The sequence below is a fragment of the Microcoleus sp. T2B6 genome, assembly GCF_036700475.1.
GTDB lineage: Bacteria > Cyanobacteriota > Cyanobacteriia > Cyanobacteriales > Microcoleaceae > Microcoleus.
Genome location: NZ_JAUBOZ010000005.1, coordinates 1 through 57,671 on the forward strand (window position 1 = coordinate 1; position 57,671 = coordinate 57,671).

A 57,671-nucleotide genomic window follows, 5' to 3' on the forward strand; every position below is an offset into this window, starting at 1 on the left:
TCAACTGTCAACTGTCAACTGTCAACTGTCAACTGTCAACTGTCAACTGTCAACTGTCAACTGTCAACTGTCAACTGAACAATTCCTTACTTAATCACTTGCCAATCCATAATCCGCCACTGTCCCTCTTGGCGGATCAAGTCGTAGCGCACCCGCAGGTTTTCATTGCGCGAAGAAACGAGTTGAGAACGATCGAACACTTCGGCTTTTTCCGAGACTTGGGCATCTACTTGGGCGCGATCGGGATTAGTCGGATTTGTGGTAACTCCATTAACTTGCAGCTTGTGTACATAACGCTGGTGCGCGTTGTTACGCTGTTGAGCTTCTGCCATTAATTGCCAGCGAGACAAAGCCGGTTCTGTCAGAACTTGCTTTAATTCTTCGACAGCGTGATTGGGGCCCAAAGCCGCTGCTTTCGCCGATAGCCAGCCTTGAACTAAGTCTTTTGCTGCTACCTCATTGATTTCTCCCGACACTGCGCCTGCAGCGCTCGGCTCTGGGGCCGCGGCCACGGCAGGGATTTCCAGCGGCGGTTCTTCCAGGCGGACGAGGGCTTGCTCTCCTTGGAGGGGGCCCGATAGGGCTTGCATCGCGCTAGCCAAGAGACTGAGTATTAACCACAAAAGTAACAGGCTCACGACACCTGCGACTAGAAACAAAGCCAGCCTGTTTGGAGGCATGGACTTGACTTGGGCGGTAATTTCTGCTGCCTTGGTGCGCGCTCGATCGGCAAAATCGCCCTTTAGCCCATTGCCGCTTGCTCCGCTGCGCCCTGAATGTTGGCGTCTGCGATGTTTGGAAGTCGATTCTGCAGGGTGTGGCACTGTAGCTATCGGGATAGACACGGGGGCAACAGCGCTAGGCGCGGCCACCGTTGCCTGGGATTTCGCGCCCGACGCTGCGGTAGAAGCGTCGCCCGGTACGGGGGTCAAGGTGACGGTACTGGCTCCCTGCTTGGCTGTGGGTGGCTGTGCGGGTATGGCAGCGGGCGATCGGCCTGCAGTCGGTTGCAGTCGCCCTGGCTGCTTGCCGGCGCGGGGCTGCACGACGACCCATTCGTTGGCGGTTTCTGCGTCCTGTGGCAAAGCTTCTAGGTAAGCTTGTACTTTCGGGTCAGCAAAGTAGTCTTTCAAGGACACTGACTCGTTGGCCAAGTCGCGGAAGTGGGGAAACACTTCTTCTTGTAGCCAATGTTCGGCGTACAAGCACAATCCGGGCAACAAGTCGGGTGAATCTTGGGAATGTTCGCGAATGAAGGCCAGGGGTTCTTTTTCCGAACTCAGTTCGAGGGCTCGGCTGGCTTCTTCTGTTTGGCCCAGCAGCAGGGAACAGACGGCTTTTTCCAGGTGAACGTCTTGGCGGCGACCGAGCTGCATCAGCATCAGCTTGGCGCGACGGATCATCGATGGCTGTCTGGCGGCAAATCCTTGGGCTAACAGGGTGTAGACCGAGAGGTAAGTGGCGACTGCGGAGGGGCGACCGGCTTCGGCTTCAAATAGCGCCTGCTGCTCGCTGCTGGTTAGGTGTTTACGCATTTGCTGCACGAACCGGAGGAAGTCTTCTATTCCTAAACCCGATCGATCGTCTCCCGAACCGTCGATACCGCCTCGTTCTTGAAGCATTTCTCGCAGGATTTGCAGTCCCTTGCGACGCTCGGCGACTTTTTCTTCGGGAAGCGATAATAGCTCTAAAATGTTGTACGGACGGAGTTTGTATATGTCGGCTTGCATTTCACCCCTCACGCTTGCAAATAGGCTTTCGCGCAGCAGCAATTCTTGACCTGCTTCTAATGATTTTGCGGCATTTTCGTACTGACCTTGCTGCCACTGTTCGCGGCCGAGTTCTAGACAGGCAAGGCTGACGGTTAAAACTATATCTGGCCTCACGAGCTGAGGGTCGCCGAAACGACCTTCTGCGATCGCGATGCTGCCATTGTTAAGATACGGGCGACCCAGCTTCTGTACGAGTTCGTATTCTCCCAGTTCTTGCAGTATGAGCAGGGCTCCTACGAATTGGTTGTCATCGATTTCAATACTTGGAGTGTGGGGGTCGGGAGCAGCCTCTAAAGCCTTGGACTCTGCCGGAGCGATTTCTCCTGCGTCCTGCAGGATTGTGGCCGGGCCTGCTGAGGTTTTTGACCTCTGGTGCTTGGCTTCCTGTGCGGCTTCCGACTCTCGATCGTAAGTTTTGGCTAAAAAACTGGCATCGTAAGCTTTGCGCCCCTCTGAGTCTGACAGAACGGCGCAGGCTTCATCGAGCAGTTGTTTGCGGGCGACGATCGCAACTTCGGAATACTCCCTGCGCGGAAGCTGTAAAGTTCGATCGCGGTGAGCCTGCTGCAACTGTTCGGCAGTAGCTTGAATCGGTAGACCCAAAATCCGGTAGTAATCTAGTGGAATTAACACTGTCCACTTCCCCAAAGCGCTAGCAACTGAATTAGCCTATCTTAAGTGACATACTCCCGCAAACCAAATCAAAAATTCTGGTGTTGGCTTCCAACGGCCCCATTCACGGTATGTTGGACTTGCCGTAGAGATCCTCTGATTTTTTTTCCCTCTACAGCGTTTTACAGTGAGGAAAAGGGAAAGGCTCACTGCCCGTCCGCTAAATGAGTAGTTTGACTCTTGAGCATTTTCGGGTTTGAGAGTAATGGAATTATATCATTCGTGTGCATGGGGTTTAGATGCGAGTTGGTTCTCCGAGTCCGGGCAATCCGCCCCGCCTGCCCTACTCATTTTAACAATTGGTGAACTGCTGCGGAGTCAAGGTGCGATCGTTTTCGGCTGCGGTTGTGTCCCATCTGGGTTTAAACTGAGATGTTGCACCATTGTGAATAAGCCTTTTATGAACGAGCTCTCCGGCCCGTTCCACAAGAAAATCTATTCTTTGTGGAACAGCCATCTTGCCTGTTCTGGAGAATGGTGCAAGATGTGGGTTTAAATTTAGATGTTTAGGAAGCCGATCGTCGGGTATTATAAAACTTCATTAAGATGGTAAGCATCAATAAACAATAGTAGTATCCTATAGTCAGGAGAGTTAAATGAAATTGTTTCGCTCGTTACGAATGGAGAGTCTGGATGCAACTAACAGAGCGACATATCATTAAATCTACGGAACACCGTTTCCCACTGATTGATGAATTAGCTTTTAAATCCAAAAATCTCTACAATGCCGCTAACTACGTCATTCGTCAGAGTTTTATCTATGGATGGGGCTATATCAACTACAACGAAATGAACCGTTTGATGAAGCATCATCAAGCCTACAAGGCTTTACCTGAATCGGTTAGCCAACAAATCTTGATGATATTGGATAAGAATTGGAAATCATTCTTTGAAGCGGTCAAAGCTTACAAAGCCGATTCCTCTAAATTCACCGGTCGCCCAAAACTGCCGAAGTACAAAGATAAAGCTAAAGGGCGAAACATTCTTGTCTACACGATTCAAGCGATTAGCACTACACAGTTGAGAAAAGGAATTATCAAGCTTTCGGGTACGAAGCTTTTAATCAAAACTCAAGTCAATCCCGCTCAAATTTGTCAAGTTAGACTGGTTCCCAAATGCGATTCCTATGTAATTGAGGTGATTTATGATGAAGCGGAGTCCCCCGTTAGTAACGGCAACTCTGTAGCTAGTATTGATTTAGGATTGGATAACTTAGTGGCGTTAACTTCAAATCAGCCGGGTTTTATCCCTCTGTTGATTAACGGGCGACCATTGAAATCAATCAACCAGTTCTACAACAAACGTAAAGCACAGTTACAATCTCAGTTGAAAGGACGCCGCCAGATATCACCCCGCATTCAGCGTTTAACTCGCTGTCGCCACCAAAAAGTCACTAATTACTTGCATCACACAAGTCGCCTAATTGTTGACCATTTGGCAGCGAAACAAATTGGGACGCTAGTAATTGGTAAGAATGCACAGTGGAAAACCGAGATTGATTTAGGGAAGCCAACCAATCAAAACTTTGTCAGTATTCCTCACGCTCGATTAATTGAGATGTTGGAATACAAGACTCGGTTGGTTGGGATTAAGGTGATCGTGCAAGAAGAATCTTACACTTCGCGCGCAAATTTTCTGAATCTAGACCCAATCCCTGTTTACGGAAAAACCGATAAAGACCCTGTGTTCCAGGGTAAGCGAATCAAGAGAGGTTTGTACAAAACATCAGTCGGTCAATTAATTAATTCTGATGTTAATGCTGCGTATAACATCCTGAGAAAAGCAATCCCAAATGCCTTCAGCAATGGGATAGAGAGCTGCGTAGTTCAGCCGAGGCGGGTTAATCCGCTCAAAGTGAAAGTGAAGGGGGAGGGACTTGACGCCTCCCATGTCATATGCAATAAATGACTATACTTTTGCCACCTATTAATTATTTATGGTTCAGGAACGGACTTTACCAGTTTTTGACGCGCAAAGCGTCACCATTTCTCGGGATGAGGGCTTGATGCTCTACGAGGATATGGTCTTGGGGCGCTATTTTGAGGACAAGTGTGCTGAGATGTACTACCGGGGCAAAATGTTTGGTTTTGTCCACTTGTACAACGGTCAGGAAGCTGTGTCTACTGGCGTGATTCGATCGATGCGCCGGGATGACACTGATTACGTCAGCAGCACCTACCGCGATCACGTTCACGCTTTGAGCGCGGGCGTCCCGGCGCGGGAGGTAATGGCGGAGTTGTTCGGGAAGGAAACTGGTTGCTCGAAAGGCCGCGGCGGTTCGATGCACATGTTTTCGGCGGAACACCGACTGTTGGGAGGTTATGCTTTTGTGGCTGAGGGGATTCCTGTAGCTACGGGGGCGGCTTTTCAATCCAAGTACCGCCGCGAAGCTTTGGGGGACGAGAGTTCCGATGGCGTGACTGCTTGTTTTTTTGGCGATGGTGCTGCAAATAACGGGCAGTTTTTTGAGTGTTTGAACATGGCGGCTTTGTGGAAGTTGCCTATTATTTATGTTGTGGAAAACAACAAATGGGCGATCGGGATGGCCCACGAGCGAGCTACTTCTGACCCGCTGATTTACAAGAAGGCTCATGCTTTTGGCATGGCTGGTTTTGAGGTTGATGGGATGGATGTTTTGGCGGTGCGGGAAGTGGCGAAGGAAGCTGTGGCGCGGGCGCGAGCCGGCGAGGGGCCGACTTTGATTGAGGCTTTGACTTATCGCTTTCGCGGCCATTCTTTGGCCGATCCTGATGAGTTGCGTTCTAAGGAAGAGAAGGAATATTGGTTCCCCCGCGATCCGATTAAGAAGTTGGCTGCTGAGTTGATCGATCGAACTTTGGCGACTGCTGAAGAATTGAAAGAGATCGATAATAAAATTCAAGCAGTAATTGACGATGCAGTGGATTTTGCTGAGAAAAGTGCCGAGCCAGATCCTAGCGAATTGTATCGGTTTATCTATGCAGAAGATGAGTAAGCTGTTGTGCATTTAACTTGTATGTTTAGGGCGGGCAGGATGCCCAACCCCTACTCCCCACAAGAGTGATATATCCCCGTAGGGACACGGCGAAAGCCTTTGTCCCTACTGCACTTCCTAAACCAGAAATACGCTGTAATATCAAATCCGTTAGCATCGGAATAGTAAATCCGAGTTCACTGTTCACTGTTCACTGTTCACTGTTCACTGTTCACTGTTCACGGCGTCAACAGTCAACCGTCAACCGTCAACATAATTACGGTGTAACCGGAAATGATATAAGACTTACGTACAAACTTTACTTGTAGGGTGTGCAGTGCGAACCTTACAACCATAAATTAGGGCTAGAATCAAAGGTAGACTTTCTAGACGAAAAGAGGCGATATGATAAATCTCGATCGCGATCTAACTCAAGCCAGCAAAAATATGGGTGCAGTTCGAGTCAAAGTCAAGCTAACGAATGCCATTGATGAAGCCTTAGTGAGCCGAGGAGTGCTCAATCCAACTCTGTTGCGCGTATACGAAGCAGAAGCACTGATAGATAGTGGCGCAGTCAGAACTGCGTTACCTGCGGATGTAGTAGAGCAGCTCGGTTTAAGAATTCGGAGTCAGGAAATAGCAAAATATGCTGATGGCCGACAAGAAACAGTAGGATTGACTGAGCCTGTTATCATTGAAATAGAAGGGCGCGAGACAATTGAGGCGGCAATGGTTTTAGGCGATATGGTACTCATCGGTCAAACAGTGTTAGAAACTTTAGATTTGCTGGTAGATTGCAAAAATCAGCGTCTAGTTCCCAATCCCGAAAATCCCGAAAGACCTGTATTGAGAGTTTAATACTCCATCCCGCTTAAATACCTGCTTGATTTATGGGGTTTCAACCGCCTTGAACCTTTTTTAGTATTTATTAATTAAATAGCTAAAATATATCGTGTTATATAAGTATATAATTCAGTTATTAAATTCGTATTAAATTGTTTGATAGCTGATGGTAGTTGGTAATGATTAAACTCAAAACTTGAATATGTGGCTGCAAAGTCAGTCAATCGATTTTAGATTTTAGATTTTAGATTTTAGAGGCGACCCCACGGATAAATGCGGGGGCTTGAGGATTTTCGATTTTCGATTTTGGATTGATTCCACGGATAAATCACGTGGCGGGTACCACCTTTGAAATTCGTGGTCAAGAAACTTAAGCTGTTCTGCATTTAAATTGTCTGTCAAAAAACAATCTAACTCTTGTGGGGTGGGCGTCCCGCCCGCCCTGAATATGCAATTTAAAGGCGCGACAGCTTATGGTTTAATTATTGCGAAATAAATCGACCGAGAAAGGTACGGCCCGGCTCGCCGGAACCTGTGGAACTAAATTTTTGGGAGATTGAATTTCATCAACGCTTAATGATACCGCAACTGCGGTATAACATTTTATACCAGGTGTCAACTACCGCAAACTACCGCAAGATTACCCGATCGCCCATCCTGTATATCGCAGGAAATGCAGCGCCACCCCCAACCGGCAAATCTCCCTTGCAGAAAGTAGCACAAACGTGATACGGTATAAGCTTGTGTCCAAATAACACCAGTTCATGCCAAAACTCAAAACTCGCAAAGCAGCCGCAAAGCGCTTTAGAGCGACCGGCAGCGGTAAAATTGTGCGCCGTAAAGCTTACAAAAGCCACTTGCTACAGCACAAAAGTTCAGCTCGCAAAAGCCGTCTATCTAAGCTGGTCGTCATCGACGAAACCAACGATGCTAACGTGCGGTTAATGCTTCCATACTTGTAAAGTTTAACGGAAATTAAAGATGACACGGGTAAAACGCGGTAATGTCGCCAGAGCGCGCCGCAAAAAAATTCTCAAATTAGCCAAGGGTTTCCGAGGCGCACAGTCGAAACAGTTCCGCACAGCTAACCAACGGGTGATGCAGGCCCTGCGTAACGGTTATCGCGATCGCAAAAAACGCAAACGTGATTTCCGCCGCCTGTGGATTGCTCGGATCAATGCCGCATCGCGCCAGCACGGCACGAGCTACAGCAGACTGATCGGCAACATGAAGAAAGCCAACATCGAAATCAACCGCAAAATGCTGGCACAAATGGCGATCATTGACCCGGCAACATTCGGTAAAGTCGTGGAAATGGCTAATCGAGCCGGAGCCTGAAATCTAGCTTGATTTTCAGAATGCACAAAGCAGAAGTAAGAAAGATTTAACTGTCTGCCAGAGAAGGAAAACTCCTGATGAATTGAGGAGGTTGAGACCAAGTTTCCTTCTTTGTTCTTACTTCTGGATTTTTGCTTTTTCAGAAATCGCGATCGGGCCGGTCGATCGCTATTTCCTTGTTTTTTATACAGTTACAGAGGCAAATCTCAGAGATTGCTAGCGCCTTAAAATAAATAAAACCTTCCACAGACATACCTAAATTTAAGAAAAACATGGATAGTAATTTGCTCATTGTTTACCTGACAGTCCTGCTCGCTATACTCGGCAGCAGTTCCTGGTTTGTGGTGCGCCAGATTCTCAAAACTCGGAAGCTGGAAATGTCTCTGGAACGCTTAGAAAATAAGCTGACAGTAGAAAAAGGAACAGCACAGGAATACTACGAATTAGGAAGTATCTATCTAGATAAGAAGCTTTACTCCCAGGCGATCGTACTGTTTCAAAAAGCCCTGAAAGCCAAAGACTTAGAAGGCGAAGAAAATCAAGCTGTTATTTACAACGCCCTCGGTTTTGCACACTTCGGCCAAGAACAGTACGACATCGCGATCCGCCAGTACAAAGAAGCCCTGAAGTTGCAGCCAGAATACGTTACATCTCTCAATAATCTGGGTCACGCCTACGAGCGCAAGAAATTAACAGCTCAAGCCTTGGAAATGTACGAACAAGCTCTCGCCTGCGATCCAGACAATACCACGGCCAAACAGCGAGTAGAGTCCCTTCGGAAGCGTTTGGTAATCTATAATTGAGCGCCCCTGTTAGGAGCAATAGAGATCCCGCAAACCTGGTTTCATTCAGAAACCGGGTTTTTTCTTAACATAGTCCAAGATACTAAACTATCCAACACATTAATGCGTTAGTTTTTAAGAACAGGAATTCCAAGTGACGCTCGATCGCACACCGTCCCAGCACTTTAAATTACTGTCAAGATAAAAACAGTACCTGCAACGCCGGTCAGTCCTAAACAATAGAAGGAGGAGAACGTAGTGACATCAATTCTCGTTGTCGAAGATTCGTGGTTGACTCGCAGGGTAATCTGCAAAATCCTGCGAGCAGAAGGATACGAGACTTGGGAAGCATCCAGCGGCCCAGAAGCTCTAGAACTGCTCGGCACTAAAACCCCAAACTGTATGCTCTTAGATCTGCTGATGCCGGAGATGGAAGGTAGGGAAGTCCTGCAAGCCATGCGCGATCGAGGATATAAAATTCCAGTGATCGTAATTACCGCAGACATCCAAGCAACCACCCGCTCCGAGTGCATGGAACTCGGAGCCCTGGCAGTCATTCACAAAATGCCCAACTCAGACGAACTAATCGGGTGGATCAAAAAAGCTCTTAGTGTCAGCGAGGAGAGCACACAATGAAATTAAGCACTCGACAGCTCGATGCTTTGCAGGAACTCGTCAACATCGGGATCGGTCAAGCCGCAGGGGTTTTGAACGACATGATCGACTCCCCGATTCGCTTGCAAATCCCCTACCTTCAAATCCTGACTCCCATCGACGTGGAACAAGAGTTAGAGCAACACCTCAACGGCGAGCAAATCGCCGCTGTCCAGCTCAAATTCACAGGCTCCTTTGGAGGCATTGCCCAGCTAGTCTTTCCCACAAACAGCGCTGCCCTGCTGGTGACAATGCTTACAGGGGAAGAAGCTGGAACTCAGGATCTCGATTCAGTCAAAATTGGTACGCTAAGTGAAGTGGGAAATATTGTAATTAATGGGGTCATGGGTGCAATCAGCAACGTACTTCAGCAGCGCCTGAACTATTCAATTCCCACTTATAGCGAAGGGACGATTGCTAGTTTGCTGATATCTGGCGGTTTAGCTACTGATACAGTTGTTTTATTAGCCCAGACCAGTTTCATGATTGAAAGGCTTCACATTGAAGGAGATATCATTCTTATTTTCAATGTTAATTCCTTTGACACCTTGTTGACTGCTATCAATCAACTTGCCGGGGGTCTATGATTGAGGAGAGCAAAAGTATTAAGGAAAAGTTTGGGGTTCTCGACAGCGTACCAGTCGGCGCCTGCTTGCTGCAAGATGATTTTGTGGTGCTGTTTTGGAACACTTGTCTGGAAGAGTGGACTAAAATTCCCCGCAGCCAAATATTGGGAACAAAGATCACAACCCATTTTCCTCACCTGAGTCAGTTAAAGTACGCCACTCGCTTCAAGCAAATCTTTGCAGGAGGCCCGCCAACAATTTTTTCTTCTCAAATTCACAAACACCTGATTCCGGCAACTTGGCAAGACGGCCAGCAGCGAATTCAGCAAACTACTGTGACTGCTGTGCCGGCCCTAGAGGCTGGCATAGAAGAACAGGAGATTAGAGACTGGGTTCTCCATACTCTTGAGTTGGAATCAGAGGGTAGTGTCGGAGTCGGCTCATCAAGAAGTGCTTTTGTGTCTAGGGAATCTCCACCCTCAGCTTCGTCATCAATATGGCCGGGGGTCAATGCCCCATCGTTCTACGCGCTGCTGGTGATTCAAGACGTGACCGACCTCACCCATCGCATCCAAGCTTACCGCACAATGCGGGATCAAGCTGTGGAAGAAGTGCAAGTGCGTCAGCGGGTGGAGGAAGAATTGCGATCGAGCCAGCATTTCATCCAGCAAATTGCTGACGCGGCGCCTTATTTGCTCTACATCTACGATTTGACCCAACGGCGCAACGTCTACGTCAACGGTCAAGCTTCTAAATTGCTGGGCTACACTCCCCAAGAAATTTTACAGATGCAAACTGCTTTGTACTCGAGTTTGGTGTACCCAGAAGATTTGCCGAGGCTCAAAGCCCACCAGAAAAAATTTCCCTCGACTCAAGACGGGCATATTTTGGAGTTGGAGTATCGGCTCAAACATCGATCGGGCGAATGGCGCTGGTTTCGCTGCCGCGACCAAGTTTTCGCCCGCACAGCCGACGGCTGCCCCAAACAAATTTTCGGCACCGCTCAAGATATCACCGAGTACAAACGGGCACAAGAGGCGCTGCGGCAGCAGAACGAACGAGAACTGCTGATGGCGACGATTACTCAGCATATCCGCCAGTCTCTGGATTTGGGTGAAGTGCTCAGCACGACAGTGACAGAAGTGCGTCAGTTCCTTCAGGCCGATCGAGTGATGATCGTCCGCTTCAACCCCTGTACGGGCAGTGTCTGCGCCACCCCGGCGACGGGGGCGGTAACAGTGGAATCTGTAGCTGCCAACTGCAAGCCGATGTTGGGGGAAACCCTGGAAAAGTTCTGTTTTGACCAGTTCTATCTCGAAGCGTACCAACATCGAGCGATCCGACCGATCGCCGATGTTTTGGCCGCGGATTTGCCGCAATATCAAATTGACTTGCTCGCACAATTCGCGGTGAGAGCTTATTTGGTTGTGCCTTTAGTGCAAGGAGAAGAGTTATGGGGGCTGCTGATGGCCCACCAGTGCAGTCCCCGGCAGTGGATGCAGTTGGAAGTAGAGTTGCTGTCTTCTCTGGCCACCCAGTTGGCGATCGCCATCAAGCAAGCAGAACTCTACCAGCAGTTGCAAGCGGCCAACCTCAAGTTAGAGCGCTTGGCTACTTCGGACGCACTCACGCAGCTAGCAAACCGCCGACGGTTCGATCAGTATTTAGAAATGGAGTGGCGCAGACAAGCGCGGGAACAAACGCCCATGTCCCTAATTCTGTGCGATATTGATTCTTTTAAAAGTTACAACGATACTTACGGGCATCAAGGCGGAGACGAATGTTTGCGACAAGTCGCCGGGGCGATCGCCAATGCAGTCAATCGCCCCGCCGATTTAGTAGCTCGCTACGGAGGCGAAGAATTTGCCGTTATTTTGCCAAATACCTCGATTCAAGGCGCAGTGATCGTAGCCGAACACATACAGCTCACAATCGCAGCTTTGCAGGTTCCGCACGCTGGTTCTCAGGTGAGCGAGTACGTCACTCTCAGCCTGGGCGTAGCGAGTATTGTTCCTGCATCTGAATCGGGAGCCGAAATTCTGATTGCCGCAGCCGACCAAGCGCTTTATCAAGCTAAACGGCTTGGGCGCGATCGTATCCAACTTTACCAGCCCGATCCTGCTGGCAAGGCGAATGGGACAGGCACTTCGATACTTCCTGTAGATTTTTCTCTCCCAAACACTAATTTACCATCTCCCACCAGCGCTTGACGAATTGCCATATTTGTTGATTCCGAGTAGTTATACCACTCCGCAAAAAAAATGCCACTGTAAGCCCGCGATCCAAACCCTGATCTCCCTCTTCTGTCACTCTGCGGATTAAAGAAGTAAGAAATAAGCCAGCTCATCCAGATAAATAAAAGGGTTGGAATTGATTTATTGGATCAATTAAATCGTTGAACGCAATAAATAAATTAGGATTTGGGAATATTTGTAATGAAGGATAAATCAACCCAAATATAAGGATGGGTTGGATAAGCTGTTGTGCATTTAAACTGTGATACAACACTCCCCCTTTTTTGTGATTTTTCGTCCCCATTTAATCATTAACTCTCCTTCATTTAAGAGGCGATTTAATAAATACTCTAGGTCTTCAATGGATGTAAAAAGTCCATTAACAATATATTTTTTATCGAATACCACACCAATTAAATTAAGTTCTAGTGGGGACTCGATTCGGGAAGTAATTATCAATTAATCTCAAATCCGTTAGCATCGGAATAGTAAATTCGAGTTCACTGTTGACGGTTGACAGTGAACAGTCAACCGTCAACCGTCAACCGTCAACATTATTCCGGTGTAACCGGAAATGATATAAGATTAGGTATTTCTGTTTCATTTTTTTGAGGTACTCTTCTTTTTTATAAAAACTGGCCTGTCACCACAACTCCAGAATAATTAACCTTCTTTCTGGCATCGGTTACATCATAATAAAGCGAATCTGTTGCCGAACTTCTTTCTTCAACATCTGCTATATCATTGAGGGTTGCAGGATCGGGATGCTAAAATCAAGCCGTACCATTTATCTATTGGTATTTGCTTTCCGATCCTAAATCCTAAGTTTTCAATAATTTGTCGGGTTTCCGCGTGAGTGTGACCAGACCACAAGTGATATTCTAAAGAAAGGTTTTGCACAAGTTGCCAAGTATCTCGATCTTCAAATAACAGCCATTCTGCACCTTCGCAGTCTACTTTGGCTAAATCGACGCTACCACCGATTCGCTCGATCGCCCTGCGAAATGATATCATTGGTATTTCGCCACTTTCGCTAACTGTCGATCGGGTTTTTCCCGAAACTTCGCGAATGTCGAGGACTACTTTACCATCTCGGCCTCCTACTGCTTCCATAAAATATGTAAAATTTGCGATTTGAGATTGATGTTTAAGGTAATTTTCTAGGTAGGGATTAGGTTCGTAGGCGTGAATTACGGCCTGGGGAAACCTGTTCCTCGCAGCAATCGGAAATAAGCCGACATTGGCTCCAATATCAATAATTGTCATCAGCGATTCAGATAATTGCTCGACTCCGTAGCAGTCGTCTAAAAGCACTTCTATAAATTCTCCGTCCATGCCTTTCTCTGAAGGCACGTTTACTTGATGCTGTTTTCCTTGCACAATCACTTGTTCGGGCAATTGAAAGTTAGCAACTCTGTTAAATTTAATCCCTAACTTTTTGGCTCGAATTTGGCGCTGCACCAGTTGCTGAATTTTATGGACAAGCATAGGGAGAGATTGAGATGTGTTTTAATGTGAAAATAACGTGAGATGATGGAAAAGCCTCTAGGTAAGGTAATACTTCACATTTTGCACCGCTTGTAAATCGAGTTGATGTCTGCGAATTCAACCTGAATGCGAGAGTTTTAGTCAACCAATGCGGCTGATTACGAGTTTGTTGAGAAGGCGCTAGATATCATTACATAGAGTTATTTTTTTGTTTATAAGAAGAGTAAATTGAGAGTGCATCTGCTTTAATAATATATGTCAAAATACGCTTCAAAACACGGAATTGAAAAATGTTAGAGTTCGATGGACTGCTCCCAACGATTGAAGAGTGCTTCCTATCTTTTACACAGTAGACTTTTTGCCTGAATCAAGTAAGTTAACTAGACGTTTGTGCTGGAGACGACACTCACAAGCTTGATTTGCCACAAGCGCTAGCCTTCACCCCCAAGCTGACAACAAGCCCATTATTCTCCAACGCAACATTTGTTCTTGAACACCTAGGTTTTAGCACCTGCTTATAGCTGGTAAAAGTATAGTCATTTATAGACAGACATGGGAGGCTTGCTGTCCCTCCCCTTTCGCTTTTACTTCAAGCGGATTGACCCGCCTCGGCTGAACTACGCAGCTCCCTATCAAGAAAGCTGAACGCATTTGGGATTGCTTTTCTGAGAATGTTGTACGAGCCATTCACGTCAGAATTAATCAACTGACCAGTCGATGTTTTGTACAAACGCTTAATCCGTTTTCCAGTAAAAACAGGCTCTTTTTCTGTTTTTCCGTAAACAGGAATTGGATCTAAACCCAGGAAATTTGCTTTCGATGTGTAGGATTCTTCATTCACGATTACCTTAATTCCCACCAAAAAAGCTTTGTACTCCAACATTTCAATTAATCGAGCATGAGGAATACTAACAAAGTTTTGGTTAGTCTGCTTTCCAATGTTTATATCGGTTTTCCACTGTGCATTTTTGCCAATTACTAGCGTCCCAATTTGTTGCTTTACCAAAATATCAACAATCATTCGACTCGCATGATGCAAGTAATTGTCTACTTTTTGATTACGGCAACGAGTTAGTCGCTGAATCCGAGGTGAAGTTTTGCGGTTCCCTTTCAATTGGGATTGCAATCGTGAAGAGCGCTTGTTGTAAAACTGGTTGATCGATTTCAATGGTCGCCCGTTAATCAACATTGGGATAAAACCCGGTCGATTTGAAGTTAACGCCACTAAATTATTCAATCCCAAATCAATACCGGCTGCAAAGCTATTGTCCTTAGCGGTGGACTCCGGCTCATTATAAATTACCTCAATTACATAGGAATCGCATTTCGGAATTAATCTAACTTGACAAATTCGGTCAGGGTTAATTTTAGTCTTAATTGAGAGTTCAGTACCAGAAAGTTTGAGAATTCCGCTTCTTAATTGTTTGCTACTAATCGCCTGAATCGTGTAGACGAGAAGGTTGCGCCCCTTAATCTTATCTTTGTACTTTGGTAACTTTGGACGACCAGTGAATTTAGAAGAGTCGGCTTTGTAAGCTTTAGAAGCCTCAAAGAACGATTTCCAATTCTTGTCGAGCACCATCAAGATTTGTTGACTCACTTTGGCAGGTAAAGCCTTGTATGCCTCGTGAAACTTCATCAATCGATTCATCTCGTTGTAACCGACATAGCCCCATCCATAAATAAAGTTCTGACGAATGACGTAGTTAGCGGCATTGTACAGATTCTTGGATTTGAAAGCTAATTGGTCAATTTCCGCGAAACGGGATTCTGTTGATTTAATGATATGCCTTTCTGCTAATTGCATTCAGCATCTCCATCTTTCAATTCGGCAATTATCTTTTCTGTTTTTATGTTGGCGCGTCGCTGTCCGTAAAGTCGAGCAGCAAAGCTAGTAACTATAGCCACTAAGTCTTGCATCAATTCATCTTTTCCATTCTCGGCTAGGTTGACTATTTCTAACTTAACTCCCAATCGTAGTAATAGAACATCTAGATAGTTTGTGCCAAATCGAGCTAAACGGTCTTTGTGTTCAACTAATAAAATGTCGTAGTCATCTTGTTGTAGTAGTGCCTCTAACTGTTTTCGATGGTCGTTTAATCCACTGCCAATTTCTTTGACATTTTTAACAATTTGATAACCGTTAGCAATGGCATATTCAGTTAATCTCTCCGATTGGCGGTTGAGGTTATCTTTATTTTCTGAAGATGAGACTCGACTGTAAATAGCGACTCGGTTCTTCTTGACTTGGCTTGATGGCGATTGTGGCAAGTAGTCAACTATAATCAGACCGCTTTCCGTCTGCCGTGCCGGATGTGGCAGTTTGTTTGCCTTCCACCAGCGCCACGCTGTGGTGTAACTTATGCCTATTGCCTTGGCGTAGTCAGGTAGTTTCATTTCGACCTCCTGACTACATAATACCACCATCGCTCATTACTGCTTATAAAGTTAATGAAGTTTTACAATACGTCCGGTGAGGCTGGCAACCACCGCCACTAACTCAGCAGCATCTACGGGTTTGGTCAAATGTATCTGAAAACCTGCTAATAGTGCCTGCTGACGATCGTCATTTCGGGCATAAGCCGTCAGCGCGATCGCGGGTAGCCTACCGCCCCGCTGCGCTTCAAGTTGACGCAACTTGCGGATCAGGGAGTAGCCATCCTCATCCGGCATCCCAATATCGCTCACTAAAACATCGGGGCTGCGATCGCTTGCGGTTTGGATAATGGTCAAGGCCTCCTTTACCGAAGCCACAGCCATGACATCAGCACCATACTTTGCGAGAATCGTACTCAGCAACTCTAGCGCGTCAGCCTCGTCCTCTACCACTAGGATTTGTAAGCCTTCAAGGGTCGATGAGCCCTGAAACCTCCCATTCGCCTTGACGATCGAGTTTAAGGGCTCTGGAGCGCTGGGTGGTAGATGGATAATCGTCACGGGCAGTTTGACTGTAAAAGTCGTCCCCTGTCCTATCCCTGGACTCACTACCGTTACAGTCCCGCCATGTAATTCAACTAATTGACGCACAATGGCTAACCCTAAACCCAACCCCCCATAACTGCGAGTGGTCGTGCTGTCGTGCTGGCTGAAGCGATCGAAGACAAACGGTAGAAAATCCGAGCTGATGCCTGCCCCAGTGTCGCTGACAGTAATTTCAACATGGGAATTAACCCGCTGCAAACGAATCTCGACTCGCCCGTCTTTAGGCGTAAATTTGAGGGCGTTAGAAAGTAGATTCCACACAACTTGCTGCAACCTATCGGCATCACCCAAGAGCGGGCCAACCTCAGAATCGATCCGGCTTTGCAGGCGAATTGACTTTGCCTCAGCCGCCAAGTGTACAGACTCAATCGCCGATTCAATCACCGGCACGAGGTTGACAGGACGGACTTGGAGGCGCAGTTTACCCGTGATGATGCGAGAAACATCGAGGATGTCTTCGATGAGCTGGGCTTGAGACTTCGCGTTTCGCTCGATCGTCTCCAAAGCCCGCGCCACCTTATCCTCACTCAGGCTTTTCTGCCTTAACATCGTTGACCACCCTAAGATCGCGTTGAGAGGAGTTCTGAGTTCATGAGAAAGAATCGAGAGAAACTCATCCTTGGCACGGTTGGCGGCCTCAGCGTCTGCCCGAATTATTTGTTCACGCATCAATAATTCGTCTTTGGTGCGATTAGAGGCTTCCAGTTGGGCAGTGCGTTCATGCACCCGTTGCTCTAGCTCCACATTAATCGCCTGGATACGGCGGCGACTCTCTTCTAGTTCCTGGTTTGTAAGGGCGAGTTGGGCTGGACTTGGCGCATCGAGCGCCACTGGAATTAAGGGAATCAGTAAAAAGGTGAATGTATAGAAAGACCAAACACCAGTGAGAGCTTTGATCACTCCTGAAACCCAATAAATGGGGTGCCAAAGTGTCACTATTCCCATCAGGTGCGTGGTGCCACATAAGGCAAAGATAAAAAAGAAACCAACCAGCAGCATCACCGTGTGGGCAGGCAGATCCTTACGCTCAGTCGTAAAGTAAACAATGGCAACCGCCACCGAGTAATAAGCGAGGGTAGTCAAGGCATCTGAGGTTAAGTGGAGCCAGACTAACCCCGGTTTCCAGAGGTAACAATGCCCGTGAGGAATGAAATTACTAGAAAAGAAGGTGCTCAAGAGGTTAGGCATATTAGTTTACGGCGCTGTCAAGTTAATTTAGGGGGTGTCATCAATTCAACCAGATGACCGCAGCAGCCAGAAGAATCGCACGCCGGAAAGTTCACCGCCCTAGGGTGATAGCGCGTCGCGATTCCCTGATACTGCTTCAGCTTGGGGAAAAAGTTCTTAATCAAATGACGGGCGTTGTAAAATTCAGCATCGTAAGTTTGCAGGGTCTTGCAATTGCGGCGAGGTGAAATGACGGTGGTCTTCCCCTCGGCATTGAGGCGGTCAATCACACGCTGATCTGGATCATAGCCCTTGTTAGCCAGCAGTGTATCCGCCACCAGTAACGGCTGCAGTTGGTCGCCTCCTGCTCGCGTCACCAGTTTGTCGGGGGGTTGACTAACAGTGTATAGTTTTCCAACAAATGCCCACATTTGCTAACAAACGCTGTAAGATGAGCAAATGGCATACATACCACTCAGAAAAGCAGTCCAATTCCTGGGTTTGCACGCCAACACCTTAAGGAAATATGCAGATGAAGGCAAGATCAAAAGCATCAAAAACGAAGCAGGACAAAGACTCTACGATGTTGAGTCTTACCAGCGCGGTGCAATTGGAACTGCCATTGTTTGTTACTGCCGAGTCAGTTCAACCAAGCAGCGAGACGACCTTGCTCGACAAGTTGAATTCATGCAGCAACAGTACCCAGACGCCGAAATCATCCAAGACATCGGCTCAGGAATCAATTTCAAAAGGAAAGGACTGCAAGCCCTACTGGTCAGATTTATGCGCGGCGAACAGCTCACGATTGTTGTTGCCTGTCGCGACAGATTGTGTCGATTTGGATTTGAATTGTTCGAGTTCATGGCACAGCAAAACGGTGGACAAATCGTGGTTCTTGACCGAACAGTTCACTGCCCAGAAACCGAACTCACCGCCGATCTTCTTGCCATCCTTCACGTCTTCAGTTGCCGAATGCACGGACTCAGAAGCTACAGCAAGAAAATCAAGGAAGATCCGTCTATTCCTAAATCCTGAACAAAAAGCACTGATAAAGCAGTGGTTTGGTGTAAGTCGTTTTGTCTACAACACGACTATCAAATACCTGCAAGAACCAGACAAAAAAGCTAGCTGGATGACAATCAAAACCGGAATACTCAACAGCTTACCAGAATGGGCAAAGCCTGTACCTTTCCAAATTAAATCGATTGCCATCAAAGATGCTTGCTCGGCAGTCAAGGCGGCTAAACAGGGTTTCAAAAAAGACGGTCAAATCCGTAAATGTAAATTTCGGAGCAGGAAAGACACCAAGCAATCTATCTATGTGCCGAAGTCGGCTATAAAAGATTGTGGTGTCTACCATTCGATTCTAGGCAAGTGTTTGTTAAAAGAAACTCTGCCTGAAACTTTCAGTGACGGCAGGTTAACGCTGGCTTATGGCGAGTATTACCTGATCGTTTCTGAAGAAGTGCAACAAGCCAAGACCGAAAACCAAGGTCGGCTTGTTGCCTTAGATCCCGGTGTCCGCACTTTCATGACATTTTTCTCTGAAAATTCTTACGGCTGGTTAGGAAAAGATTCTAATTTACACATCCAAAAACTATGTTTCCGGCTGGACAGATTAGTATCAAAAATTTCTCAAGCTCCCAGTCGCCAGAAAAGAAGATTCAAGAAAGTAGCCAGCAGGCTTCGTTGCAAAATCAAGAATTTGGTCAAAGAGCTGCATCATAAAACGGCTAAGTTTTTAGTCGATAATTTTGATGTAATTCTGCTGCCAACTTTTGAAAGTTCTCAAATGGTGTCTAAGTCACGTCGCAAGTTGAGGAACAAAACAGTGCGACAAATGTTGACTCTGAGCCATTACGAGTTCAAGACTTTCCTGAAGTGGAAAGCTTGGGAAAACTCCAAGCTTGTGATTGACGGCAACGAAGCTTACACTTCAAAAACTGTGTCATGGACGGGCGAAATTGTCAAAAATCTAGGTGGCGCTAGAACTATCAAGTCCGTAGCTACTGGATTGAAGATGGATCGGGATCTAAATGGTGCTCGCGGGATTTTCACGGGCGAGGCATTGGTTGACACGCCTTTGTTGAGAGACTCTCTTGACTTATACGTTTGTTAGCATTTGTTAGCGAAAAAGTGTCGGTGAAACCCCAACGGATTGCCCAACGCATCCACGCGATCGCATGAATCTTGTTACTCAATGGCCCTTTGCTGCCTCCCATTGTTTCATTCGTAAGCTCCTCAAAAAGCTCAGCAGGAAGATGTTTCTTTCAAGTGGGAAAATGCCTGAATTAAAACTAAGTGTACCGCCGGGAAATAGTGAGTAAATGTGCTTTAATGTCAAAATTCGCTCCTAAAAACGAAAATAAAAAATGTTAGAGTTCGATCGCCTGTTCCAAACAATCGAAGAATTAGTAATGCTGCACTCACCCAGCGGTGCGGAATCGGAAATTAACCAGCGGTTGATGGAAAAATTCGCCGCCCTGGGAGTGAATGCTTGGCTCGATCGCGCGGACAATGCGATCGCCCTAATTAAGGGTCGCAATCCCGAAAAGTCGATCGCCATTACCGCCCACAAAGACGAAATTGGGGCCCTAGTTAAAACAATAGGCGAGAGTGGCCGCGTGGAAGTCCGCAGATTGGGCGGCGCATTTCCTTGGGTTTACGGCGAAGGCGTGGTGGATTTGCTCGGAGACAAGCAAACAATTAGCGGCATTCTCAGCTTTGGTTCCCGCCATGTTTCTCACGAATCTCCTCAGAAAGCTCAGCAGGAAGATGTTTCTTTAAAGTGGGAAAATGCCTGGATCGAAACTAAGTGTACCGCCGAGGAATTAGCCGAGGCCGGAATTCGACCGGGCACGCGGATGGTGGTGGGAAAGCACCGCAAGCGCCCGCTGCGGTTGAAGGATTGGATCGCGAGCTACACTCTGGACAACAAGGCTTCAGTGGCGATTTTGCTGGCTCTGGCGGAATGTTTGAAAGAGCCTGCGGTGAATGTTTATTTGGTAGCGTCGGCGAAGGAGGAGGTTGGGGCGATCGGAGCTTTGTATTTCACCCAGCGCCAGCCGTTGGATGCGCTGATCGCTTTGGAAATTTGCCCTCTGGCGCCGGAATACCCGATTCGTGACGGCGAAAACCCGGTGTTGCTGGTTCAGGACGGCTACGGAGTCTACGATGAAGGATTAAACGCCCACTTGCGCGCAGCAGCCGCAGCAGCCGATGTAGAGGTGCAGTTGGCGGTAATTAGCGGTTTTGGAAGCGATGCTTCGATCGCCATGAAGTTCGGCCACGTAGCCCGCGCCGCTTGTTTGGCTTTCCCCACCCAGAACACCCACGGCTTTGAAATTGCTCATATCGGGGCGATCGGCAATTGCGCCGCCATCCTCAAAGCCTACTGTGACGTGCTTTGGGACGAGTAGAAAAAAAAGTTTCGCAAAGTAGTTGACAGATTGGGAAAGATTAGTTAAGGTAATAAAGGTGCGGAACACAAGCAAACGCAACGACGCGCCCCCATCGTCTAGAGGCCTAGGACACATCCCTTTCACGGATGCGACGGGGATTCGAATTCCCCTGGGGGTATTGAAAATTTAAGTCTGATATCAAAGTGATATCTAGTATGTGGGGTGGGCATTTTGCCCGCCCTTATTGCTATTCGGTTTAACATTAAGTTGATGCGTTCGATCGCACTTTCCTTAGTTTGCACCATTGCCATTGATATCGAACTTTTCTATAATAGGAATCTCTGAAGGTGAGGAAGCTACGATTCGCAGGTTTATATCAACTATGATTTGATTTTTATCAAGAACTACATTTGCTTTTTTTATTATAATTTTTGCGGATAAACAATCACCTGATTCAGGTTCGGGAGATGGCTGAGTTTTATATCCTGCGTCCTCCAGCCATTCACAAATCTTCCTCCAGTTTTCTACCTTTTCATCAGCTTTACCTACAAGATTTTTTACATATTGGTATAAAGTATTACAGAAATCTACCGCAATTCCCTTGGGGTTTTTACTGAGCCTTTCGGCAATTTCGGCGGGACTGTAGCCGCAGAGTAGACCCCGTAGATGTTGTTTCTCTGTGGGCGTGAGCCGCTTTCCCTTAGCGGATGCTAGGTCTGTGTAGAGGGTTTCTAAGTCCCAGTCGCGGGCAGCTTCGGAGAAGCGATCGTTAGAGGATGCCATTGCAGGGGATAGGTTTCTGGATTTTTTATAATCAAAGTCTAACACGATTCCTAATGCTTATTAGTTTCTTTGTTAAGGGTAGTTAGATTAGTATCAAAGAAAGCAGGATAGTGATTAATTTTACACCTGGAGTGGGGGGAAGGCTCACTGCTTGGGCGGTAGAGTTGTCTGCTGGACAGAGTTATCAACACAAACTCCTCATAATTAGGTATTTACCCGTAAATGTTTAACCACGAATACAAAAAAGAGGCACAAGAGAAACTGCGCCGTGCAGTAGAAAACTACCAAAGAGATTGTGAGTATTTACAAAATGCCGCTGGAAGTCTTTATCAAACGCGAGTTAATCGTGGGGTTGAGATTATCCAACTATGCGAAAATTACATTAACACGCTGGCCAATTCGCCAAAAGAATTTAGCAAAGTTGTTACAAAACTGAAGTTTCAGCTCAAGGAAATTACTGGCGAAGATTGGGATCTAATTTATTCGGCTCATAACAGCAATGTAGCCGCAGCAGCAGGTGGTGCCGGAGTCATGGCTGGAGCAGGAGTTGCCTGTTTTGGGCCAGCAGCAGCAATGGCAATTGCCACAACTTTTGGAACAGCCTCAACAGGTACTGCAATTGCTTCTCTTTCCGGTGCAGCCGCCGTTAATGCTGCTTTAGCCTGGTTAGGAGGTGGCGCTCTTACTGTGGGTGGTGGCGGTATGGTGGCTGGAAATGCACTGCTGGCACTAGCAGGGCCGATTGGCTGGGGGATTGGTGGTGTAGCTTTGGCTGGTAGTGCTTTTTGGACAAATAGCGAGAATGAGAAAATTGCGAGAGAAGCTACTAACCGCGCTATTGAAATTGAAGGTGACACAGCTAAAGTCAACATAACCAAGAAAGAAGTCAATCTTCTGGAGGGGGAAACTGTCAAACTAGCTAACCTTATTCAAAGTGAACTGCAATACTTCAAGCAGAATGCACCTTTGAATTACCTGAATTTTAGCCCAGCTCTCAAACAAAGGCTGGGGACCTTAATCAATTCCATTACTTCCCTGAGCGAGTCTATTAAAAAGACCGTAGACCTGAAAATGTAATTATAATTTGGAGTGCAGCATTATGCTCTAGCAATTAGGGAGTAATGCTGCAATTTTTTTAAACATGGAAAACAGAGAAGATAGACATCTGACAACTCAATTCGTTGCTGCAATAGTAGCAGAGGAAAATCTGCGCCATGCAGAACAGCTTGCAACGGAACTCAGTAAACAAGACCGAGCGTTTTTTGCAGCGGTCGGGGAGATTGATAAAGTTCGTGATTTTGTAGGTAGCCCCGAAAAAATTCTGGGAAACACAAGCACAAAACACGGTGAAATAGCTGAGCAAGTGGAAGTTGGTATTCGCAATGCAAAATCTCTTTTGAACTCCTCTGAAACTCGCGCTACTTTTGAGGGAGTGGGTAGAACAGCACCGGAAGATTATTTAATTGATGGTATTAAAGTACAGTCTAAATTTGTGAATGGGGTTGGCAATAATTTAGACCACGTTCTCGACCACATGAAGAAATACGAAAACTTTGGCAGAGATGGGTCATATTACCATATCCCTAAAAACCAATATGAAATTATTGATAAAATATTGAAAGGGCAACAAGTCGAGGGAATAACAAGTCGTACTGCTCAAAAAATACAAGAAAAAGCTCAAGAAATAGAGCAGATGTCGGGTCGTCCTTTCAGTCAGACTGTTCAAGCTGGATCGTCTAACTATGAAGATGTGCAAATAGGCAAAGTTGACGATACCCTAGACCGCAAAGAGCATGAATTAAAGCAAGAACACAAACAAATTAAGGATGGGATACGCTACGAGGCTCAACCTACTCTGGCTGATTTTGGTAACGTTGCTGTTAAAGGCGCGGTTATTGGTGGTAGTATTCGATTTGCTACTAAGCTTTACGCTAAGTATAAGCAAGGTAAAAACGTTTTTAAGGGTGAGTTAACCCCCGAAGACTGGCAAGAAATTGGAATTGATACCGCAAAAGGAGCTGCACTTAGTGGTATATCGGCAACAGTTATTTATGGGTTAACCAATTTTACCCAAATGTCTGCACCTTTAGCTGGTGCTTTTGTTAGTGCAGGCTTGGAAGTTGCTAGTTTAGTGGGTAGTTTGAACCGAGGGGAAATTACGGCCGATCAATTCGTTGAATTAAGTTTATTTGCTTGTGCTGATTCAGCCATTGTTGCTGCTGGAGCTACAATCGGACAAGCTTTGATTCCGATTCCTGTTGTTGGCGCTGTCATTGGTGCGATCGCGGGTCGAATCGTGACTGGTTTTTGCAAGCAGTTATTGGGACAATATACTCATCTTGCTCGACAAGTGGAACAATATTATCAACAGTCCCTCGCTAAAATTGATCGCGCTTATAAGGCAGCCGTTGCTAATCTTGTTGCTACCTATGAACGACTAGGTAATTTAGCAGAAGCAGCTTTTGATCCTAACTTAAACCTTGAATTGAGATTGCAAGCTAGTATCGAATTAGCTGAAGCTTATGGCGTTCCTGATTCCAAGATTATTCACAATGTAGATGAGCTTGACTATTTTATGCTGAGTTGAGCGAATAAAATATTAAGAAATCATCGGGAATTTTTAACGCAGATTTATTATAAGGTGCGCCCCAGCGCACCCTAAAGAATTAGATCGCAGCTATCAATTCTGCAACTTCAGCAACGGTTCAATCTGCTGCCGTTGAAACTGCAATTCATCCGCCAAAGGCTGGTAAATTTCCCGATCGCCCGATTCATTGCAATAATCCCACAAACCATTGTAACAGTGCCTGTCGTCGTCCCAACCTGGATGGTTAACAATCGGATACAAGCAGATTCCCTCTATCGGAACTCCTGCTTTCATCGCCGCCGCTACCTCAGTGCACACATAATTAAACCAGACAGGTCTAAAATCGTCTTCAGTACCCGTTTCAGCGATGAATAAGGGGCGGCCGTAGCGCTCAAACACTTCTTGCAGCATTTCACCAAACGGGCGGTACAGCGGATCGGTGTATTTCATGGGCTCTTCATTGTGAATCCACTGATTGCGATCGTAATAATTCACGCCAATAATATCGAGATATTTTTCCTTACCGCCGATTTCCGGGCGAAAGCGTCCCGCCAACATATCCCAAGCTTGATATTGAGATAAGCGATAACCTTCCGCCGCGTCCCGATCCTCCGGTTTGTCAGGATGGGCAATAATGTTAATTGTGGGGTCGATTTGAACGATCCGGGTGCGGGGATTGACTTCCCAAACTGATTCTATCGCTGCGATCGAAGCTTTGATTAACTGGATTTTTAGCTCGTCTCCCCGCCCTTTTGCAAACGGATTGATGTAGGCGACATCGCCGCCTGCCCAAGCAATAAATGAAATTTCATTGACAGGTGTTACAAAAGGTGTTTGGTCGGTTTCCTCCGTCAGCACTTCCATAAAAGCGCGCACCATGCTTGCAAACCTGGACACAAATTCGGGACTGAAAATATCAATATCGTCGGGCCAGCCATAGTGAAACAAATCCCAAATTACCTGCATTTTCATGTCGCGGGCGGCGCGGATGATTGGCAGGGAACTGGAAAAATCGTATTTTCCGGGTGTCTGTTCGATTAAGTGCCAGCGGAGGCCTTCGCGGACTGTGTAAATGCCTTGCTGCTGCAAGCGTTGGTAGTCGGCTGCTGCAAATTTATCGTGACCGGTGGCGGCTGTTACGTCGAGACGCTTTCCCGAACGCAATTTGTGGGTAGAGCACTCAAAACCGCCCATGAAAAAACTTTGAAACATCGATCGAATGGGTAATGGGTAATGGGGCATTGGGCATGGGGCATCGGGCATGGGGCATTGGGCATTGGGCATGGGGCATTGGGCATTGGGCATGGGGCATTGGGCATTGGAAGAGGTTCATAAATGATTGAGACTTGTTATATCCAATAACTTGGAACTGCGGGCAATTATTACCAATCACCCATCACCAATTACCAATTACCAATTACCCATCACCAATCACCAATCACCAATCACCAATTCCCAATTCCCTATGCCCCATGCCCCATGCCCTGTTTGGCCAATTAGCCCTGAGTAATAGCTTGCGGCTGTGAACTTTCTTCGGGAATATCCCAGCCGAGAGTTGCCGCCGAGATGACCTCTAGGGGAAACTTGGGAGTGCGATCGGCATACAGCAAACCGTTAGCTTCTTGGTAAGTATCGGTTAACTGCGTGTAACAAAATCCGCTGAACATTTCCACTCGGTTTACCACCTTCAACAGCGCGCTGTAGCGCCTTTGGAGTTCCAGCGTGTCCTCCGCGCGCACGTAGCCCCAAACCCTGAAAAAATCGGGGTTTTCGCGACCGGCGCAGGCGATGCCGCCGAATTCTGTCAGCATCACCGGCTGTCCTTGGTGCGGGTGGCCGTCGAGGGTGAGGACTCGCCCGCCGGGACGCCCGCGATTAAACAAATCGGCTAGCTGGACTTCGGGCCCGTAGCGCTTGGCTAGGGTTTGCGGGTTGTTATCGTAGTCGTGAATCGCCAGGATGTCGGTATCGATACTTTCCCAGCCGTCGTTACCGATGACGGGGCGAGTCGAATCGAGGGTTTTTGTCAAGAAATACAGCGCTTGCACGTAGTTGCGGTGGGCTGCGGCTTCGACTAAATTCGGAACTCCCCAGGATTCGTTGAACGGCACCCAGACTACGATACAGGGGTGGCTGCCGTCGCGCTCGATGACTTCCGTCCACTCCCGCGTCAGCCGTTGTACGGCTTTGGGGGTGAAGCGGTAGGCGCTGGGCATTTCTTCCCAAACTAGGAGCCCCAGCACGTCAGCCCAGTACAAAAATCGGGGGTCTTCGATTTTTTGGTGCTTGCGGACGCCGTTGAAACCCATTGCTTTGACTAATTCGACATCGTGCCGCAAAGCTTCGTCGGAGGGGGCAGTCATCATGGTGTCGGGCCAGTAACCTTGGTCGAGCACCAGTCGCAAATAGTAGGGGCGGCCGTTTAGCATGAAGCGATCGCGCTGGATGCTGACCGTCCGCATGGCGGTATAAGATTTAACCTCGTCGAGGAGTTTGCCGTCGGCCCACAACTGCACTTGAGCGTTAATTAGCGTCGGTTTTTCGGGACTCCACAGCAATTCGTTGCGGTAGTCGTCGATACCAGGGTCGGAGAGGGCGATGCGGCGGTGGATTTCGCCGTTGATTACTTCGTAGGTGTCGTTGACCAGCAGCATACAGCCGATCGACAGTTTAACTTTAACCTGGATTCCCGACTGGCGATCGCCAGCGACAAACGCTTCAAAACCGATTTCCCAGCGTTCAAACTGGGGAGTCCAGCGGATGCGCTCGATATAAGTATGAGGCACCAATTCTACCCAGACTGTCTGCCAAATGCCGGTCGTGCGCGGATACCAAATACTGTGGGGCTCTATTTGCCAGTCTTGCTTGCCGCGCGGTTGCTCCAAATCTTGCGGGTCGTCCTGGGCCCAGACTGTCACCCGCTGCGGCCCGTTGAGGTTCACAACTGGTGTAATGTCTACGCTGAAAGGAGTGTGTCCGCCTTCGTGTTCGATGACATACTGACCGTTCACCCAGACGCGGGCGCGGTAGTCTACGGCCCCAAAGTGGAGGAGAACTCTGCCTTCTGTGTGGGGTACGTCAAATTCGCGTTCATACCAGCAGTTGGCGTGAAAATTCGTGTCGCCGATCCCGCTTTTTGCCGATTCTGGAGCAAACGGCACTTCTATAGTGTGAGTCCACTCAGAAATATCGATCGGCTGCACGCAGTGGCCCGCGTCATCGTAAGCAAATCTCCACTGACCGTTGAGACAAATCCAGTTGCTCCGGCGCAATTGGGGGCGCGGATAACCTGTTTTCCGTCCTTGAACTGTCACCTTACTATCAAGAGTTGCAGACTCTTCTATCTCGCAATTTTCAAGTGCTCTACCTAACCAACTCATCGGCACATCTACCCAAAGTTATATTTATAGGTTAGCGACAATTACCCTGACTTTGACAAGTTTTTTGGTGATTAATTTGCAAAACTTCTGCACCTTAAAACAGGCTCATCTGAAGGATCTCTTGTGCTGAAGTCATTAGTCAGAAGAAGGAAGAATAAACCAGGAAGAATCAACCAAGAAGATTTTTCCTATCCCCCTGTCTCCCCCTGTCCCACTCTCCCCCTCTTCCTCTAGCTAGCAACACTTTGTAAACCTCCTAACGGTTCAGTTAGCTCACTTTTGAGAGAAAATTCTTCGGCGAACGGCAAACAATGAAATATTTGCTGTAGTCCCGTGAGTTCAAATAGAATTCTAACTTGTTCGCTCATGGCAGAGATCAAAAGTATACATTTGCTGTCTCTAACTAATTTCACGATCGCCACTACAGCCATTAACTCGGAATTTTTCAGGAAATTTATTTTTGAGAAATCCAGCATCAGAATTTTGCCACCGCTTTCAATGAGGCGCTGTATTTCTTTCTGAAACTGAGCAAATTGAGAATTTTCCAAAACCTCATGAGACAAAACAATTTTCACTAGAACGTTCATTTTTACCTCAATGCTTGTTTGAATTATTAAATAACTTTTGAGGAAAACCGAGTAAGGTGCTCTGTTGGCACCTTACCTTTTTACCCGTCAGTCGCAGATTCCAGCTACTTGCTAGCAGATTTGCCGTTGCTGTTGCTGTTGCCGTGGTTGACAGCAGCGACTTCTAGAGAAGTTGTGGCTGGGCGATGGGCAACTCCATTGGATGTGCTGACATTAGAGGCAGAACCGTTAACATTTTCTACCAATTCAATCACCGGCTTGGTAGTAATTTGTTTGTAAGTTGTCAGAGCTTGAGCGACCACTTGATCCATGTTGTAATACCTGTACGTCGCCAGCCTTCCCACGAAAGAAACTCCCGGAGTTGCATCAGCCAAAGCTTTATATTTCTTGTAAAGTTCGGCATTTTCTGGACGCGGTACCGGGTAGTAAGGGTCTCCCTCAGCTTGGGGATATTCGTAGACAATGCTAGTTTTTAGATGCTCTTGTCCGGTGAGGTATTTAAACTCGGTACAGCGAGTATATAAATGCTCGTTGGGGTAATTTACCACCGGTGCTTCTTGGTGTACGGCTACGTTCAGTGTTTCGTGCTTGAATTCCAAGGAACGGTAAGGAAGTTTGCCGTAGCAATAATTGAAATAGGAATCGACTGGCCCGGTGTAAATCATTTCTCCGTAAGGGATAAAACCCTCAATCTCCCGGTAGTCGGTATTCAGCATCACCTTGATGTTTGGGTGAGAAAGCATCTTTTCAAACATCCGAGTGTAGCCGTGCAGGGGCATTGCTTGATAGGTATCGGTGAAATAGCGATCGTCCCGGTTAATGCGAGTGGGTACGCGCGCAATCACTGAGTTGTCGAGTTCCGACGGGTCCATTCCCCACTGTTTGCGGGTGTAGTTGCGGAAGAATTTCTCGTAAAGTTCGCGGCCGACTTTGCTGACAACTACATCTTCGGAAGTGCGAATGTAATCCTTTGGTTCTGCTACTTTCGCGAAGAAATCTTCTACTTCAAATGAGGTGAGATTCAGTCCGTAAAGTTTATTTACGGTGTTGAGATTGATCGGAATGGGCAGCAGTTGACCGTCAACACTGGCGAGGACGCGGTGTTCGTAGGGCCGCCACTCGGTGAAGCGCGAAAGATACTCGAAAACAGGGCGTGAATTGGTGTGAAAAATGTGGGGGCCGTATTTGTGTACGAGGATGCCGTGGTTGTCGTAGTGATCGTATGCGTTGCCGCCGATGTGGTTGCGGGTATCAATTATCAGGACTGTTTTTCCGGCTTCATTTGCTAGTCTTTCGGCAATGACGCTACCTGCAAATCCTGCTCCGACGATTAAATAGTCAAACATTGAAACACCTCTAATTGTGGGTAAGGGTAAGGAATAATTCGGAATTGGACATACAGCGAGGATTGTTGAGTGTTAATTTTTGAATCCGTAAAGTGTAACTCTTTAACTTCAACCTCAACATTCCTAACTTAAAACTTTCATCCTGCCTTGGGCTTTCTGCCGTTTTTCGTCGATCGCACTTTCGATCAACCCCAGCATTTCGCCCCAGGTATTGTCCCAAGAATTGTCTGCTAAAAAGGCGTCTACTTCGCTCAGCCACTTGGTGCGAACGTCCGAACTTTCGCTGAGGATTTCTTGGGCACAAGCAACGAATTCTTCAGAAGTGCTAGCAATCCGAACCAAGCCGTTTTCTCCGTAGGGCCGCACCACGTCGCGGATAGGAGTAGAAATGACAGGTTTGCCGGCAGCGAGGTATTCTGGAGTTTTCGTGGGACTAATAAACTTAGTCGATTCGTTAATCGCAAAAGGCAGCATTGCGATATCCCATCCGCCAAGATACGCTGGCAGTTCTTGATAAGATTTGCCGCCGAGATAGTGGATATTTGGGTGAGTTGGCAGAGTTGCCCGATCGATTTTCGCCACAGGGCCAATGATGACTAAATGCCAGTCCGGCCTTGCTTCGGCAATGCCCCGCAGCAGTTCGATATCCATGCGTTCGTCTATAACGCCATAAAATCCCAAACGCGGGGGAGGAATGTCTTTTTGATCCGCCGGTTCTTGTGAAAGATTCCTGGCTGTCGCAAAGTGTTCTTTTTCGATGCTGCTGGGGAAGGCGTGAATGTTTGGGTGCTGGTGCTGTTTGGCTTCGTAAAGGTTGTGGCCCCCGGTAAATACTACGCTGGCGCGCTTTAATAATTGGTTTTCATTGGCTTTTAAATCCGGGTGCGCGCCTTGGAATGCTGACAGTTCATCCATGCAGTCGTAGACTACAGCTAGCGGCTTTAAGTGGTTTGTGAAACTGACAGCCATTGGTGTGTAATACCAGAGGATGTACTGGCTAATTTCTGCAGAGCGAAACAAATCATCTAGCATGGCTTGCTGAGCAGTTTGTGATGTTGCTTCGCTGATTCCTTCGCTCAGGTGCGGTACTATTACCCAAACTCCGCTTTCGTGGATGCTGACATCGAGCCACCAATCTGTAGCCTCGCTCAAAATTGGTTCTTCTACGAAGAAGACGCGACGCTTTTTGGCACAGCGGCTCAAGAGATGTTGCGGACGCTGATAGACAAAATTCCACCGCAAATGAGACAGGCAAACTAAATCTGGTGCATCTAAAGCCTCAGTTTTTGATAAGTTGGCGCGCAATGCGGGCGAGGGAGCGAATTGAGAGGGCGATTTGGCTGGATCTATAGAGGTAAATCGGATCTCCCATGCTCGCTCTTTATTGCTATAATTATTGTTTACTGAGTGTTCTGGGGGCGACATATTAGCCTCTGGAATTTGTCCCTGAAAATTTGTCACTGTAAATTTGTCAATAGGATATATTTCTCAGCAGTGTCTTACTGAAAGTTGCAAGCATCAATCTGAGAACTTTTATTGACGAGCAAGCGCCGCATTCAGTGAGCCAAACAAAGAAACTGTTTAGCTGCGGAAAAAACAGGCTTATCTGCTTTTTTCAAAATTGAAAGTTGGAGATAAGTTAATATGGTTTGACTTGCTATTGTTGTTAAATCTAACCCAGTTTTCCTGCCTTTACTTCTATCTGAAGGATGACTTCTATCTTAGGAGGCGCTTAGCTTGTATGCGCGGTTCAAAAGCGGTTAAAGTGCCGATCGACCTTGTAAAATGACTCTTAACTGGCAGGTACGGGGTAAAAAAAGAGCGAGTTTTATTGCTTTATTTGAAGATGAGAGAAAATTTCCCATCAAGTTTATGTTGCTTTTTGATTTGACAAATCTTGCTTTTTTTTAACTCATCACATCACTAATTTGGTAAATTAGTATCCTAATATACCAAGTTGCCCCAGAGATATCTGACTTCCGATAGATTAACAATTGACTGTTTATGCACTGAGGTTAAACTCACCGAACAGCACCTGTCTCAACAATACCATAGAAACCAGGCAACCGCAACGATAAACCTAAGATTTTGCGCGAGTATGTGGCAAGAAACCAAGGTGATGACATTTGCGCTGTGGGCGTGAGTTTAACCTCGCGCCCACAGCACAAATGTCAATCATCCCTCTAAGGGCGGGTTCGCCGATATCTGCAATCAAACGCCAAATATCCACGTAAACCCGCGACTAGAAAATAGCAGCAACTTTACAGTCGGCGGCTGTCAATTTTGGCGATTCCTCCTCCAAAGGCAAAATCTTGCACCCTCGAACTCTTTAAGAAATCGTGAGGGAAACCCAATTCAATTGCACTTACTTTGTCTAACTGCTGCATTTGTTCCGGGGTTAATTCAAACTCCAAACAAGCGAGATTTTCCTGAAGTTGCGAGAGTTTGCGCGAGCCCACAATCGGAATAACTTCGACTGGCTGTTGGATCAGCCAATTTAGGGCTACTTGAGAAGCAGGTTTGCCAATTTCGGCTGCTATTTTGCTAACTTCGTCAGCAATTTTGAGGTCTCGTTCGTTAATTTTTCCCGATTCAGGTGAATTCAGCCGTTTAGCTTCGCTGGCGGTTTCTGAAGTGTTGTATTTTCCTGTCAGCAAGCCGGCGGCTAGGGGGCTCCAAGCTGTGACGCCAATATCAAAGGCCTGTGCCATAGGGAGCAAGTCCCGTTCAGGAGTTCGCTCTTTTAAAGAATAGCTGGCAAAAGTATAGTCATTTATTACATGACATGGGAGGCGTTAAGTCCCTCCCCCTTCACTTTTACTTCGAGCGGATTGACCCGCCTCGGCTGAACTACGCAGCTCCCTATCCCATTGCTAAACGCATTTGGGATTGCTTTTCTGAGGATGTTGTAAGACCCGTTCACATCGGAATTAATTAATTGACCGACCGATGTCTTGTACAAACCTCTCTTGATCCGCTTGCCACAAAACACAGCATCCTTATCGGTCTTTCCATAGACAGGAATCGGATCTAGAGTCAGAAAATTTGATTTCGATGTATAAGATTCTTCTTGTACAATCACCTTAATCCCAACCAATCGAGCCTTATATTCCAACATCTCAATCAGTCGAGTATGAGGAATGCCGACGAAGTTTTGGTTGGTTTGCTTTCCTAAATCAATCTCGGTTTTCCATTGTGCATTTTTGCCGACAACTAGCGTCCCAATTTGATGGGCGACCAAAATGTCAACAATTAGGCGACTGGTATGATGCAAGTAATTATCGACTTTTTGGTGGCGACAGCGAGTTAAGCGTTGAATGCGGGGTGAACTCTTGCGACTTCCTTTTAACTGAGATTGTAACCGTGCTTTACGTTTGTTGTAGAACTGGTTGATTGATTTCAACGGACGCCCGTTAATCAACAGAGGTATAAAACCCGGCTGATTTGAAGTTAACGCCGCTAAATTATTCAGACCTAAATCAATACTAGCTACGAATTTATCGTCGCTGGCGGTGGGCTCCGGTTCATCGTATATTACCTCAATCACATAAGAATCACATTTGGGAACCAGTCTAACTTGACAGATTCGATCGGGTTCGAGCTGGGTTTTGATTGAGAGATTAGTTCCCGAAAGCTTGACGATTCCTTTCTTTAATTGCTTGCTACTAATTGCCTGAATCGTATAGACAAGGATATTCCGACCCTTGACTTTATCTTTGTACTTCGGTAGCTTCGGGCGGCCAGTAAATTTAGAGTCATCAGCTTTGTAAGCTTTAACTGCTTCAAAAAAGGACTTCCAATTCTTGTCCAATATCATCAGTATTTGCTGACTGACCTTTGCTGGCAAAACCTTGTATGCTTGATGAGATTTCATCAAACGGTTCATCTCGTTGTAATTAACGTAACCCCATCCATAGATAAAACTCTGACGAATGACGTAGTTAGCGGCATTGTAGAGATTTTTGGACTTAAATGCTAATTTATCAATTTCGGCGAAACGGTGTTCCGTAGATTTAATGATGTGCCTCTCTGCTAGTTGCATTCAGAGCCTCCATCTTTTAACAATCACAACATTTTTTTGACTTCCATGACTATACGATACTACTATTGTTTATTGATGCTTACCAACTTAATGAAGTTTCACAATACTTAGTGGCAACTACCCATTTTGCGCGATCGGCTGCGATGAACTCGCCGACATATTTTTCGCTAGTACCGTTGGTGTAGAGATTCGCGGTATCAATGAAATTGCCGCCCGCTTCTGCAAAGGCGTCGAACATTTTCCGGCTTTCGTCGTAGGAACTCCCCCAACCCCACTCTTCCCCAAAAGTCATGGTTCCGAGGCAGATTTCGGAAACGCGAAGTCCGCTGTGACCTAGTAGTTTATATCTCATGTCACCCTTCCGCAAGTTAATGGTTGTTAACAGTTTAAATCGGGATTTCCCAAACTGTTGCCATCAGTCGGGGTGGCGGGTTTTTGCGGTGCGTTAGCGCTGTGCTGGATTTTGAATATTTTGGCAAGTCAATCAAAATGCCTTAGCTTCCGGGGCTCCGGGCCATCGCCCCTGCGTTTACTTTCAACACCGCGCCGGGGCGATCGGCTTACCAATGTATTTAGGATTACATTGCTTTATTAAAATACAGTAAAATCGGTAAATTCTAATCTACCTTTAGGTAGGTATTTACTGACATGAGTTATATATAAAAAAATGTTCTATTTTATATAAGAAAACCAAACTGAACGATAAAAAATATCTGTAGCTAAATTAACTTTTTAGCGTTATAGTGATTTATAGATTACAAAAACTAGGTGACTCTCTTGGCTGACATCGTTGATACCGCCGTTTCGGCAGGCTCTTTTACTACCCTAGTTGCTGCCGTCCAAGCCGCTGGTTTAGTAGATACTCTCAAAGGCGCTGGCCCCTTCACAGTTTTCGCTCCTACAGACGAAGCTTTTGCTAAGCTTCCCGCAGGTACTGTAGAAGCACTGCTTAAGGACATTCCTAAGCTCACAAAAATCTTGACTTATCATGTCGTTTCTGGCAAAGTTATGGCTGCTGATGTGGTCAACCTGACATCTGCCAAGACAGTTGAAGGTTCTGAACTGAAAATTGATGCTTCCAATGGCGTCAAAATCAATGATTCTACCGTTACAACAGCCGATGTTGCTGCTGATAATGGCGTTATCCACATTATTGATTCAGTCTTGCTTCCTGCGTAAGCACAGACTTAGATAGCGCAATACTATCTTGAGGGCGGTGGCTATAGTTAGCCGCCGCCCTGTTTTAGTTGATAGTTGAGATTTAAATATTTTACGCAGCTCGATAATTAAAACTATTATAGAGTAGGGGGAATTGGCCGATCGCACTTAGCTTGAGTCTGCCCCAAATTTGTCGCTGCTGAATTTACCGGGAAAACTGGTTGCAGGCAAACTGCCACAGGTACTCGGAAAAAAAATTATCAAAAAAATAAAAAAGTGCGACCGCGTTAGCAATTGCCGATAATTAGCGGCCCACTTATTTTGCACTTTCGGGCTGATTGCCGGTTGATGCGTAGATACCATGCCACCAAACCCAACATTTCTCCGAGAAACTGGGTTTACCAGGCCTTGTCCTAATTAAGATACAATAAGAGCCACAAAGAAAGTGCGATCGACATTATTTGACATCCAAGCTATGCAATCTACAACTCAGTCCGAGACAGAACTGGCGATGGAAGCTCCCAAACACGGATTGCCCGTTACAATCATTACAGGATTTCTCGGCAGCGGCAAAACAACCCTGCTCAACCACATCCTGACCAATCAGCAGGGCTTGAAAACAGCAGTTTTGGTAAATGAATTTGGCGAAATCGGCATCGACAACGAACTGATTGTCACCACCGACGACAATATGGTTGAGCTGAACAACGGCTGCATCTGCTGCACAATTAATGAAGATTTAGTTAATGCAGTTTACAAAGTTCTGGAACGTCAAGAAAATCTAGATTATCTGGTAGTGGAAACAACCGGACTCGCCGACCCGCTGCCAGTAGCAATGACTTTTTTAGGCACAGAACTGCGCGACCTGACTCGTCTAGATTCGATAGTTACAGTAGTAGACGCAGCTAACTACAGCTTAGATTTGTTCAACTCTCAAGCAGCTTACAGTCAAATAGCTTACGGCGATATAATTATCCTCAACAAAACTGATTTGGTTGAGGAAGCAGATTTAGATTTGTTGGAAGTTAAGATTCGTGATGTCAAAGAAGGTGCTCGAATTCTGCGAACAGTAAAATCGCAAGTTCCCCTGCCGCTAGTCCTCAGCGTCGGATTGTTTGAATCGGACAAATATTTCCAATCTGAAGAAACTCCTAGCAGTCACGAACATCACGACCACGAACATCACGAACATCACGACCATCACGACCATCACGACCATCACGACCACAGCCATCACGACCATCACGACCATCACGACCACGGCCATCACGACCACAGCCATCACGACCACTCCGACCATTTAGAAAATGACGGATTTACCTCAATTTCTTTCCAAAGCGACAAGCCGTTTTCTCTGAGAAAATTTCAATATTTCTTAGACAAACAACTGCCAACAAATGTGTTTCGCGCGAAAGGGATTATGTGGTTTGAAGAAAGTCCCAAACGGCATATTTTTCACTTGAGCGGCAAGCGATTTACGATGGACGATGACCAGTGGAAAGGCGATCGCAAAAACCAGCTTGTTCTCATTGGTCAGGGTTTGGATACCGAGACTTTGCGATCGCAACTCGAAAACTGTCTTTGTATGCCTTCAACCAGTCGCGGCAAAGGTTTTGGGAAAAACTAAAGGTTGAAAATTAAACAGAACAGACGTGCGCTGGCTAGAAACCCGGTTTTTTCGTCGAGACTTCGCGGTTAAAACTTATATCTTGCACCACTCTCAATTAGCCTTTTAGGAACAGGCTTTCCGGCCTGTTCCACAAGAAAATATACTCTTTGTGGAACAGGCATCTTGCCTGTTCTTGAGAATGGTGCAAGATATAAGTTAAAACCAAGATTTATCGGAGAAACCGGGTTTTTTTTCATAATTCCTATTCAAAAGGTAAGTTTACCTTTTGATTTTTAGTTTTAAATTTAAGCATTTCTAATTTCCCATGCGAGTCATCATCCAGCGAGTAAAATCATCTCAAGTCGAAATAGACGGTCAAATTGTCGGCAAAATTGGCTGCGGGCTTAACTTGCTTGTAGGTATTGCAGACACCGACACCGAAGCAGAACTTGATTGGATGGCTCGCAAATGCCTGGAATTGCGTTTGTTTCCCGACTCTGCCACGGATACCGGGCGCTGGGACAAGTCCGTACAAGACATCGGCGGCGAGTTGCTGGTTGTCAGTCAGTTTACGCTCTATGGGGACTCCCGCAAAGGTCGGCGACCTTCATTTGACCGAGCAGCGGCTCCTGAACGAGCCGAAATTTTTTATGATAAATTTGTCGAAAAGTTGCGCCAGAGCGGCTTAAAAGTTGAAACAGGCTTGTTTGGAGCGATGATGCAAGTCTCTATAGATAATGACGGGCCGGTGACTTTGGTATTAGAGAAAGAATCAGGGTGAATTGTTTGCAAACCACGCTCTCTGTGCTTCTTTCTTATTCCTTCTTCGTTCTTGGATAAGATCAAATTTTCAGATTAACCGGGTTTCCTAACTGCTGTTGCGTAGGTTCTGAAGACATTGCAGTTAGCTACACTCTGCCAACTCTCGATTCCACAATCTCTAACGGCCAAAACCGCCTCAAATAGCCAGTTATTAGATTGTCCACTCAAAGGCCTGGCAGCACCCTCCATTTTCCTCGCGATCGCCCCACCCAAATAACTGCTCAGAATGCTTGTACAGTAAGGCTTTAACGGCAATAAAATCAATCTTCCACAGCCAGCGCTTAGAATCAGATTCAGCAGCCAAAAACTGTTGCATGAGAGAGTGGAACACTGGCATCACTGCGATGATGTTTATTTCCCTAACATTCAATGTATAGAGAGTTGAATCAGCACAGCAAGCGAAACCGCCAGCAACTGCCGCCTCACTCTCTGACAAATGTCCTCGCACACCCGCTGTGCCCTACCACCCGATAAATGCCATGACTGTCAAAACTGCCACCACCGTCAACTGCAACAACGCTTCTGGCTTCAACTGCATTCCGGCTACCTCCAGCGAACCAAACGCCGAAATCAATACTGTTCCCAGCATCGATATCCTCGCTTTGGCTGACTTCGCCCTCAAAGAATTGCAAGCCGAAATGAAAACTGCCAGCCGCAGCGCTCAAGCAGTGGCGATGCGGATTGCTAAGGAAGTCGAACGGATTTGCCAAAAGAGCGATCGCATCCAAATTTCCGGCGAAGTTGAAGCTTGGCAAATCACCTTGGCTGAGCACCGGTTGCAAAAAACCCTGCAATACTACCGCCTCGGTTCCAAACAAGGCCGCGTCGAACTGCATTCTCACCTCGCGGCTATGATTTACCGCCATGTTGCTTCTTTCCGCTCGAACTTGAACTTCCAAGCTCGCTACAACATGATTGAAGACTTTTTGCAAGGCTTTTACATCGAATCTCTGCGAGCTTTCCGCCGCGAACACCAACTCGATGTCACCTACCAGCCCCGCACGCAGCTAGAATTAGCTGAGTACATGGCTTTCACCGAACACTACGCCAAGCGCCAAATCGGCTTACCCGGCCGCAACCGCCAGCGCCTGATCGTGTTGCGCGCTCAAGGATTTGCCAAGGGCCAGCCTCCCGAAACTGCGATCGACATTGAAATGGCTGTAGAATCGGGCAAGGGAGAAGATGCGGAAATGTACAGCCGCTCTCCGGCGCTGCAACAAGTGCGCGAGCAAATGGTATCGGAAACTGTCGATCCGGCTGATGCTGTGCTGCGCGATCGAGTAGTCTCGGAATTGATCGCCTATCTGGAATCGCAAAATCAGCCAGAATGCGTGAATTACTTAACTTTAAAATTGCAAGACCTTTCGGCTTCGGAAATTGACCGCGCGCTCGGTTTGTCTTCCCGCCAGCGCGACTACTTGCAACAACGTTTCAAGTACCACGTCGAAAAATTTGCCCGCACTCAAAATTGGAAACTCGTCCACGAATGGCTGGGTGCTGATGTCGATCAAAAGCTGGGAATGACTTCGGACAAATGGCAAGCATTTCGCGCTCAACTTGCGCCGGAAATGCAGCAACTGTTAGAAATGAAGCGGAATCAAGAAAGCGACAAGGCGATCGCCACCGCGCTCAAATGCACTCCCAAACAAGTCCAAAAACGCTGGGCGCAAGTGTTGGAGCTGGCTAGCCAGACTCGCAACAGCAGCCAAGCTTAACTGGTACTCAAATATGAATGCAACTGTTTTCTTGAGACTGGAAAATGCGATCGGGTGCGGCATCTACACTGGACTGCCCGCCCCGGCGTCCGCTCTCAACTCAACCAGGGCTGCTACTAACTAAATTATCGCCGCTTTTTGGCCAATTCAATTTATTAAAACAACATTACTTTTTTTAATATCTTTCGTTCCCTGGTTAGGCCGGGGAATTTGTTTTTATTAGTCATTAGTCATTAGTCATTAGTCATTAGTCATTAGTTATTAGTCATTAGTCATTAGTCATGAGTCATTAGTCATTAGTCATTAGTCATTAGTCATTAGTCATTAGTCATTAGTCATTAGTCATTAGTCATGATTTATGGGAAATTGCTTGCTTAAGAGGCGGCATTGCACATATTCATAATGATATAGCGGTTCTCAAAAAAGTGAGGTATGCCCACGGAGGCCTATGCCCTATGCCCTATGCCCTATGCCCATGAGTACCTCATATGAGAGCTCGAAAGGCTATATTTAAACATACGGAGTAGCATAATCAAGGCAAACTTTTTCAAATGTGTTGCCCCAAAATATTTCACATAAAAGTCTACTTTAAAAGTAATAAATTATGTGTATAAGTTTTTTTATTCGTTAATATAAAGTATCAAAGTCTAATTTATAAGTGTATTTTTTTATAAAAATAGTTAGAAACCGATTGTGAAAATTGAGGGCGTGGAAGGTGGATAAAAATGAAAAAGTCATCTATCCAAAGACTGAAAATAATTAAAATAAATATACTCATCCTACTATTTTGTTTCACTTAATCCTTCATAAGAAGGAAGCATCAAATTTAAGCTCTATCTAAAATGGGGTCATAACTTGATTTAGATAAAAAGGGAAGGACTCCTATGTTACTTTACAAAATTGAAGATTTTAATCCCAACTACCGCGAAGCTGCTTTTAATGGCGAAGATATCAAAGGTCTGGATATCTATGCTGGAAATACAGATGAGAAGATTGGCTCTATTGATACCGCGCTAGTTGATGAGACAGGACGTTTCCGATATTTTGTTGTTGACACGGGTTTCTGGATATTTGGCAAGAAAGTATTAGTTCCAGTTGCTCTTTGTCGAGTGGAGGTTGAGGCAGAACGCATCTACGCGACGGGTTTGAAGAGTAAAGACCAAGCAGAAAGACTACCCCGGTATGAGGATGGGATGGTGGTGGATTACGATTATGAAGAACAAGTTCGGGGTGTTTATCGTACTCTAACTGTAGAAGCGTCTGCACCTGTAGAAGCATCATTGCCTTTAGAAACCTCATTGCCTGTACAAGCATCTGCACCAGTTTCTATGCCGCGTTCTGTCTCTAACCAAGCTAGCGCTGCTGGTTATGACCGCAACACCTACACTTACGAACAAGAGCCTCAATTGTATCAGATGAACGAGCGCGAGCATCACAAATTCCGACTCTACGAAGAACGACTGGTTGCAGAAAAAAGCCGTCACAAAACTGGCGAGGTAGCAATTGGCAAGCGAGTTGAAACCGAAACGGCACGAGTTTCAATTCCCACACAAAAAGAGCGAGTGGTAATTGAGAGTATAACTCCCGAAAAGGCAGGTGCGCCAGTAAATCGGGATACTCCCTTCCAGCAGGAACAGGTGATGCGTATGGAAGTTTACGAAGAAATTGCTGATATCAAAAAAGAAGCTTTCGTGCGCGAAGAAGTTAACATCAGGAAAGAAGTTGAAACGGAGATTGTTGAGGCAGGGGAAACACTGCGTCGTGAAGAGTTGGACGTGAAGACGGAAGGGCGTTAGAGGGCCAATGAATTTAACAAGGGTTTGTAGTTAGTTGCGCTGTCTTCGCCCACATGAGCTGGGTCAGCTAAAAAGCTGGCAAGATACTTTGTTTTTAGGATGGTTTGGTTCTATCGGTGGGGCAGCGATTTTCTATGCCATGCTGGCGCTACGTAAAACGGGATTAGAGTCAGGTTGGGTCATTGGTAGCCTAATTATTTGCGCGTCAATAATCGCCCACGGCTTTACTGCTGTGCCGTTGGCGAAAGCTTATGCTAAAATGCAGCGTAAAAGACCAACTTTTAATGATTTGGTAGGTAGATGAACAACCCCAACCTAGCCGAAAAACAAGCCATAGAACAAGAGCAAAACGATATTTTGCAACAGCTAGAAGAGTGGCTGGAAACTCCCATGCTGGTGCTGGCATTTGTGTGGCTAGCCCTATTTATTATTGAATTAATTTGGGGATTAAACCCACTGCTCGAAGTCGTTAGCACCACTATTTGGGCGATCTTTATTGCAGATTTTCTAGTTAAACTCGCCCTGGCTCCCCGCAAAATTTCCTATATCAAAAGCCATTGGATCACTGCTTTTTCTCTGCTGTTGCCCGCTTTGCGTACCTTTCGGATTGTACGAGTTGTGCGAGCATTCAAAACCGCACGGGCTGTGCGAAGTTTGCAGTTGTTGCGAGTTATGACTGGTACGAATCGAGGGATGCGGGCATTAGCTGCGAGTGTTAGCCGTCGCGGATTTGGTTATGTCGTAGGACTAACGATAATTATTACCTTGGTAGGTGCCGCAGGGATGTATGCCTTTGAAAAAGATGTCGCCGATGGTTCCTCCGGGTTAAATAATTACGGCACAGCCTTATGGTGGACGGCAATGCTGATGATGACAATGGGTTCGGAATATTGGCCCAAAACGCCAGAAGGTCGCATACTTTGCCTTGTTCTGGCACTCTATGCGTTTGCGGTTTTTGGTTATGTAACTGCGACCATCGCCACATTTTTTATTGGTCGCGATGCAGAGGATGACGAAGCAGAATTAGCAGGAGCGAAATCAATTGCAGCACTTCAAACTGAAATTGCTGCCTTGCGGGCTGAGATTCAGCAATTATTGAATCAGAATTCAAAGTCTTGAATTAGGTAGATGCCAAGATCAAGTTTTGGTCAGCGCTGGCACTACTTTTTCGCCAAACACCTGAATAAACTGCTCTTGTTCTCGGTTAACGTTGTGCAAAATTACTTGCTCAAACCCCAATTCAATATCTTTTTGCAACCACTCAATATGCTGCTCTTGGTCGGCCGAGATGCGGACGTGTTGAAATAACTCCTCTGCTTGCACAAACTCCCCGGCGGCATCAAATTGATCGGGTGTGATCAGTTCTGTCAGCATTTTAGTTTGGAAGATGTTATTACGCCATTGATGATGAGCGCCTTGTAGTGCTTTCTCTGCATTGCTGTCATAGGAAAGCTGCACTTTCAAAATCATTGGTTTTCCTTCTCCACCACCGCGACGAAACGCATCGACGACTTTTTTTAACTGTTCGGGTGGGCGAGAAGTAGTAATTAATCCATCTGCCCAACTGCCCAACCATTCTGCGGTTTCTGGGGTAACTGCGGCGCCGATAATTAATGGGAGAATTTCCGGGCGGGTATAGAGTTTTGCATCTTCTACGCACACTAAACCGCGATGGGTGACGGTTTCTCCTGCCCAAAGGGCGCGCATAATATCGACACATTCTTTGAGGCGCGTGTTGCGATCGCTCTTAGTAGACCACTTATCCCCAGTAATATGTTCGTTCAACGCTTGACCGCTGCCAACCGTGAGCCAAAAACGATTGGGAAACATTTCTGCCAACGTTGCCGCAGCTTGGGCAATAATAGCCGGATGATACCGCTGTCCGGGAGCGCAAACAACCCGATAGGAAAGCCTCGGCGTTGCTTGCATTGCTGCACCCAACCAAGACCAAGCAAAACCACTTTGTCCTTGCGCTTCACTCCAAGGATGAAAGTGATCGGAAGAAAGGGCATGGGTAAAGCCAGCTTGTTCTGCCATTTGGACATATTTCAGCAGTTCGCTGGGCTTAAACTGTTCGTGGGAAGCATGATAACCAATTTGTGCCATAAGTTTTTAGGAGTTTTGAGTTGAGTAGGGGCGGTGCCAAGAGTGCCCGCCCTGAGTGTTGAGTTAAAATATCCCGACTTAAAAGCAGGTGATTTTATCAGGACGCCTAGTAAAAGTTTTGAGTTTTGAGTTGGATAAGTTCTTAATTCAAAAAACTTGTTGTACTCACAACTCTCTGTATAACGGGCAAGCTTACGATCACAAAATTTTCCGATAGCGAGCTTGAATTACCGAGTAGATGCCATAGGCAATTAAACCCAAAGGTACTAGACCCAAAATCACTGGACTAAAAGGCTGTTGTCCCAGAATTGCCAACACCTCGCCCAATCCTTTCGTTTGACTGGCATCTGATAGCTTGGCTGCTTGAATTAAGAAAATACCGATTATAACGAAAACAATCCCACGGGCCGCAATTCCGAATCGACCCAACCGTATCGCCCAAGTTTGCTCGGCTTGGCTCATTTCATCTAGCTTGAAATGGCGGCGAAATTTGGCTTTATATGCTTCGTAAAAATAAGAAAATCCTACACCAATAACAATTGATCCTGCCAATCCTACCAGCCATTGTCCAAACGGTTGCGCTAAAATTTGGGCGGTCAAATCTTCGGTTGTATTGCTCTTACCACCGCCCGAACCCATTATCAGTTTTACAGCCGTTAAAGCCAAACCTGCGTATCCTAAAGCACTTAAGGCGTAGCCAATGCGTTGGGCAATTCGCTTGGCATCCAATTTGTCTCCTTGGTGTTCTGGGTCGAGAATTGTCTGAACGATACGCCAAAGGGCATAACCAATAATGCCAATCGTTACAAGAAATAGCAGAAATTTACCGAACGGTTGGTTAACAATTTCTGATAATGCACCGCTAGTATCGGTTGTCCTGCCGCCCATACTAAAGGCTGCTTGTGCTGCTAAAAAACCGACAATAAAGTAAACTAAGCCTTTGGAAGCATATCCCAATCTTGCCAGTCGCTCAAACCACACATGAGAAGCTGCCTGTCCGATTGAGTGTTTAATGCTGTCGGTGGGTGAGTTGGGCTGTTTCATATTTTTTGACAATTTAGTTGTTCACGACTGCTGCCATAGGCAATAGTGCATTCCTTTCCAGCTAACTGAGTTCTTAAACAGATAATTTATGTTATTATTTATTAACTTAAAGCTTAGCTTGTTTAGAAAATTTTTTAATCTGTCTTGAGCGGGAGTGTCATCCGTTGATTGAGTAAGAAATTTCACATTTATTGGGCTTGACAAATATAGCTTGAGAGGCTATAAGATGGCTTCCATGATGGAGGAGTCTGCTAGCGGTATAGTAGATTTTTGATGAAAACTTCTTTAACCCAAGTTTGAATAACAATTAGAATTGGCGACGCTAAAAATAATGTCAAAAAAAATCAGAATGCTATCAAATAGCTAAGGTGTAAACGGAAAGCAAAAATACCTGCTTTTTCATAATGATATATCTGGCCAACTTGCCTGAAATTTGTTGAATTAGGAAATAAAGCAACAACACCCCGTTTGCTTTCCAAGCCGAATCGAATAAAGCCAGCAGTGGTGGAATTACGCTTAAAATGGCGTTCCTATAGGGAATCCAGGCTAATATAAATGCCACAAGCCAGTTCACAAAAGGCAGTGGAACTTCTAAAACAAACAAACCCATAATGCTCGTAATACCAATAAAACTTATGCTTAATGCAACGCCTCCTGCCAATCAACCCATTAAACCCTCTTCGCATTTTGAGAGAATTTCATCGCATCGCTGACGGTAAAAAGCGGGAAAAAGGCTGAGCGTTGGGTGGCGCTATGGCATCGGATTTACCACCAGCAGAATTGTCAAAACGATAATCAAAATATGGATTATAGGTTCCTGATGACTATTTTCCGCAACCATAAACTGCTGTACTTGCTAATAATAACCAGTTGGGAAATTGCGATTGGTGCTTTGTGGGAAGTTGCCAAATGGACGGCTGGTATTGTTGTCTCAACCGAAGTGATTGAGAGCCTGAATGAGAGATTATTGATTTGATTATGGAGAGTTGGGAATCTGCAATAACTGCCCTCAGTAGCTTATGGACGTTGCAAGAATGGATGCACCCCAGTGCGGCTGTTGGGAATCAAGCATCGATCGCCAATAGTGCGATCGATCGCACTTAACTCAAAGCTTTATCATAAATTTTTCCTCAATCATCTTCCATCAGGGGGATATTTTCTTATGGCATCAGACAGATGGCAAGGTTGGGCTAGTTAGATTAAATAGAGATAGAAGCAAGATTTTGAAATGGTGAACAGAGACAATAGACGTTTTGCCTCAGTCGATTTTTAAGACTCTAAATTCCCATTGTCGCAAGAAGTTGATTGTTCAGAACCGGGAGGATTTTAGGAAAATCCAATCAACCACAACGGCAGTTGCTGTGTTGAGTTCAACCTTTTTGTTACCGGAAATTGCCGAATTCGGTTCCCAAACATCCGGCATCCTGTCCTGCCCTTAACTGACTTTTCAGGAAAACTCTAATAGCTAACCACAAGGCGATCGCTTGCGACAGGAAGACAAGCAGAACCTATTTCTTACGTCGTTTGCTTTGATGATCAATTCAGCAATAAGGTGTATATAATGAATCAACTGAATCAACCAGAATCCTTGTCGCAACCGCTGACCCAAAGCGAATTCGTCGCAACTTTTCGCTTGTTCAGCAGATTTAGCTTCTGGATACAGTTATTCTTGGGTGCTGTTTCCGGCATTGTTTTAGTATTTGCTATGTTGGGTCGCAACATGAGCGAACAAGCCAATAATGCAGGTATTGGTTTCGGGGTATTTTTAGCAATAATTGGCCTGTTATTGCTGTGCTTTAGAATTTTTTGGGATTTTCGCTATAGGCTTTTAGGCCGACTTTTGCACGCAGAAAATTCCCAGGTATATCCCAGCAAAGATCATATTACTCACACCTTACGGATTGGATTAGTTTCTAGTTTGGTGGGGGTATTAATCGCGTTTGTCGCTTCAGAAGAAACAGTGGCTGTAGTGCTAGCGAAAACTCTTAGTCAACCGCAAGCAATGGCAGCTTATGCACCCGAAAATGTGATTCGTTCCCTAGATATTTTTGTGACGATGGCAAACGTCAATTTGATTGGCGCTCACTTTTTTGGAGCTGTTACTTCTCTTGGGTTACTCAATTGGGTAGAGGATTAGTTGGCCGGATTGGCGATCGCTAAAGGCAAACACAACTCCTATGTCCTTATGATTGACAAGGCCTGACCGATTTAACTAAGGTTGGTGGCGAAAGCACTGTCTTGGCGAAAGAGAGCGAAGACAGTGCAGCTACAAGCTAAACAAGCTGGCTATTGGGATGAACATCTAATCGGAAATAGCGATTGCTCCTGCTAATGCAGGCCTGTTTCATTCTCTTGTAGGGGCAGCAAAGAGTGGCAGCCCCAATATTTGAAACACCGATTCCCTCGTCCGTGGAGGAGGTAGGCACGGGGACCTGTATGAACCGATACTTTTTTGCTAACATTTGCTAACAAATACATAAGTTGAGATCAGATCTCAACCAAGGCGTATCAACCGATGCCCGTAGAATTTTCTACAAGCACTTATATTCTTGCCTTCAGCTTGGTTATCGCTTACAGCCCCACGCCAATCTGATTATTTGCTTTGATAATGTAGAGGCAACTTATTTATATAGCGGTTGCGTACTACCAAGGTTTTTCACCTACATCTGAGTGGCTAAATTCATTCTATATGACATGAACACCAGAAGGCAAATGTAAGTGATTGTTAGCAAATGTGAGAAAAGTCTTACTGTTAATCAACCTCTCGGTGCCGACTCCCCTTCTATTCCCTTATAACCCTACGGCTATCGCTGGTTTCGAGTCAATCGCATCCTGGGGTAAAAAGTTAATGTTGATGGGAACACTAGCGACTTTAACTATTAGGAATGTACTTAGCAGATTAGGTGAACAACACCATTTCGGGCCCCCATCCGTAAATTCTATATATAATTTTTAGGCGGACATAAAAATTTTTTTCCTTTGAGGTGCGGTTGATGTTTCCAGTGTGGTTGCAGGCAGGATTTTGGGGTTTAGTGGGGGGTTCGGCCTTGCTACTGGGAGCGGCGGTGGGTTACTTTGTCAGGATTCCCCAGCGCGCGATCGCGACAATTATGGCTTTTGGTGCTGGTGTGCTGATTTCAGCGCTATCCTTTGAACTGATGGATGAAGCTTACAAGCGCGGCGGTTTCGACTCTACGGCGATCGGCTTTTTGGGGGGCGCTGCTGTCTACACAGCCGCCAATTGGTTTTTGAATCAGCAGGGAGCAAAACACCGCAAGCGATCGGGCTCTTTGCACCCAGCTAAAACAGAGTCAGGCGATGGCGGATTAGCCATCGCCCTCGGCGCGCTGTTAGATGGCATACCGGAGTCGATCGTCGTTGGTGTCAGCATGATTTCTGGAGGCGCTGTCAGTTGGGTGACAGTAGCGGCAATTTTCCTCTCCAACATTCCCGAAGGACTTTCCAGCGCCGCCGGTATGAAAAAAGCAGGGAGATCGATGGGTTACGTTTTTGGAGTTTGGGGTGCGATCGCAGTTATTTCCGGTATCGCAGCATTGTTAGGATATACGGTTTTCAGCGGCTTTTCAGCAGAAGTAATAGCCGCAACTACCGCCGTAGCAGCAGGGGGTATTTTAGCAATGATCTCAGATACTATGATTCCCGAAGCATTCGAGGAAACTCACGATTTTGCTGGACTAATTACTGTCTGCGGGTTTTTAGCTGCTTTTGTACTCAGCAAGTTAGGGGAAAGATAATTGATAATTAGTCCTCAGTCTTAACTAATATAGAATTGGTAATTGCTGAGAGTTATAGTGTTTTGGATATAGGCACAGAGGAATTTGATATGTTGCCAAGCTGTATGTGGACATAAAAAAGTTTATAATTAACATGAAAAGCCGCAGCCTGTAAAGAGGTGTTGGAAAATTTATGTGTGTCAACTTAGGGCATATCCTGCATGAAAGGTACGAAATTCTCGCTTTGTTGGGAGAGGGAGGGTTTGCTAGAACCTACACGGCTGTACAAATAAACACACCTAATAATCCTCTGTGCGTTGTTAAGGAAATTCCTTTTCCCCCATCGAACGATCCGCGCGTCTTGGAGAGGGCAAGGAACCGATTTGAAGGGGAGGCTAGCGCTTTGCGCCGTCTGGGGAGAAACTCGCGCATTCCCGAATTATTCGATAGCTTTGAAGAAAACGATTATTTTTACTTAGTGCAAGAATACGTTAAAGGACATCAGCTCAGTAAAGAACTCACTGCGGGCGATCGGTGGAATGAGAAAAATACCGTTGCTTTGTTGCGAGAAGTTCTGGAAATATTAAAATCAGTCCACCAAGAAAATATTATTCACCGCGATATTACACCTTCTAACTTAATTCGGCGTAAAACAGATCAACAAATTGTTTTAATTGATTTTGGGGCAGTCAAAGAAATCGGCACTTTTACCTCTAACTCTACAGGTGAAATATTCAGCTCGCAGGCGATCGGCACCAGGGGTTATATGCCTGCCGAACAACACGATACGCGGTCTCTGCCGCAACCCTACAATGATATTTATGCAGTAGGAATCATCGCGATTCAAGCCCTCACCGGGCGGCGTCCCACCAATCTGCCGCAAGACCCCGAAACTGGTGAAATTGTCTGGGATTATTTAACATCTGAACCTGTTAGCTACAAGCTCAAAAATATGTTAACCAAGATGGTGCGTTTCCACTTTCAAGAGCGCTACCAATCGGTTGATGAAGTTTTGCAAGACTTGGATTTGTCGATCGTCGCAGGGCCCCAAGTACCCAAAACTTCGCGGAAGTTGCGATCGGGCTGGCGCGGGCTGCTGTTCGGAGTTGCGGGACTGGGCGCTGCATTGGCGATCGCATTTTTAATCCCCAGAATTTCCCCGCCACAAACGGTGGCTGTACCCTCCCCAGATGGTGTAAGTTCTGGCGAAAAACTCCTAGTGCAAACCTCGCCCCTTTGGTCAAAACAAAGGGGAATTAGTGAGTTGGCCGACTCAAATTATCCTGATGCTTTGAAATTGCTCAAACAGTCCTGGCGAGAAGACCGCAGAGATCCAGAAACTTTAATTTATATCAACAATGCCCTGCTGAAGGCAATAAATGCAGAATATTACACGATCGCGATCGTTGTTCCCATCCTCAGAAATCCCGACGGTAGCATCGCTAACGCAAATTTAGCAGAAGAACTGCTGCGCGGCATTGCTCAAGCTCAAACCGAAGTTAATTTAGGCGCGATTGCTGCAAAAGAGCGCAATCAAGACTTTCCCGGTCAAGAATTTATCGAACCGAAATCTATTAACGGTAAAGGTCTCAGAGTCATCATTGCCGATGATGCAAATCTCAAGTTAGAGGCAATTAAAAGGGCAAATTCTTTAGTCGCTCAACCAGATATTTTAGCAGTTATCGGACACTATGCCAGCGAGATGACTTTGGCAACAGTAGATATTTACGATCGCAATAAATTAGTCGCTCTTTCTCCGGGAAGTACCACCGAAGAACTGACGCGAAAACCTCGAAAATTTTTCTTTCGGACTGCTCCGACAACTAGCATCGAAGCTGAAGCTTTAGTAAATCAACTGCTCTCGCTCGGTGAGAAAAAAGTTGCAGTATTTTACAATCCCAACAGTCCGTTCAGCGCTTCTTTGTGGGAAGAATTCAAAAAGCAATTTGAAGCGCAAGGAGGAACGACTATCAGGCTTAGAGAGTTTTACGACTTATCTAAAAATAATTTTAACGCCGAAGCCGCAATAAAAAAACTTGAGAAAGCCGGCAAAATAGCGTTACTTTTAATTCCCGACGGTCAAGTCACTAATGCCCAGCCAAATGCGATCGATATGATTAAAGCTAACAACGATCGCCATTGGATTGTCGCGTCTTGGGGACTCTACGATTGGAGAACTTTAGAAGCTGCCAAACAGCTAAAGTCTGTCGAAAAACTAGCTATATCTGTGTTCTGGCATCCTTTAACCAGTTTTGACAAAAAATTTCCTCAAAATACTGAAAAGTTGTGGGGAGGCCCGGTAAATACTCGATCGGCTTTAACCTACGATGCAGCCCGCACGCTGATTAAAGCCCTAGAAATGCAGCCAGAACCAACCCGCCAAGGAATGCAACAAACCTTAGCCGATCCAAATTTTAAAGCCGAGGGAGCCACGGGTATAATTGAGTTTGACTCAAAGACCGGCAATCGCAAAAACCCTCCTAAAGGAGTGGCGCATATTGTTCCGTGTGCTAGAGAACAGTTTGGAGTTACATTTGTGCCGATCGAATTTCCCACAGCCGCAGCCGCAGGTTTAAAGTGCGATTGAATTGATATCTTGTGGCATTTTCCACAAACCTTACAAGAAAATTTCCTCTTTGTGGAACAGGCATCTTGCCTGTTGTTAAGAATGATGCAATTTTAAAGTGCGATTGAATTGATATCTTGTGGCATTTTCCACAAACCTTACAAGAAAATTTCCTCTTTGTGGAACAGGCATCTTGCCTGTTGTTAAGAATGATGCAATATGTGGGAAGAATTGATATCTTGTGGCATTCTCCCAAAACCTGCAGAGGCGGGTTTTACCAACTATAAATTGCTTAAAATCAATAATCTCATAAACCGGCCCCCACCCGACAATAAAAATCTGGATAAAGAATTGTGCAAGATGTGCGAGTGAATTGATATCTTGTGCCGAACGCAACCATCCGCCAGATGTTTCAATCCTACGGCCGACTATTGCCACAGGTGCAACATATCAATTTATTAGATATATTAAACAAGGTTAGTTTTTTTTATAATAACGCTTATGGCTGTCAACTTCGCTGCCTCCCCCGCTTCTAGTCTCCGACCAGAAGCCCAGAATATCTCAGCACTCAAACAAGTCTTTCAGACAATTGATGCCGATAGCTGTCCGGGTTCCTATAATTTTCATATGCACACAGTCTACTCCGACGGGCGATTGCAGCCAGAGAAATTGATGGAACAAGCCATAGCCCGCGGTCTCAAAGGCTTAGCTATCACCGACCACCACAGCACCGAAGGCTACGTTAAAGCTCAAATTTGGCTGGATAATTGGAAATTAAACCATCCTGACAAAAATAGCGAAGCACCTAGTCTCTGGACAGGCGCTGAAATTAATGCCGAATTGCTCAACAATGAGGTACACATTCTCTGTTACGCCTTTGATCCGCAACATCCCAGTCTCCAACCATACCTACGAGGTAAAAGCACTGAAGGCACTTATTGTTATTCAGCAGCCAGGGTAATTGAAGCTATTCATGAAGCAGGAGGTTTAGCAGTTCTCGCACATCCTTGCAGGTATCGATCGACTGCAGATAAACTAATCCCAGAAGCAGCCCGTTTTGGCATTGACGGTCTAGAAATTTACTATGCTTACGGTAATCCAAATCCTTGGAAACCGAGTCCCAAACAAACTGCTTTAGTGAAAGATTTAGCAGAAACTTATGGTTTGCTGGGAACTTGTGGCACGGACTCTCACGGGCTGAGTCTTCTCGTCCGAATCTAAATAGTTCGGAAATAACAAGTGCTTTATCCTGTCATTACCAGTCTAAGCGTTAGCGGATATATCTCTTATGAAAGCAATCATAATGAGCCGAAAATAAACAGTAAAAAAACAGTTTCTCAGGTCATATTAGACCTCTTGCAAAAATCCTTTTCCTCAATTGATGGGACGGGCTCTTCGGCCCATCCCACAAGAAAAAATAACTCTTGTGGGATGGGCCGAAGAGCCCGTCCTAATTATTTTTGCAAGAGGTCTATTATGTCCGCTAAAATGACTACTATAGCAATCCTAAATGATTCAGATAAATTTGTAGGGGTAGTGCTACCCCTACTCCCCGTGCCTACCCCCTATCTATAGGGCAACCACGGGGAGTAGGGGTCGGATTGCCCCTACAATAATTATGAGAATGATTTAGGATTGCTATATAAAATTGTTTGGTAGTGAGGACTTCAGTCCTCATAAAAGTCTGTGGACTGAAGTTTTCACTACTTGCCTTATAAGGGCTATTTTAATGGACATGATATCATTGCGATCGCCAGGATGAGCTTTCGCCTTCCCAAAGAAAGCAATTGCTTTCTTCAGGTAATATTTTGGCAACTCCTAGAGACATTTCTCCCTAAAAACCAGTCGCCCTTCTACCGTTCGGGGAACAACTGACAGGCCCTATTAGTTGGCTGATTTGCCCAATCCAAGCGAGAATTCCCAAATCGATCCATCCAACCTTCCAAATAAGCCCGATTAGCCTTTCTTTCCTCTGGATCTGATGTATTCATTGGATGAGGTGCTAGACCGAAAATAGTCGCCGTCGTCACGCAAAACATCGACTTTTGAAAACTCTGGCAAATTTGCACCCGCACATCGTCTTCACCGCGACAGCTAGTGCGATAAACTTCGTGCAAATACTCCGGCAAATAATGACGCATATCTTGCATTAATTGAGTTGGCGGAATCCCTGCACCTCCAATCGGTAAAGGGTCAGCAAACAAAGCCCCGTAGGCAAATTCTCTTTGTTCTTCCGGGATTTGATGAGCTTGAGCGTTGTAGGAAACTGTACCAAAAAACGCAGTGCCCCGAAAGAAAATTGACTCTACATAAGGCACTGCTACATCTGGTAAAAATGTTAAGTTAGCGCTCGCCGGAATGATATCGTAGACTTGAGGGCCAATCTTGACGCTGTAGGTAATTGGTAAACTGGCGGCGCTAACCAAACCTGCTAAGACAAAATCAACTACTTCTGCGATCGACTTAATTTTACCGGCTTCGTAGGCATCAGATAAGTCTATGAACAAATCGCTCATTACCCGCCAAAACTGACCGAGACCGGTGTAGTAAGCCAGCATCCGCACTTGTTCCGGCAAAAAATTAGGAAATGCTTTGTTGAGTCCCTGCATGAAAAAATTGCCTTTCAGTTTAGCAGCGATCGCCTTTTCGACCAAACTGCTAAATTCCGGGGTATCCAAATAAGTGTCAAAACCCCCGCCGCCGTGCCACAGCATAGTTTTCATAACATACTCAGCATACTCAAAATTTATGCGATCGTGCCACAAATAGCGCATTAATTTGGGCAGCGTTACCTCTCCGTTGAAATATTTAAAAAACGGGAAAAGCACTAAAAACTGTTCTTCTGCAATATAATTGAGATTGCGAGAATAGGCATCGAGAACCACACCGTAACTCTTGAGAATGCCGACAACTTCTACTACATTTTCCGCCGATTCGGGAAGCAAAGCTTTGCCTGATTCCAAGAGGTCAATGTATGCGGATAGGGGATGGGAAGAGGGTTTTAATACGGTACTTTTCATTCTTATTTAACCTTAATTGAAGGAAGGAACGACAAGGATTTGAACACGGATACACTGATGAATGGAATAGGTAGGGACACGGCAGTGCCGTCTCCCTACAGCCGTCTGCTGTATTTCATGGGATTGAAAACTGCCATAGGACTAAAGTCCGATGCTACTGAGATGTTGCACCATTCTCAATTAGCCGTAGGGGCGGGTTCGCCAACAGCCTTAAAGCTTGCAAATAGGTTCTATAAACCCGCCCGACCCCCCGAAAAATCCTCTTATTGAGATTGCTGCAAGATGTCCGATGCTACGAACCTAGGTCATATTTTATTTCAAGTTTTGAGCGATCGCTTTAACTTGCGGTGGCACATTAGCAACCATTCCGATCGCAGTTTTTTCGCTCAAAGCAACTAAAACTCCCGGCTGCACTCCCATGATTGCGATAATTATGGCTAAAACCAGCGAAGGGATGCGATCGCGCCAGCGGACTTGGGGCAAATTTTCCACCACATCCGAAAGGCGGCCGAAAAAGGCGCGGTTGACCATAAGTAAAAAGTAAACTGAAGTTAAACCAGTGCCGATCATGCAGAGCAAAGTTTGCACCGGAAACACTGGCAAACTGCCCCGAAATATCAAAAATTCAGCAATAAATCCAGCCAAACCGGGAATGCCGGCACTAGCCATCACGCCGAGGATCATTAAACTGCCAATCATCGGCAAACCGCGATCGGGATTGAACAAACCTTTGAGCACATCGATGTTGCGGGTGCCGGATTTTTTGTAAACAACGCCGACACTCAAAAATAGCAGCCCCGAAATTAAACCGTGGCTAACCATTTGCAAAACTGTTCCCAGCATACTAATCGGAGTAGCTGCGGCGCTAGCTAACAAAATGTAGCCCATGTGAGCGATCGAACTGTAAGCTACAATTTTTTTCATATCTTTTTGGGCGATCGCGCAACTCGCCCCGTAAAGCACGCTTACCACCGCCCAACTCGCCAAAGTCGGCGCCGCCACCGCCCACGCATCTGGAAACAAACCCAAACCAAAGCGCAGCATCCCATAAGTTCCCAGCTTCAAAAGCACCCCCGCCAGCAGCACCGAAACCGGCGTCGAAGCTTCTACGTGAGCATCCGGCAGCCAAGTATGAAAAGGCACCAAAGGCATCTTAATTCCAAAAGCCAGCAACACCCCTGCCAGCAAAACAATTTGCCTTACCAAAGGCAATGGCAATCCTCCTTGCAAATGCGATGCGCCCGCTGCACCAACCATATCGAAACTAGAAGCACCACTAAGCCAACCAGTCCCCAAGAAAGCAGCCAGCAGCACAATTCCCGAAAATGCAGTATAGATTAAAAACTTAGTAGCAGCATAACCCCGGCGCTCGCCTCCCCAAATCGCAATTAACAGGTAAAGCGGAATCAATTCTACCTCAAAAAACAGGAAAAACAGCAGCAAATTTTGAGATAAAAAAGCCCCTGTTACGCCGCCTGTAATTAACAGAATCAAAGAATAATAAAGTCGAGGTCTGCGGATCGACTCATCCGTAGCGTAAATAGCTAGCCCTGTCAGCAGAGTATTTAAAATTACCAAAGGCAGAGACAAACCATCAACGCCGAGATTGTAATTCAATCCCAAAGCATCTATCCAAGGGATAAATTCCGAAAACTGCAACTGACTGGTACTGGCATCAAACTGAACTGCCAAAATCACCGATAGAATAAAAGTTATACCCGCAATGGCGATCGCGACATTCCGAACTATTTTAGAACTGATCGCACCGGGCCAGAGCCCAATCAGGGCGGCCGCCAACATTGGTATCCAGATTAAAGCACTGAGCATCAATTAAAACTTTCCTTTATTACGCAGTTTTTAGAACTATATTTAACATTAACGCAAACCAACTGCATAAAAAAGCGATCGGCTGATTTTCTTGTTAACATAGATTCAAATGTCTCTGGAATCCTCCTATGACCTCAAGTCTTACCGATCGGGAAGATTTGCAAATTCGATCGGCCTATCCTTCCACCAGGCTAACAGTTGCCGACTTAGAACAACTGCAAGGTATACTCTCGGAAGCACATCTAGACTACCAATTAGAACTCGTAGACGGGAAGATTATCGTTAGGGGCCCATCAGACATTGTATCGAGCGAAATTGGGGCAGAGTTTGGCAGTCTTTTGCTTAACTGGGTCAAACCTCGCAAACTCGGACGAGTATTTGAATCTAGCGGCGGGTTTATTCTCCCCAATTCCGATCTGAGAGCTCCTAATGTTTCTTTTGTAATAGCCGATCGCCTCAAACAAAGCAAAAGGTATTTTGCCGAACTCGTTCCCGACTTAGTTGTAGAAATCAAATCTCAGTGCGATCGCCTCAAACCCCTGCGAGAAAAAATTCTATCATTCATCGAACTCGGAGCAAAAGTAGGAATATTAATCGACCCAGACAAGCGCACAGTAACAATTTACACTCCGACAGCCGAGCCAGTGGTATTGAGAGACGGCGACATGATTTCAATTCCCGAACTTTTGCCCGGTTGGGAAGTTGCGGTGACAGAATTGTGGCCGATCGATTTTGAGTAAAACTAAATAAAAAAGCAGACAAACCCAGAATAAAATCATCTGCGTTCATCTGCGTTCATCCGCCCTCATCTGCGGTTGAAAATTAAATAACATCAGACAAAAAGCAGACAAACCCCGAAAAATTCATCTGCCAATCTCTGCAGTTTAAAACTGCCAAATAATCAACGCTAGCAACACAGCAACCCCCGTCGCAATAGTCAACACATAAAACTGCGACTGACCGGTGCCACTGTACTTCAACCCTTCACCGCTGAAAATTGTCGCAAAACCAAACAAATTCACCGCCCCGTCCACCACATACCTATCAGTCCAAGCGCTGATTTTAGAAATAAAAGCCACAGCCCAAACGACAGTCACGCGGTAAACTCGATCGATATAAAAATCGTAAGCAAACAAATCCTGCAACGCCGGCACCGGCAGCCGTACCGGTCGAGGTAAAACCCCGTACCAATAAATCGCTACCCCAACCGCAACGCCTATCAACCCAGATAACATTAACAGCGGAAGATGCAGAGTCTTCAACAGCAAATTTAAAGTATCAAAATCCCCCGTTTCCGCCCCAGGCCCAGTCCAACTAATTAACAATTGCCACTGCTGCAACATCCAAGGCACTAATAGCCCCATTACGGTCAAAATTACCATCGGCAAAGCCATCTGCCAACCAACTTCTGGAGCTCTGCGAGTTTTCGGCTGCGGTTTTCCAGCAAACACTAAACCGAATATGCGAGTTAAATTTAGTGCTGTCAAACCGTTAACTAAAAGCAGCACTATTACCAGCCACAAAGGCAAAGTCCAAAAACCGTTGAGCCAGCGCCGCATCGCCCAAAAGTTGCCCAGAGGCAACAGCGCTACCATCCCCGCAGCGCCTACTAAATAAGCCGTAGTCGTGGCAGGCATCTTCGACCACAACCCACCCATCTCTGTTAAATCTTGAGTGTTAGTTGTGGTAATAATTGACCCTACGCTCATGAATAATAGGCCTTTGGCGATCGAGTGCGCGAACAGCAACAGCAAAGCAATGTCAACTTGATTTAGCCCCACGGCGATAAACACCAAACCCAAAGATGCGCTGGTAGAATGCGATAGTGCTCTTTTGATGTCGATTTGGGCGATCGCCACCAAGGAAGCGCCAACAGCCGTCACCGCACCCAAAACCACCAACACCGCATCGGCGATCGGCGAAAGCGCTAAAACAGGCTGAAGTTTAATCAAAACATAAGCCCCAGCGCCCACAACTACCGTATTCCGCATAATCGAAGCCGGGTTGGGCCCTTCCATCGCCTCGTCAAGCCACAAATGGAAGGGAAATTGAGCGCACTTGGCCGTAGGTGCAGAGATTAAAGCCAAACCTAAAAAAGTCGCCACTACAGGAGACAAAGTTGCAGTTTCAGCCCATATTTCCAAATCGGAAAAATTCAAACTTCCCGCTAAAGTTGAAAGCGTCACTACTCCCATCAGCAGCGGCACGTCTCCTACACGCTTGGTTAAAAACGCATCTCTAGCGGCTGTTACTACCAGCGGTTGAGCGTACCAAAACCCGACTAGCAAGTAAGTTGAAAGCGTCAGCACTTCCAACAAAGCGTAAGTTAGAAGCAGCGAGTCGCTAATGGCAATGCCGCTAATTGCCGCTTCAAAAAAACCCATCAGCCCAAAAAATCGAGCTAGCGCCCAGTCTTTTTCCATGTAGCCTAGAGCGTAAATTTGTGCTAGCAAACTCAGAACACTAACTAACTCCATTGCTCCCACGCTGACGGTGGAGATTTCTATTGCAAAAGACAAATCTAAATCGGCTGCTTGCACCCAGTGCACGAGCAACTGTTGGGGCGGTTGATCCCAAGTCGCTGTAAAAATAACTGATCCGTGTATGAAAGCTAACACCGTCATCAGCAAATTGAAGTATGCTGCAGGTCTCGGGCCTGTTCTGCGAACGGTGCCCGTAGACCACGGCAAAGTTAAA

52 protein-coding genes, 1 tRNA gene and 1 pseudogene (1 of these 54 running past the window's edge) are annotated in these 57,671 nt (G+C 46.0%); 30 read left to right on the forward strand and 24 right to left on the reverse strand.

All coding sequences use genetic code 11. The features are described 5' to 3' along the window. Nucleotides 1-86 precede the first annotated feature (86 nt). Together QUA00_RS03170 and QUA00_RS03175 are read right to left on the reverse strand one after the other, a co-directional pair. Nucleotides 87-2,405, reverse strand: a complete 2,319-nt coding sequence (locus QUA00_RS03170) for an IMS domain-containing protein (RefSeq protein ID WP_333408662.1) — start codon at nucleotides 2,403-2,405, stop codon at nucleotides 87-89. 331 nt (nucleotides 2,406-2,736) lie between these two features. After that, nucleotides 2,737-2,901, reverse strand: coding sequence for a hypothetical protein (locus QUA00_RS03175; RefSeq protein ID WP_333408663.1), 165 nt, complete (start codon nucleotides 2,899-2,901; stop codon nucleotides 2,737-2,739). A gap of 176 nt (nucleotides 2,902-3,077) precedes the next feature. On the opposite strand from QUA00_RS03175, the gene QUA00_RS03180 reads away from it, so the two are divergent. From QUA00_RS03180 to QUA00_RS03220, 9 genes are all read left to right on the forward strand, one after another. Continuing rightward, nucleotides 3,078-4,352, forward strand: coding sequence for a transposase (locus QUA00_RS03180; RefSeq protein ID WP_333408665.1), 1,275 nt, complete (start codon nucleotides 3,078-3,080; stop codon nucleotides 4,350-4,352). Between the two features lie 28 nt (nucleotides 4,353-4,380). Continuing rightward, nucleotides 4,381-5,418, forward strand: coding sequence for a pyruvate dehydrogenase (acetyl-transferring) E1 component subunit alpha (gene pdhA, locus QUA00_RS03185; protein ID WP_333147130.1), 1,038 nt, complete (start codon nucleotides 4,381-4,383; stop codon nucleotides 5,416-5,418). Nucleotides 5,419-5,802: 384 nt separating this feature from the next. Then, on the forward strand, nucleotides 5,803-6,255 hold the full coding sequence (locus QUA00_RS03190; RefSeq protein WP_333408666.1) for a retroviral-like aspartic protease family protein: 453 nt from the start codon (nucleotides 5,803-5,805) through the stop codon (nucleotides 6,253-6,255). A 749-nt stretch (nucleotides 6,256-7,004) separates the two neighbouring features. Next, the gene (gene rpmI / locus QUA00_RS03195; RefSeq protein ID WP_006634164.1) at nucleotides 7,005-7,202 is read left to right on the forward strand and encodes a 50S ribosomal protein L35; all 198 of its coding nucleotides are present in this window, start codon (nucleotides 7,005-7,007) and stop codon (nucleotides 7,200-7,202) included. A 19-nt stretch (nucleotides 7,203-7,221) separates the two neighbouring features. After that, entirely contained in the window at nucleotides 7,222-7,578 is a 357-nt protein-coding gene (rplT, locus tag QUA00_RS03200) for a 50S ribosomal protein L20 (RefSeq protein WP_006634165.1), read from the forward strand. Nucleotides 7,579-7,850: 272 nt separating this feature from the next. Then, the gene (locus tag QUA00_RS03205) at nucleotides 7,851-8,381 is read left to right on the forward strand and encodes a tetratricopeptide repeat protein (protein WP_333147134.1); all 531 of its coding nucleotides are present in this window, start codon (nucleotides 7,851-7,853) and stop codon (nucleotides 8,379-8,381) included. Nucleotides 8,382-8,618: 237 nt separating this feature from the next. Continuing rightward, nucleotides 8,619-8,996 (forward strand): response regulator, encoded by a 378-nt coding sequence (locus QUA00_RS03210; protein WP_333147136.1) that lies wholly within the window; start codon nucleotides 8,619-8,621, stop codon nucleotides 8,994-8,996. Beyond that, nucleotides 8,993-9,601 carry a chemotaxis protein CheC gene (locus tag QUA00_RS03215; RefSeq protein ID WP_333147139.1) on the forward strand — a complete coding sequence of 203 codons (609 nt, stop codon included), beginning with the start codon at nucleotides 8,993-8,995 and terminating at the stop codon, nucleotides 9,599-9,601. The genes QUA00_RS03210 and QUA00_RS03215 overlap by 4 nt, the downstream gene beginning before the upstream one ends. After that, complete coding sequence (locus QUA00_RS03220) at nucleotides 9,598-11,790, forward strand: diguanylate cyclase domain-containing protein (RefSeq protein ID WP_333408667.1); 2,193 nt, start codon at nucleotides 9,598-9,600, stop codon at nucleotides 11,788-11,790. The genes QUA00_RS03215 and QUA00_RS03220 overlap by 4 nt, the downstream gene beginning before the upstream one ends. A 765-nt stretch (nucleotides 11,791-12,555) precedes the next feature. On the opposite strand, the gene QUA00_RS03225 is transcribed toward QUA00_RS03220, so the two are convergent. From QUA00_RS03225 to QUA00_RS03245, 5 genes and pseudogenes are all read right to left on the reverse strand, one after another. Continuing rightward, nucleotides 12,556-13,302, reverse strand: coding sequence for an FkbM family methyltransferase (locus tag QUA00_RS03225; protein WP_333147146.1), 747 nt, complete (start codon nucleotides 13,300-13,302; stop codon nucleotides 12,556-12,558). A gap of 540 nt (nucleotides 13,303-13,842) precedes the next feature. Further along, nucleotides 13,843-15,109, reverse strand: a pseudogene (locus QUA00_RS03230) (RNA-guided endonuclease InsQ/TnpB family protein). Beyond that, nucleotides 15,100-15,699: an IS607 family transposase gene (locus QUA00_RS03235; protein WP_333147150.1), complete on the reverse strand. Its 600-nt coding sequence runs from the start codon at nucleotides 15,697-15,699 to the stop codon at nucleotides 15,100-15,102. Before QUA00_RS03235 ends, QUA00_RS03230 begins: the two are co-directional and overlap by 10 nt. 51 nt (nucleotides 15,700-15,750) lie before the next feature. Then, the gene (locus tag QUA00_RS03240; protein ID WP_333147152.1) at nucleotides 15,751-17,472 is read right to left on the reverse strand and encodes an ATP-binding protein; all 1,722 of its coding nucleotides are present in this window, start codon (nucleotides 17,470-17,472) and stop codon (nucleotides 15,751-15,753) included. Nucleotides 17,473-17,489: 17 nt separating this feature from the next. Further along, nucleotides 17,490-17,882: a hypothetical protein gene (locus tag QUA00_RS03245; protein WP_333408669.1), complete on the reverse strand. Its 393-nt coding sequence runs from the start codon at nucleotides 17,880-17,882 to the stop codon at nucleotides 17,490-17,492. Between the two features lie 28 nt (nucleotides 17,883-17,910). On the opposite strand from QUA00_RS03245, the gene QUA00_RS03250 reads away from it, so the two are divergent. The 4 genes from QUA00_RS03250 to QUA00_RS03265 all read left to right on the forward strand — a co-directional run bounded on the left by QUA00_RS03250 (nucleotide 17,911) and on the right by QUA00_RS03265 (nucleotide 21,030). Then, nucleotides 17,911-18,486, forward strand: coding sequence for an IS607 family transposase (locus tag QUA00_RS03250; RefSeq protein ID WP_333147156.1), 576 nt, complete (start codon nucleotides 17,911-17,913; stop codon nucleotides 18,484-18,486). Beyond that, nucleotides 18,395-19,570 carry a transposase gene (locus QUA00_RS03255; protein ID WP_333408670.1) on the forward strand — a complete coding sequence of 392 codons (1,176 nt, stop codon included), beginning with the start codon at nucleotides 18,395-18,397 and terminating at the stop codon, nucleotides 19,568-19,570. Before QUA00_RS03250 ends, QUA00_RS03255 begins: the two co-directional genes overlap by 92 nt. A gap of 253 nt (nucleotides 19,571-19,823) precedes the next feature. Then, nucleotides 19,824-20,870, forward strand: a complete 1,047-nt coding sequence (locus QUA00_RS03260) for a M42 family peptidase (RefSeq protein WP_333408671.1) — start codon at nucleotides 19,824-19,826, stop codon at nucleotides 20,868-20,870. An 87-nt stretch (nucleotides 20,871-20,957) separates the two neighbouring features. After that, nucleotides 20,958-21,030, forward strand: a tRNA-Glu gene (locus QUA00_RS03265). 113 nt (nucleotides 21,031-21,143) lie between these two features. Here QUA00_RS03265 and QUA00_RS03270 read toward each other — a convergent pair. After that, nucleotides 21,144-21,635, reverse strand: coding sequence for a helix-turn-helix domain-containing protein (locus QUA00_RS03270; RefSeq protein ID WP_333157047.1), 492 nt, complete (start codon nucleotides 21,633-21,635; stop codon nucleotides 21,144-21,146). 222 nt (nucleotides 21,636-21,857) lie between these two features. Here QUA00_RS03270 and QUA00_RS03275 point away from each other — a divergent pair, with 222 nt between their 5' ends. Continuing rightward, nucleotides 21,858-22,712: a hypothetical protein gene (locus QUA00_RS03275; protein WP_333307040.1), complete on the forward strand. Its 855-nt coding sequence runs from the start codon at nucleotides 21,858-21,860 to the stop codon at nucleotides 22,710-22,712. A 64-nt stretch (nucleotides 22,713-22,776) separates the two neighbouring features. After that, nucleotides 22,777-24,222, forward strand: a complete 1,446-nt coding sequence (locus QUA00_RS03280) for a hypothetical protein (RefSeq protein WP_333307038.1) — start codon at nucleotides 22,777-22,779, stop codon at nucleotides 24,220-24,222. Nucleotides 24,223-24,315: 93 nt separating this feature from the next. On the opposite strand, the gene QUA00_RS03285 is transcribed toward QUA00_RS03280, so the two are convergent. The 8 genes from QUA00_RS03285 to QUA00_RS03320 form a co-directional block, all read right to left on the reverse strand. Continuing rightward, nucleotides 24,316-25,434 carry a beta-glucosidase gene (locus QUA00_RS03285; RefSeq protein ID WP_333408672.1) on the reverse strand — a complete coding sequence of 373 codons (1,119 nt, stop codon included), beginning with the start codon at nucleotides 25,432-25,434 and terminating at the stop codon, nucleotides 24,316-24,318. A 284-nt stretch (nucleotides 25,435-25,718) separates the two neighbouring features. Continuing rightward, nucleotides 25,719-27,602, reverse strand: a complete 1,884-nt coding sequence (locus QUA00_RS03290; RefSeq protein ID WP_333408673.1) for a glycoside hydrolase family 2 TIM barrel-domain containing protein — start codon at nucleotides 27,600-27,602, stop codon at nucleotides 25,719-25,721. A gap of 230 nt (nucleotides 27,603-27,832) precedes the next feature. Next, complete coding sequence (locus QUA00_RS03295) at nucleotides 27,833-28,189, reverse strand: STAS domain-containing protein (RefSeq protein WP_333144387.1); 357 nt, start codon at nucleotides 28,187-28,189, stop codon at nucleotides 27,833-27,835. 104 nt (nucleotides 28,190-28,293) lie between these two features. Beyond that, nucleotides 28,294-29,535 (reverse strand): UDP-galactopyranose mutase, encoded by a 1,242-nt coding sequence (gene glf, locus QUA00_RS03300; RefSeq protein ID WP_333144386.1) that lies wholly within the window; start codon nucleotides 29,533-29,535, stop codon nucleotides 28,294-28,296. Nucleotides 29,536-29,658: 123 nt separating this feature from the next. Next, nucleotides 29,659-30,996: a glycosyltransferase family 1 protein gene (locus tag QUA00_RS03305; RefSeq protein ID WP_333144385.1), complete on the reverse strand. Its 1,338-nt coding sequence runs from the start codon at nucleotides 30,994-30,996 to the stop codon at nucleotides 29,659-29,661. An 800-nt stretch (nucleotides 30,997-31,796) separates the two neighbouring features. Next, nucleotides 31,797-32,312 carry an aldo/keto reductase gene (locus tag QUA00_RS03310; RefSeq protein WP_333408756.1) on the reverse strand — a complete coding sequence of 172 codons (516 nt, stop codon included), beginning with the start codon at nucleotides 32,310-32,312 and terminating at the stop codon, nucleotides 31,797-31,799. Continuing rightward, on the reverse strand, nucleotides 32,312-33,577 hold the full coding sequence (locus QUA00_RS03315) for a transposase (protein ID WP_333408675.1): 1,266 nt from the start codon (nucleotides 33,575-33,577) through the stop codon (nucleotides 32,312-32,314). The genes QUA00_RS03310 and QUA00_RS03315 overlap by 1 nt, the downstream gene beginning before the upstream one ends. Nucleotides 33,578-33,656: 79 nt before the next feature. Next, nucleotides 33,657-33,929 (reverse strand): aldo/keto reductase, encoded by a 273-nt coding sequence (locus tag QUA00_RS03320; RefSeq protein ID WP_333321323.1) that lies wholly within the window; start codon nucleotides 33,927-33,929, stop codon nucleotides 33,657-33,659. A gap of 425 nt (nucleotides 33,930-34,354) precedes the next feature. Between QUA00_RS03320 and QUA00_RS03325 the strand changes: the two genes are divergently transcribed. The 3 genes from QUA00_RS03325 to dtd all read left to right on the forward strand — a co-directional run bounded on the left by QUA00_RS03325 (nucleotide 34,355) and on the right by dtd (nucleotide 37,125). Beyond that, complete coding sequence (locus QUA00_RS03325; RefSeq protein WP_333408676.1) at nucleotides 34,355-34,756, forward strand: fasciclin domain-containing protein; 402 nt, start codon at nucleotides 34,355-34,357, stop codon at nucleotides 34,754-34,756. 454 nt (nucleotides 34,757-35,210) lie between these two features. Further along, the gene (locus tag QUA00_RS03330; RefSeq protein ID WP_333408757.1) at nucleotides 35,211-36,362 is read left to right on the forward strand and encodes a GTP-binding protein; all 1,152 of its coding nucleotides are present in this window, start codon (nucleotides 35,211-35,213) and stop codon (nucleotides 36,360-36,362) included. Between the two features lie 307 nt (nucleotides 36,363-36,669). Then, nucleotides 36,670-37,125 (forward strand): D-aminoacyl-tRNA deacylase, encoded by a 456-nt coding sequence (gene dtd, locus QUA00_RS03335; protein ID WP_333408677.1) that lies wholly within the window; start codon nucleotides 36,670-36,672, stop codon nucleotides 37,123-37,125. Between the two features lie 192 nt (nucleotides 37,126-37,317). Here the strand turns inward: dtd and QUA00_RS03340 are convergent, their stop codons facing one another. Next, a complete protein-coding gene (locus QUA00_RS03340) occupies nucleotides 37,318-37,602 on the reverse strand; it encodes a hypothetical protein (protein WP_333408678.1) in 285 nt (94 codons plus the stop codon). A 43-nt stretch (nucleotides 37,603-37,645) separates the two neighbouring features. Between QUA00_RS03340 and QUA00_RS03345 the strand changes: the two genes are divergently transcribed. From QUA00_RS03345 to QUA00_RS03360, 4 genes are all read left to right on the forward strand, one after another. After that, nucleotides 37,646-38,881, forward strand: coding sequence for a HetZ-related protein (locus QUA00_RS03345; protein ID WP_333408679.1), 1,236 nt, complete (start codon nucleotides 37,646-37,648; stop codon nucleotides 38,879-38,881). Between the two features lie 884 nt (nucleotides 38,882-39,765). Continuing rightward, nucleotides 39,766-40,677 carry a DUF2382 domain-containing protein gene (locus tag QUA00_RS03350; RefSeq protein ID WP_333408680.1) on the forward strand — a complete coding sequence of 304 codons (912 nt, stop codon included), beginning with the start codon at nucleotides 39,766-39,768 and terminating at the stop codon, nucleotides 40,675-40,677. 88 nt (nucleotides 40,678-40,765) lie between these two features. Beyond that, nucleotides 40,766-40,981: a hypothetical protein gene (locus QUA00_RS03355; RefSeq protein ID WP_333101875.1), complete on the forward strand. Its 216-nt coding sequence runs from the start codon at nucleotides 40,766-40,768 to the stop codon at nucleotides 40,979-40,981. After that, nucleotides 40,978-41,796, forward strand: coding sequence for an ion transporter (locus QUA00_RS03360; RefSeq protein ID WP_333408681.1), 819 nt, complete (start codon nucleotides 40,978-40,980; stop codon nucleotides 41,794-41,796). Before QUA00_RS03355 ends, QUA00_RS03360 begins: the two co-directional genes overlap by 4 nt. An 18-nt stretch (nucleotides 41,797-41,814) precedes the next feature. Here QUA00_RS03360 and QUA00_RS03365 read toward each other — a convergent pair whose 3' ends face one another. The 3 genes from QUA00_RS03365 to QUA00_RS03375 all read right to left on the reverse strand — a co-directional run bounded on the left by QUA00_RS03365 (nucleotide 41,815) and on the right by QUA00_RS03375 (nucleotide 44,488). After that, nucleotides 41,815-42,783 carry a TIGR03885 family FMN-dependent LLM class oxidoreductase gene (locus QUA00_RS03365; RefSeq protein ID WP_333408683.1) on the reverse strand — a complete coding sequence of 323 codons (969 nt, stop codon included), beginning with the start codon at nucleotides 42,781-42,783 and terminating at the stop codon, nucleotides 41,815-41,817. Between the two features lie 198 nt (nucleotides 42,784-42,981). Beyond that, the gene (locus QUA00_RS03370) at nucleotides 42,982-43,827 is read right to left on the reverse strand and encodes a DUF1206 domain-containing protein (RefSeq protein ID WP_333408684.1); all 846 of its coding nucleotides are present in this window, start codon (nucleotides 43,825-43,827) and stop codon (nucleotides 42,982-42,984) included. Nucleotides 43,828-44,182: 355 nt separating this feature from the next. After that, on the reverse strand, nucleotides 44,183-44,488 hold the full coding sequence (locus QUA00_RS03375) for an AI-2E family transporter (RefSeq protein ID WP_333408685.1): 306 nt from the start codon (nucleotides 44,486-44,488) through the stop codon (nucleotides 44,183-44,185). A gap of 141 nt (nucleotides 44,489-44,629) precedes the next feature. On the opposite strand from QUA00_RS03375, the gene QUA00_RS03380 reads away from it, so the two are divergent. The 5 genes from QUA00_RS03380 to QUA00_RS03400 all read left to right on the forward strand — a co-directional run bounded on the left by QUA00_RS03380 (nucleotide 44,630) and on the right by QUA00_RS03400 (nucleotide 50,148). Then, the gene (locus tag QUA00_RS03380) at nucleotides 44,630-44,803 is read left to right on the forward strand and encodes a hypothetical protein (RefSeq protein ID WP_333408686.1); all 174 of its coding nucleotides are present in this window, start codon (nucleotides 44,630-44,632) and stop codon (nucleotides 44,801-44,803) included. 2 nt (nucleotides 44,804-44,805) lie between these two features. Further along, entirely contained in the window at nucleotides 44,806-44,931 is a 126-nt protein-coding gene (locus QUA00_RS03385) for a hypothetical protein (protein WP_333101866.1), read from the forward strand. 457 nt (nucleotides 44,932-45,388) lie between these two features. Next, nucleotides 45,389-45,964 (forward strand): DUF3611 family protein, encoded by a 576-nt coding sequence (locus QUA00_RS03390; protein ID WP_333408688.1) that lies wholly within the window; start codon nucleotides 45,389-45,391, stop codon nucleotides 45,962-45,964. 856 nt (nucleotides 45,965-46,820) lie between these two features. Beyond that, nucleotides 46,821-47,582, forward strand: a complete 762-nt coding sequence (locus QUA00_RS03395; RefSeq protein WP_333408689.1) for a ZIP family zinc transporter — start codon at nucleotides 46,821-46,823, stop codon at nucleotides 47,580-47,582. Between the two features lie 172 nt (nucleotides 47,583-47,754). Further along, nucleotides 47,755-50,148 (forward strand): bifunctional serine/threonine-protein kinase/ABC transporter substrate-binding protein, encoded by a 2,394-nt coding sequence (locus QUA00_RS03400; protein ID WP_333408690.1) that lies wholly within the window; start codon nucleotides 47,755-47,757, stop codon nucleotides 50,146-50,148. On the opposite strand, the gene QUA00_RS03405 is transcribed toward QUA00_RS03400, so the two are convergent. Beyond that, nucleotides 50,090-50,212, reverse strand: coding sequence for a hypothetical protein (locus QUA00_RS03405; protein ID WP_333408691.1), 123 nt, complete (start codon nucleotides 50,210-50,212; stop codon nucleotides 50,090-50,092). The genes QUA00_RS03400 and QUA00_RS03405 overlap by 59 nt on opposite strands. A 416-nt stretch (nucleotides 50,213-50,628) precedes the next feature. On the opposite strand from QUA00_RS03405, the gene QUA00_RS03410 reads away from it, so the two are divergent. Beyond that, nucleotides 50,629-51,348, forward strand: a complete 720-nt coding sequence (locus QUA00_RS03410) for a PHP domain-containing protein (RefSeq protein ID WP_333408692.1) — start codon at nucleotides 50,629-50,631, stop codon at nucleotides 51,346-51,348. 632 nt (nucleotides 51,349-51,980) lie between these two features. Here the strand turns inward: QUA00_RS03410 and QUA00_RS03415 are convergent. Then, entirely contained in the window at nucleotides 51,981-53,147 is a 1,167-nt protein-coding gene (locus QUA00_RS03415) for a CO2 hydration protein (protein ID WP_333142863.1), read from the reverse strand. Between the two features lie 39 nt (nucleotides 53,148-53,186). On the opposite strand from QUA00_RS03415, the gene QUA00_RS03420 reads away from it, so the two are divergent. Continuing rightward, complete coding sequence (locus QUA00_RS03420; RefSeq protein ID WP_333408693.1) at nucleotides 53,187-53,417, forward strand: hypothetical protein; 231 nt, start codon at nucleotides 53,187-53,189, stop codon at nucleotides 53,415-53,417. Between the two features lie 42 nt (nucleotides 53,418-53,459). On the opposite strand, the gene QUA00_RS03425 is transcribed toward QUA00_RS03420, so the two are convergent. After that, nucleotides 53,460-54,974, reverse strand: coding sequence for an NADH-quinone oxidoreductase subunit M (locus QUA00_RS03425; protein ID WP_333408758.1), 1,515 nt, complete (start codon nucleotides 54,972-54,974; stop codon nucleotides 53,460-53,462). 128 nt (nucleotides 54,975-55,102) lie between these two features. Between QUA00_RS03425 and QUA00_RS03430 the strand changes: the two genes are divergently transcribed. Beyond that, complete coding sequence (locus tag QUA00_RS03430) at nucleotides 55,103-55,714, forward strand: Uma2 family endonuclease (RefSeq protein WP_333408694.1); 612 nt, start codon at nucleotides 55,103-55,105, stop codon at nucleotides 55,712-55,714. Nucleotides 55,715-55,858: 144 nt separating this feature from the next. On the opposite strand, the gene QUA00_RS03435 is transcribed toward QUA00_RS03430, so the two are convergent. Next, nucleotides 55,859-57,671 carry the 3' portion of an NAD(P)H-quinone oxidoreductase subunit F gene (locus QUA00_RS03435; RefSeq protein ID WP_333408696.1) on the reverse strand. It continues 62 nt past the right edge of the window, so 1,813 of the gene's 1,875 nt are visible here — the last part of the coding sequence; its start codon lies beyond the right edge, outside the window; it ends in the stop codon at nucleotides 55,859-55,861.

What these genes read in the sequence shown, in the direction of transcription:
- QUA00_RS03175 (WP_333408663.1), bottom strand. Translation starts at nt 2,901, where the DNA reads ATGGCTGTTCCACAAAGAATAGATTTTCTTGTGGAACGGGCCGGAGAG.
- QUA00_RS03180 (WP_333408665.1), top strand. Translation starts at nt 3,078, where the DNA reads ATGCAACTAACAGAGCGACATATCATTAAATCTACGGAACACCGTTTC.
- pdhA (WP_333147130.1), top strand. Translation starts at nt 4,381, where the DNA reads ATGGTTCAGGAACGGACTTTACCAGTTTTTGACGCGCAAAGCGTCACC.
- QUA00_RS03190 (WP_333408666.1), top strand. Translation starts at nt 5,803, where the DNA reads ATGATAAATCTCGATCGCGATCTAACTCAAGCCAGCAAAAATATGGGT.
- rpmI (WP_006634164.1), top strand. Translation starts at nt 7,005, where the DNA reads ATGCCAAAACTCAAAACTCGCAAAGCAGCCGCAAAGCGCTTTAGAGCG.
- rplT (WP_006634165.1), top strand. Translation starts at nt 7,222, where the DNA reads ATGACACGGGTAAAACGCGGTAATGTCGCCAGAGCGCGCCGCAAAAAA.
- QUA00_RS03205 (WP_333147134.1), top strand. Translation starts at nt 7,851, where the DNA reads ATGGATAGTAATTTGCTCATTGTTTACCTGACAGTCCTGCTCGCTATA.
- QUA00_RS03215 (WP_333147139.1), top strand. Translation starts at nt 8,993, where the DNA reads ATGAAATTAAGCACTCGACAGCTCGATGCTTTGCAGGAACTCGTCAAC.
- QUA00_RS03220 (WP_333408667.1), top strand. Translation starts at nt 9,598, where the DNA reads ATGATTGAGGAGAGCAAAAGTATTAAGGAAAAGTTTGGGGTTCTCGAC.
- QUA00_RS03225 (WP_333147146.1), bottom strand. Translation starts at nt 13,302, where the DNA reads ATGCTTGTCCATAAAATTCAGCAACTGGTGCAGCGCCAAATTCGAGCC.
- QUA00_RS03235 (WP_333147150.1), bottom strand. Translation starts at nt 15,699, where the DNA reads ATGAAACTACCTGACTACGCCAAGGCAATAGGCATAAGTTACACCACA.
- QUA00_RS03240 (WP_333147152.1), bottom strand. Translation starts at nt 17,472, where the DNA reads ATGCCTAACCTCTTGAGCACCTTCTTTTCTAGTAATTTCATTCCTCAC.
- QUA00_RS03245 (WP_333408669.1), bottom strand. Translation starts at nt 17,882, where the DNA reads ATGTGGGCATTTGTTGGAAAACTATACACTGTTAGTCAACCCCCCGAC.
- QUA00_RS03250 (WP_333147156.1), top strand. Translation starts at nt 17,911, where the DNA reads ATGGCATACATACCACTCAGAAAAGCAGTCCAATTCCTGGGTTTGCAC.
- QUA00_RS03260 (WP_333408671.1), top strand. Translation starts at nt 19,824, where the DNA reads ATGTTAGAGTTCGATCGCCTGTTCCAAACAATCGAAGAATTAGTAATG.
- QUA00_RS03270 (WP_333157047.1), bottom strand. Translation starts at nt 21,635, where the DNA reads ATGGCATCCTCTAACGATCGCTTCTCCGAAGCTGCCCGCGACTGGGAC.
- QUA00_RS03275 (WP_333307040.1), top strand. Translation starts at nt 21,858, where the DNA reads ATGTTTAACCACGAATACAAAAAAGAGGCACAAGAGAAACTGCGCCGT.
- QUA00_RS03280 (WP_333307038.1), top strand. Translation starts at nt 22,777, where the DNA reads ATGGAAAACAGAGAAGATAGACATCTGACAACTCAATTCGTTGCTGCA.
- QUA00_RS03285 (WP_333408672.1), bottom strand. Translation starts at nt 25,434, where the DNA reads ATGTTTCAAAGTTTTTTCATGGGCGGTTTTGAGTGCTCTACCCACAAA.
- QUA00_RS03290 (WP_333408673.1), bottom strand. Translation starts at nt 27,602, where the DNA reads ATGAGTTGGTTAGGTAGAGCACTTGAAAATTGCGAGATAGAAGAGTCT.
- QUA00_RS03295 (WP_333144387.1), bottom strand. Translation starts at nt 28,189, where the DNA reads ATGAACGTTCTAGTGAAAATTGTTTTGTCTCATGAGGTTTTGGAAAAT.
- glf (WP_333144386.1), bottom strand. Translation starts at nt 29,535, where the DNA reads ATGTTTGACTATTTAATCGTCGGAGCAGGATTTGCAGGTAGCGTCATT.
- QUA00_RS03315 (WP_333408675.1), bottom strand. Translation starts at nt 33,577, where the DNA reads ATGCAACTAGCAGAGAGGCACATCATTAAATCTACGGAACACCGTTTC.
- QUA00_RS03320 (WP_333321323.1), bottom strand. Translation starts at nt 33,929, where the DNA reads ATGAGATATAAACTACTAGGTCACAGCGGACTTCGCGTTTCCGAAATC.
- QUA00_RS03330 (WP_333408757.1), top strand. Translation starts at nt 35,211, where the DNA reads ATGCAATCTACAACTCAGTCCGAGACAGAACTGGCGATGGAAGCTCCC.
- dtd (WP_333408677.1), top strand. Translation starts at nt 36,670, where the DNA reads ATGCGAGTCATCATCCAGCGAGTAAAATCATCTCAAGTCGAAATAGAC.
- QUA00_RS03345 (WP_333408679.1), top strand. Translation starts at nt 37,646, where the DNA reads ATGACTGTCAAAACTGCCACCACCGTCAACTGCAACAACGCTTCTGGC.
- QUA00_RS03350 (WP_333408680.1), top strand. Translation starts at nt 39,766, where the DNA reads ATGTTACTTTACAAAATTGAAGATTTTAATCCCAACTACCGCGAAGCT.
- QUA00_RS03360 (WP_333408681.1), top strand. Translation starts at nt 40,978, where the DNA reads ATGAACAACCCCAACCTAGCCGAAAAACAAGCCATAGAACAAGAGCAA.
- QUA00_RS03365 (WP_333408683.1), bottom strand. Translation starts at nt 42,783, where the DNA reads ATGGCACAAATTGGTTATCATGCTTCCCACGAACAGTTTAAGCCCAGC.
- QUA00_RS03370 (WP_333408684.1), bottom strand. Translation starts at nt 43,827, where the DNA reads ATGAAACAGCCCAACTCACCCACCGACAGCATTAAACACTCAATCGGA.
- QUA00_RS03380 (WP_333408686.1), top strand. Translation starts at nt 44,630, where the DNA reads ATGGATTATAGGTTCCTGATGACTATTTTCCGCAACCATAAACTGCTG.
- QUA00_RS03385 (WP_333101866.1), top strand. Translation starts at nt 44,806, where the DNA reads ATGGAGAGTTGGGAATCTGCAATAACTGCCCTCAGTAGCTTATGGACG.
- QUA00_RS03390 (WP_333408688.1), top strand. Translation starts at nt 45,389, where the DNA reads ATGAATCAACTGAATCAACCAGAATCCTTGTCGCAACCGCTGACCCAA.
- QUA00_RS03395 (WP_333408689.1), top strand. Translation starts at nt 46,821, where the DNA reads ATGTTTCCAGTGTGGTTGCAGGCAGGATTTTGGGGTTTAGTGGGGGGT.
- QUA00_RS03400 (WP_333408690.1), top strand. Translation starts at nt 47,755, where the DNA reads ATGTGTGTCAACTTAGGGCATATCCTGCATGAAAGGTACGAAATTCTC.
- QUA00_RS03405 (WP_333408691.1), bottom strand. Translation starts at nt 50,212, where the DNA reads ATGCCTGTTCCACAAAGAGGAAATTTTCTTGTAAGGTTTGTGGAAAAT.
- QUA00_RS03410 (WP_333408692.1), top strand. Translation starts at nt 50,629, where the DNA reads ATGGCTGTCAACTTCGCTGCCTCCCCCGCTTCTAGTCTCCGACCAGAA.
- QUA00_RS03415 (WP_333142863.1), bottom strand. Translation starts at nt 53,147, where the DNA reads ATGAAAAGTACCGTATTAAAACCCTCTTCCCATCCCCTATCCGCATAC.
- QUA00_RS03425 (WP_333408758.1), bottom strand. Translation starts at nt 54,974, where the DNA reads ATGCTCAGTGCTTTAATCTGGATACCAATGTTGGCGGCCGCCCTGATT.
- QUA00_RS03430 (WP_333408694.1), top strand. Translation starts at nt 55,103, where the DNA reads ATGACCTCAAGTCTTACCGATCGGGAAGATTTGCAAATTCGATCGGCC.